The following is a 57,671-nucleotide window of genomic DNA, read 5'->3' on the forward strand; positions in this document are numbered from 1 at the left end:
GCTAATGCGTTGCTTAAACGATTATGGCCGGCCTGATTTGGCTTATACCATTGCCACTCAGAAAACCTATCCAAGCTGGGGCTATATGATTGATCATGGTGCGACAACCATTTGGGAGTTGTGGAATGGAAATACAGCTGATCCAAAAATGAATTCCCAAAACCACGTGATGATGTTAGGCGATTTATTGATCTGGTATTATGAGAATCTGGCAGGAATTAAAGCAGGAGGCCCTGCATTTGAAAATATTAAAATGAAACCGGAACTGATTGACGGATTAGACAGGGTTAAGGCCAGTTATCATTGTGCTTATGGTGAAATCAGCAGCAGCTACTATAAAACATCAGCGCAGTTTAAATGGGATATTAGTATCCCTGCCAATACAACAGCACTGGTTTATGTGCCAGCAAGTAAAAGGGATGAGGTGGTAGAGAAATTAGTGGGTCAAAAAGAATTAAAGTTTATCAAACTAGAGAATAACCGGGTGATATACGAGTTAGGTTCGGGAAATTATTCGTTCGAAGTAAACAGTAAGCATTAATATAACCGGAATGGCTTAAAACATTTATAATAACCAATATAAATCGAGATGATGAAAAAGTTTTTAAAACCTATTTTAATGAGCATGCTGCTGATGAGTTCAGTTAGCTCATTTAGCCAAACAACAGACATCGTGATTCCGGGAGAAATTCTGGATAAAGCCAGGGAGTATGTTGCAGCCTTAAACCTGAGTGATGCAGCAAAGAAAACGGCTGTAGAACAAGTTGTAGCCGTACACCTGGTTACAGTTAGAGATTGGCACAACCAACATCCTTCATCAACGGTTCCGGCAGGCATGAATCCGGTTACCGGTAATAAGCTTTCGGAGTTAGACCGACAAATTATTGCTGATTCTGCAATGCCGGCTACCGTGCATCAGGATTTGATGAATGGCTTAAATAAAAATTTAAGTCCTGAGCAAGTAGAAATCATTTTGGATAAATACACGATTGGGAAGGTGGCTTTCACAATGCAGGGTTACAAAGCAATCGTTCCTGATTTAACAGCAGATGAGGAAGCAAAGATTCTTGGTTTTTTAAAACAAGCAAGAGAGCAGGCGGTAGATTATAAAAATATGAAGGAGATCTCTGCAATTTTCGAGATCTATAAAACAAAGTCCGAGCAATTGTTAAATAACAACGGACGGAGCTGGCGAGCGCTGTACAGTGCCTACACGAAGAAAATCAAAGAAGAGAAAGCGAAAAAAGCAAAAGAAGGAAAGCAAAATTAGAAAACAGGTAATGGGAATAGAAATAGGCATCAAGAAAGTAGCTCAAATCACAGCTCTCATATTTCAAATCTCAGGTCTCACATCTCAATAAACAATGATTAAAAGCAAAATATACATCACAATTGGGTTGCTTGTTGTAACCTTAACCGGAGCACAGGCACAGGTAGAAAAGTGGCAGACAGGGATAGTGAAGCAAGAGTTTCTGTATGAGAAAGCTCCTTTTCCTTCCTGTCACTCAGCAACTATCGCAGAAACACCAAAGGGTTTGGTGGCATCGTTTTTCGGAGGCACTAAAGAGCGCCATCCCGATGTGGAGATTTACATCAGCAGATATGTAGATGGAAAATGGCTGGCACCTGTTTCGGTGGCCAATGGCATTCAGCCTGATGGTAAAAGACTACCAACATGGAATCCTGTTTTGTATCAGGTTCCCGGTGGAGATTTATTACTTTTTTATAAAATTGGACCAAAGCCATCAGAATGGTGGGGTATGATGAGAACATCTAAGGACGGGGGAATAACCTGGTCTGAAGCGACCAAATTACCAGATGGTAACATTGGCCCGGTGAAAAACAAGCCGGTATTGCTCAGTAATGGGAATCTTTTTGCCCCTTCCAGTAAAGAAGGTAATGGCTGGAAAATTCATTTTGAAGTAACCAATGATAACGGAAAAACCTGGAGAGTGGTTGGGCCTCTTCCTGAAAATGGAATAAAAGCTATTCAACCCAGTATTTTGCAGTATGGCAAGGGTAAACTTCAGATTTTAGCCAGAACCGCAAATAGAGCGGTTGTTGAATCGTGGTCTACTGATAACGGAGAAACCTGGTCGCCATTAACTAAAACTTCATTGCCTAACAATAACTCAGGAACGGATGCAGTGACCATGAAAGATGGTCGTCAGGTATTGGTATATAACCATGTTTTGCCCCCGGGTGATCTGGCAAAAGGAGCAAGGACACCATTAAATGTGTCTGTTTCTAAGGATGGGAAAAACTGGTCGGCAGCACTGATTTTAGAAGATTCGCCTATAAGCCAGTATTCTTATCCGGCGGTAATTCAAACTTCGGATGGCATGCTGCATTTTATTTATACCTGGAGAAGGGAAAAGATCAAACATGTTGTGGTAGATCCTTCCAAACTGAAGTTGAAGAAAATTAAAAATGGTGTATGGCCAGGTTTGAAAGGCTATACGGCTCCCGTAATTTCGGAAACCAAGAATGAAGAACCAGGAGAATGATGTTCTTTGGGAAGAGATTCTTCACTGCGTTCTGAATGAAAAAGGATAGCCAACACTGTCATTCTGAGGGACGAAGAGTCTGTTTTGGAATGGCGATGAGCGTTGATTGAACATAGTCTGATGATTGGGCGGGATTCTTCACTGCGTTCTGAATGACAAAGCGCGCGGTCTGCAAGGCTTCGCAATAACGAGAGAGTATAAAAAACTAATAATACAAATAAACCCCATAAGGAATGATTGATATCAAATACTGGAATAGATTGCTTCAGTTTGCTCGGCCCAGACTTCGCAAGGACGTATTTTGGATAGGTTGTGTTTCAATGTTCCTCAGTACCAACCTCATTGCTCAAACCCAAAATACCGATAATCAATATAAAAAACCACTTTTACAGGTTTTAAAAGATGTAGAAACCAGGTTTAACATTAAAATTAAATACGCTGACCCTCAGGTTAAAGATAAATGGGTTAATTATGCCGACTGGAGGTTTCGTGGCAATGTTGATGAAACGCTGGACAATATCTTAACGCCTTTGGATATGAAGGTTAATAAAGAAAAGCCAGGTCTTTATAAACTTAAAGAGTACGAATATTATCGCTGGGAAGTTCAGGATGGCTGGAATTACTTAGATAGCTTAGCTACAAAATATACTGATCAATCCAGCTGGGAAAAACGTAAAGCACAAATCAGACCTGAACTTTATAAGGCTTTATTGCTTGATCCCTTGCCAGCATCACCTGCATCAAAACCCATCATTACCCCTAAAAGGCAAATGGACGGTTACACCGTCGAAAACATAGCAATCGAAATTTTGCCGGGCGTATGGATCAATGGTTCACTTTACAAGCCATTAAATATTAAAGGGAAAGTGCCTGTAGTGTTAAGTCCTGATGGACATTGGGAAAAACAGCGTTATCGTGCAGATTGCCAAACCCGCTGCGCCATGATTGCCCGAATGGGTGCCATGGCTTTTAGTTACGATCTGTTCGCCTGGGGCGAATCTCAGCTTCAATTCAAGTACGAAGATCACAGAAGGAGCCTGGCTCAAACCATTCAAACTTTAGGTGGCATTCGGATTCTGGATTATGTATCATCTTTAAAAGAAACCGATAAAAGCCGTATAGGCATCAGTGGTGGTTCTGGTGGTGGAAGTCATACAGTACTCATGGCGGCAATGGACGAAAGAATTAAGTTAAGCGCTCCGGTAGTAGCCATGTCTTCTTATTTTTATGGAGGCTGCCCTTGCGAGAGTGGTATGCCGATTCATCAATGCGCAGGGGGTACAGATAATGTTGAACTTGCAGCAATGGCCGCACCAAACCCACAATTAATTGTATCTGACGGAAGCGACTGGACTGCACATACACCTCAACACGACTTTCCCTACCTGCAAAAAATGTACGCCTATTATGGCGTAAAAGATAAAGTTGAAAATGTTCACCTTCCAGAGGAAAAACACGATTTCGGTATCAATAAGCGAATTGCACTGTATGATTTCCTGATTAAGTATTTCAAACTTAATGCAGCTGCCGTAAAAGATAAATCAGGCCGTTATGACGAGCGCAAAGTAACCATTGAAAAAGAAAATGCGTTATATGTTTTTGGTGATAAGGGCGAAAAATTGCCTAAACATGCAGTAATGGGATTTGAACAGCTGGAAAAGTTATTCTATTCAAAAACAAGTAAATAGCCTAATGGAGTTAAATCAAAATAGAAGACGTTTTATTGGTCAGTTGGCTTTGATCACAGGTAGTTTATGCCTGAGTAATCAAGCGATATTTGCTGCCGAAAGAAAGCAACGCTATAAGGTGGCAGTAATTGATCTCATGATTCTGAAACGTCAGAAATTAAGTGCATTTACATTGGCTAAAGAAATTGGTGCAGATGGATTAGAACTGGATATGGGTGGCTTGGGTAACCGGGAAACCTTTGATAGCAAACTGGCAGACCCAATTATACGTCAACAATTTCTGGATCAGGCTAAAGCCTTGAACATTGAGATTTGTTCGCTCGCCATGACTGGATTTTATGCGCAATCATTTGCCACCCGGCCAACTTATCAAAAGATGATTCAGGATTGCCTGGATACTGCAAAAGCCATGGGTGTAAAAGTTGTTTTTCTTCCATTAGGTATTCAGGGTGACCTGATAAAATATCCGGAGCTTCGGGGAGCCATTGTTGAAAGACTCAAAGTGGCTGGTAAAATGGCCTCAAGTTTGGGGATTGTAATCGGGATTGAAAGCGCTTTAGATGCAAAAGGAGAATTAGCATTGCTTCAGGAAGTTGGATGTAAAGCTGTGAAGAGTTATTTCAATTTTTCCAATGCTTTAAAAAACGGACGGGATTTGCACCAGGAACTGAGAATTTTAGGCAGTAAGCACATCATTCAGATTCATAGCACAAATGAAGACGGTGTCTGGCTTCAGAATGATCCTAAAATCAATTTGAATGAGGTTAAAAACACACTAGATGATATGGGTTGGAAAGGATGGCTTGTTGTCGAAAGATCAAGAGATGCCAAAACACCAACAGATGTGAAAAGAAACTTTACGGCCAACACGACGTACCTCAAAACCATTTTTCAAGCCAGGTAACCCTTTAAGATGAAGAGATTAAGTATTACGCTTTTATTGTTGATGAATTTATTGTGCCTTCAGGTTGCAGCGATAGATATTTACATTTCAATAGATGGTGCTGATACCAATACAGGTGTTAAAGAAAAGCCTTTTGCCTCTTTACATGGTGCATTGCGAAAAGCCCGGGAGCTGCGTCGTTTAAATGACCCTGCCATAAAGGGCGGAATACGGATTATCATCAAAAAGGGTTTCTACAAACTGGATGAACCGGTTATAATACGTCCTGAGGATGCAGGAACTGCGGATAGCCCTACAGAAATCATAGCTCAGGCTAATGAAAAGGTAATTTTTAGTGGGGGAACGAAGATTAGCGGCTGGAAAAAAGTTGTTGGTAGAGTACCTGGCTTAGCGCAAAAAGCAGTGGGCAAGGTTTGGGTGGCCGATATCCCCAATGATGGCGCTGCGGATTTACTCTTCAGACAACTTTGGATCGATGGTGAAAAAGCCACCAATGCAAAGTATTTTAATGGTGATCAAATGGGTAGAATTTTATCCTGGAATGCCGAAAAAGAAACCTGTACCATTCCGTTACCGCATAACATTAATCTCAACCAAAGCAGCAGCATGGAAATGCTGATTCACCAGTGGTGGGCAATAGCCAATTTAAGGGTAAAATCAGCAAAAATAGCCGGTAAAACCCTTGAATTGCGATTTATGCAGCCTGAAAGCAGAATCCAGTCGGAACACCCATGGCCGGCCCCCTGGATCTCTCAGGAAACAGGGAACTCTGCTTTTAACTTGTATAATTCCATTCAATTTTTAGATCAACCCGGAGAATGGTTTGAGGACCTCAAAAATCATAAACTTTATTATTGGCCAAAAGCCACAGAGAATTTAAAAATTGCGACTGTTATTGCACCCGTTCTAGAGCAGTTACTTAAGGTAGAAGGAGATATTGATCATCAGGTAGCTCATATCGCATTTAAGGGTATTTCCTTCCAGCACAGCAGCTGGTTAAGGCCGGCGAAACAGGGGCATGTACCACATCAGGCAGGCATGTACATGCTCGATGCCTATAAACTTCAGGTGCCGGGCACAGCTGATAAAAAGACATTGGAAAATCAGGCCTGGGTAGGCCGACCTGCTGCAGCAATTGAAATCCAATATGGAAATCATATCAGTTTCGAGTCCTGCAGCTTTGAACACCATGCTTCAACTGGATTGGATTATGGAAAAGGTACCCATAACAACACCATTAAAGGTAATTTATTTAAAGATATTGGTGGCTCCGGGATTTTAATAGGTACATTCTCAGATGAATCTACAGAAGTACATTTGCCATATCTACCCAAAGATTTAAGAGTCGTATCAAAGGATAACACGATTGAAAATAATCTGATTACAGATGTAACCAATGAGGATTGGGGCGCAGTGGGCATTGGGGCAGGATATGTAAATGGCCTGAAGATTCTTCACAACGAAATTTGCGATGTTTCCTATTCAGGGATTAGCATGGGCTGGGGCTGGACCAAAACTAAGAATGTAATGGCTAATAACATCATCCAGGGAAACAAAATCCATCATTACGGCAAGCATATGTATGATGTGGCAGGTATTTACACCCTTTCAGCACAACCGGGTTCCCAAATTACTGAAAATGTAATCGACAGCATTTACAGAGCACCATATGCCCACCTTCCTGAGCATTGGTTTTATCTTTATACAGACGAAGGCTCTTCCGGTTTTACCATTAAAGATAACTGGACTCCCCATGAAAAATACCTGCAAAATGCCAATGGGCCCGATAATTTATGGAAAGACAATGGCCCGGGTGTTTCTGCAAGTATTAAAAAGAATGCAGGGCTAAGATCATCTTACCAATACCTGCTTAAAAATAAATCAACTCCTTCGAAAAGAGGAATTAATACTGCAATAGAAAAACCTGTCGTTTTCGAGTTAATCTTCCATGCTGATAGCATCCCCGGTTTGGCAACCTTAAAAACCTTTGCTGAAGAGAATAACCTTAAAACCAAAGATATTTACAACTGGAGCAATCGCCTCGTGGTTTATACTTCCAGTTTAAAAGTTGAAAGTTTACAGCAGACATTGAAACGCTTGAATGCGACCACCATTAAACTTTATGATAATCAGATTTACAATTTCAACAGGAAACTGAATTGCGGACAGGAACCTGTTAAAGAATGGGACAATATTATTTTGTCTGCTAATCTGGTCAAAGATAAAAAGCTGCAATCCGAATACCTCGATTATCATAAAACACAATTCGACAAATGGCCCGAACTTTCCAAAGGTTTCTGCAACGCATCATTTCAGCAATTGGTGATTTATAAAAACGACAGGCAATTAATGCTGATCATCAGTATACCTAAAGGAAAAAGCTTAGATGAGCTTAATCCGAAAACCACAGAAAACAACCCAAAAGTAGCGGAATGGAATGCACTGATGAAAAAATATCAGGAAGGCATTGCAGGAACAAAACCCGATGAGGTTTGGGTTTTCTTTAAACCATTAGACTAACCATAAAACGCTTAGAAAAAATATGACCATGTTAAGATTAGGGATCCTGGGATTAGGAGAGGGCAGAAGCACCATTTCTGCATCATTATCGAGTAGAAAATTCAAATTGATTCAGATTTGCGATGCCAATAAAAAACTTTGCGAGGAACGCGCATTAGAATTTGATTTTCAAAACTGGACAACAAATTATGAAGATATGTTAACCAGTGACAAAATTGATATGATTGCGATTTATACGCCCGATCACCTCCATTTTGAACACATCAAACAGGCCTTGCTGCATGGAAAACATGTAGTGTGTACCAAGCCCTTTATTGATGATTTATCACAGGCCAATGAGCTGCTCGAATTAAGTAAAAAATCCAGGAAAAAGATTTTTGTTGGACAAAGTTCCCGCTTTTTCGAACCCGCAATGAGACAAAGAAAAGATTTTGAAGCAGGATTAATCGGAGATTTGATTACTATAGAAAGTCATTATCACGCCGATCACCGTTGGTTTTTAGAAAAAGGCTGGTCGCTAAAACAATCTTTTAAATGGTTATATGGAGGTTTAAGCCATCCGGCTGATTTTATACGTTGGTATCTGCCTGACATTGAAGAGGTAATGGGCTATGGAATGCTAAGCAGCAATGGGAAAAGTGCTGGTTTGAAAAACCAGGATACCATGCATTTTATTTTCAAAGCTAAAGATGGAAGGATTGCCCGGGTAAGTGGCGCATACACTGGTCCAACACAGCCAACAGCCCGAGACAGCGGCATGTCTTGTATTTTAAGGGGTACTGAAGGCGCCAGCCAGGCCGATTATCATGAGTTGCGCTACGCCATAACAGACAATACAGGCGAAGAACGGATCATCCGTTGGGGAGATTCAACATTGAAACATTATTTCCGTTTTGAAGGTCAAAGCCACCATGCCGGGGAGTATCAAAACTACCTGGATTACTTTGCCGATAGCATCAATAACAACTTTACAGCTTACCCCGATTTAAAGGAAGGCATTGGAACTGTGGCTTTGCTGCAGGCGATGGATAAATCTTTAGAAACAGGACTACCTGTGAAAATTGATGAAATCTTGAAAGCAAATAGTATTACCAGGGAATCAATTGGCTTATAATACCACTGGTCCGTGGCTCACGGACCAGCGATAAACTAATTATAATAATATAAAATGGTTCCTGAGCCACGGACCAGCAAAATGTAAAGTAGTTAATAGTATTTAATGGTCCGTGAGACACGGACCATGGATCGGTATAAAATTAAACAGTTCGTGAACTAAGGGACTGGCAATAAACCAAATATAATAGTATTGATGGTTCGTAAGTCGCGGATCATGGGTTTGCATAAAAATTAAATGGTCGGTGAAGCACAGGCCATGGGTCAAATGATAACTAATGGGAAACATAATAGAACGTTTAACCAATTTAGATTACTTAATCGTGGCAGCTTATGTCATTATACTGGTATTCATTGGTTACAAAGCCAGCTTTTCGAAGGGAGAAAAAAAGGACGAAAATCTCTTTCTGGCGAATAAATCTTTAGGCTGGGCCAGTATTGGCTTTAATATGTGGGGAACCAATGTTGGACCCTCTATGTTACTGGCTTTCGCCAGTATTGGGTACAGTACGGGTATTGTGGCCGTAAATTTTGATTGGTATGCCTTTATCTTTTTATTCCTGCTCGCCATCGTTTTTGCACCGAAATACCTGGCTGCAAAGGTTAGCACCATGCCAGAGTTTATGGGAAATCGTTACGGTGATTCAACCCAGAATATATTAGCCTGGTATGCCCTGGTTAAAATTTTGATCTCCTGGTTATCTTTAGGGTTATTCGCAGGAGGCTTCCTTGTTCGCCAGATTTTAGGCATTCCCATGTGGCAATCGGTTACCGTATTGGTTGCCTTTGCAGGTTTGTTTACCTTTTTCGGCGGATTAAAAGCCATTGCCAAAGTAAATGTGTTTCAGATGATTTTGTTGATCGCGGTATCGCTTTCACTAACCATATTGGGATTGTATAAGGTAGGGGGTGTTTCTGAATTATACCACAAAACGCCTTCACATTTCTGGAACTTAGTTCAACCGGCAAGCGATCCAAAATACCCCTGGTATGCCATTTTATTGGGTTATCCGGTTGCCGCGGTCGCTTTCTTCTGTACCGATCAGTCAATGGTACAATCAGTACTTGGCGCAAAGAATCTAAAGCAGGGACAGTTGGGCGTGAGTTTTATTGGCTGGTTAAAAATTCTTTCACTGCCTTTGTTTATCCTAACCGGGATATTATGTTATGTACTTTTCCCAAATTTAAAAGACCCTAATGAGGCCTATATGACCATGGTTACGAATCTTTTTCCGCCTGGAATGAATGGTTTAGTGATTGTTGTACTAATTGCGGTTTTGGTAGGCACAATCGGCTCTTCACTCAATTCCCTGAGTACAGTTTTTACCATGGATGTATATGTAAAGAAGTTCAATCCCACAGCGAGTAACCAGCAAATTGTGAAGGTAGGACGTATGGCCGTTATTGCAGGTTGTATCTTTGCCGTAATTGTTGTGCTGGCTATTGATAACATTAAAGGTTTAAACCTTTTTGATGTTTTTCAATCGGTGTTAGGATTTATTGCGCCACCACTCTCAGTAGTATTTTTGTTAACTGTTTTTTGGAAACGTACAACCAGAAAGGCTGTAAATTTCACCCTTTCTATTGGTTCTGTTTTTAGTCTGGCTGTCGGTATTACTTATTTATGGATTTTACCTCCGGATAAATACAACTTCTGGCCACACTACCTCATTCTTTCCTTCTTGATTTTTGTGGTTCTATTGTTTCTGGCTGTGGTTATTTCGATGCTCGATCGCTCACCAAGCGTTTATCAGGTTAATGAAGAACACGAAGCCAATATTGAGAAACCTGATCGAACCGTCTGGATTTCCTGGATTGCATTAGCCATTGTAATGGTTTTACTTTATCTATTTTTTAACGGACATTAAAATTGATTATGAAACATAGGATTTGCCTTCTTCTGGCACTCGCAGCAAGTTTATTTATAGATCAGGTACAAGCTCAAAAAGCTTCATGGATCTGGTACCCGGGCGATTTTGATATCTACATGAGCAATGTGATGCAGAACAGAAGAACCGAAAGGGGTTCCTTTTTTCCCGTATTCTGGAAAATGGATAGCCATTATGTGCTGGTAGATTTTCACAAGGAATTTAATCTGGCTCAACCAGAAGAGGTAAAGTTGTATGTGGAAGGCACATATAATGTTAAAATAGATGGTCAGGCCATGACAGGATTCCCGAAAACCATTCAAATCCCCGCCGGAAAGCATAAATTGAGCTTAAAAGTCTATAATCAGGCGCATGTTCCTGCTATTTTTGTTCAAGGAAAAACCGTTGTCTCGGATGAAACCTGGCTGAGCACTTTCGAAGATAAGGAGTGGATTGATGCCAGTGGCAAAACTTCAGATAAATCGGGAACAACATTTGTTTCGGCTGGATCATGGCATTTTACAGATCCTTTAATCGCACCTTCAGCCTTTAAATTACCTGTTACACCTCATACTGCAGTTAAAACAGAGAAAACAAACAAGGGAACTTTACTGGATTTTGGAAAAGAAACCTTTGGTTTTATCAAAGTACACGGATTGAGGGGGAAAGGCAAGATGAGTATCTATTATGGTGAGTCGCGCGAAGAGGCTTTATCTACAGAGAAATGCGAAACACTGGATTACCTCGATCTTGATTTATCAGGGAAAAAAGACTCTGTTATGCCACTTTCTAAAGCCTTTAGATATGTAAATGCCCAGTTTGAGGGTTCTGCAGCAGCAGATTCCATCTCTATGTTATATGAGTACGCACCTGTAACAGAAAAGGGTAGTTTTAAATCTTCTGATGAAGAATTGAATAAGATTTACGATGTAGCCAAATATACCTTCCACCTCAATACCCGTGAATTCTTTATCGACGGTATTAAGCGCGACAGATGGGTTTGGTCTGGAGATGCCTACCAAAGCTACCTGATGAATTATTATTCTTTTTTTGATGCGGAAACGGTTAAAAGAACACTTTGGGCACAGCGGGGAAAAGATCCGGTAACGGCGCACATCAATACCATTATGGATTATTCTTTTTATTGGTTTTTAGGAATTTACGATTATTATAAGTTTACGGGCGATCAGAAATTTGTACAGGATATTTACCCCCGAATGCAATCATTAATGACTTACATTGATGGACGAAAGAACAAAGATGGATTGTTGGAATGGATGCCGGGAGATTGGATTTTTATCGACTGGGCTGATAAATTGAGCAAAGAGGGAGAAGTTAGCTTTGAACAGCTTTTGTATGCCAGGAGCTTAGAAACCATGTCGCTTTGCGCTAAATTAGCCAATGATGCCGATGGTGCTGCTAAATATGATCAGCAAGCCAAGGCCTTAAAAAAGAAGCTTTTTGATCTTTACTGGGATGCCAGTAAACAAGCTTTGGTGCACAGCAGAATAGAAGGGAAGCCTACAGATAATGTTACGCGCTATGCTAACATGTTTGGTATCTTCTTCGATTATTTTACAGCTGATCAAAAGCAAGGGGTAAAAAAGAATGTCCTCTTGAATAATACTGTTGCTAAGATTACCACACCTTATATGCGTTTTTATGAATTAGAGGCATTATGTGCCATGGGTGAGCAATCGTACGTACTAAAAGAAATGAAAAGCTATTGGGGTGGCATGTTAAAGCTTGGCGCAACCTCGTTTTGGGAGGAGTATAATCCGGATAAAAAAGGAACAGAACATTTGGCCATGTATGGCAGGCCATTTGGGAAAAGTTTGTGTCATGCCTGGGGTGCCAGCCCTATTTATTTGTTAGGAAGGTATTATTTAGGTGTTCAGCCAGCTCAACCAGGTTACGAAACCTATACCATTGAGCCCAATTTGGGCGGTCTGGCCTGGATGGAAGGTAAAGTGCCCACTCAAAATGGCGATATAGAAGTGTATTGCAGTAAGAAAGAGATAAAAGTGAAATCGGCAGTAGGAACGGGTATCTTAAAATTTAAAAGTAAATCTAAACCAAATGTTCCGGGTGCTGAGATAACGGAAACTGCAAAAGGTGTGTACGAGATAAAGATTCAAAAAGGTAAGGAGTACAGAATAAGGTATACACTATAACCTCCCTGGTCCGTGACTCACGGACCAGCTTGCCAAACTAACGAAGGCTCACACACCAATAACAAATAATCATAGACCAGCTTGATCGAACTGGTCCGTGGGCCACGGACCAAGGGTTTTACAACCCAATCCTTTGCTCAATTTTTTTAACGCATTTATTAGCTTCAGCTAAAATCTCCTCATTGTTAATGCTCTTGTCGTTATTCAATGCGGTTAGCATAGATATAGTTAAACAGGCAATAATGCCGTTATCACTTGCTATCCCAACCGGAACGGAAATATCGGTCACACCTGCAGCTAAATCACTGGTTCTCAGATAAGCACCGTTCGCCCTGATTTCCGCCAAAGAAGCAAAGAAATCTTCTTGTTTAGGTTTAGGATATTTCTTAAATATAGCATTGGTTTTAAGGGTTTTATTACGTTCAGCATCAGTCATGTAAGCCAATAAAACCTTACCAGAGGCCGTAAGTGGTAACGGGAATAAGTTTCCTTCTTCAATAGAAAGTGCAATTGGCCCGGGGCTTTTCGCATGGATAATGACCATCACCTGGTTCATGTACAAAATACTCAGGTGGCAAGATTGACGCACGCTGTTGGCCAGATCTTCCAGTGGAAACTGTGCGGCTTTACGCAATTCATCAACAGGAGAGTGGCGATGAGAAAGATAAAATAGTTTTAACGACAAACGGTATTTTCCTGAAACCTCATCCCGTAAAATATACCCGCGACTCTCCAAACTCATCAGCATCCTGTAAATCTCATTTGGAGTTTTCTCTATGCCAACGGCAATTTCCGTTTGCGAAAGCGGTATAGATTGTGCAGATAAATACTCCAATATATCCAGCCCTTTATCCAAAGCAGGAGCCTGATACTTCGATTCTTTCTCGTTCATAGGTTTATTATTTGGTTGTAGCGTATTTTTTACAATTTCAAACATACAAAATGCTTTCTTAATCTGCATAATACGCATTTAAATAATTAATGCAATAATATAGCTTTTCATATTTAAAAAAAATATTTATATTTGAATTAATGCTTGATGTTAGACCCAGGTGTTTAACATTAATTAATTCAGAATAAAAAGAGCAATTATTCTAATTAATTTCGTGCATTTGATAACCAATTATAAACCAAATATTTATATCGTAAATGATATAAAATTAGCTAACCGCTAAGGAGTATATGAGCAAATTTATTATCTTTTTTGGACTTTGGCTGACTAGCTTTACGCTTCAGGCACAAATTAAGATTGTAGATTTAACCTGCGATTATAAAAGCAATCCAATAGGTATTGATCACACTCAACCCATTCTAAACTGGAAAATTCAGTCAAAAAAATATAATGTCCTTCAAACAGCCTATCAAATCCTTGTAGCCGACAATCTAAAGGATTTAAAGGCAAACAAAGGAAATATCTGGGATTCAAAAAAGATAAATACTTCACAATCTCTTCAAATAATTTATTCAGGTCAGAAATTGATTGCTACTAAACTTTACTATTGGAAAGTTAAAGTATGGGATAATCAGAACCAGGTTTCATGGAGTGAGCCAGCCTTCTGGCAGATGGGGTTATTGAGTGTGGCCGACTGGAAAGGTGCTCAATGGATTGCTTATGAAAAGTTAGCAGATACAAATGTTAACATTCTTCCAACAGATGGTAAGAAGGATAAGTTTAATGCAAACAATATCTTACCAATGTTTCGAAAAAGTATCAGGATTACCAAAGAGATTAAGCGGGCAACGGCATTTATTTCGGGTTTAGGACATTTTGAAATGCATTTAAACGGACAAAAAGTTAGTGATGATTTTTTATCTCCCGGATGGACAAAATACGATAAAGAAGCTCTATATGTAACCTATGATTTAACCAGACAATTTAAAAAAGGTGAAAATGTAATTGGTGTATTGTTGGGAAATGGATTTTATTACGTTCCACCAGTGAAGGAACGATATCGTAAGCTAAAATCAGCATTTGGTTATCCTAAATTGATTTGCAGGCTGCAAATCACCTATGCAGATGGAACCACAACTGATATTTTGAGCAATCCGACCTGGAAAACAGCTCCTTCTGCTATTACTTTTTCCAGTATTTATGGTGGGGAAGATTATAATGCCAATTTAGAACAAAAAGGCTGGGATTTACCGGGTTTTGACGATAACAAATGGAAAAATTCACTTCAGCTGGATGGCCCTGTGCTTAAAGCTCAGAAAGAGGAGCCGGTAAAAGTATTTGAGCATTTTCCAGCGAAACAAATTAATACTGTGGCTAACGGAGACTGGGTTTACGATCTTGGTCAGAATGCTTCAGCTATTATAGAGATTAAAGTGCGTGGCAAAAAGGGCGATACGGTTCGATTTACTCCAGCCGAGCTACTAAAAGCAGATGGCAGTGTTACGCAGAAAAATATTGGTGGCCCATCTTACTTCAGCTATATTCTAAAAGGTGAGGGGCTGGAAACATGGCGCCCGAGGTTTACCTACACGGGTTTTCGTTATGTTCAGGTTAAAGGTGCTGTACCGGCAGGAAAAGAAAATGATTCAGCGCTTCCTGTTCTTGAAAACCTAACGGGCTTACACATCCGAAATGCAGCAGAAAAGGTAGGTAGTTTTTCAAGTTCAAATACACTATTCAATAAAACTTTCGATTTAATTGATTGGGCTATTAAAAGTAATATGGTGAGTGTTTTTACTGATTGTCCGCATCGTGAAAAATTGGGCTGGCTGGAAGAACTTCACCTCATGGGCAGTTCAGTGAGGTACAATTACAATGCAGCGCCCCTGTTCAAAAAAGCCTTGCAGGATATGAAGAACTCGCAACTGGATAATGGCCTTATTCCGGAGATTGCACCAGAATATGTCAAATTTGAATGGGGAGGAGATATGTTTCGGGATTCACCAGAATGGGGAAGTAGTGGTATTTTAATGCCCTGGTATCTCTATCAGTGGTATGGCGATAAGCAGGCGATGATTGATTATTATCCGATGATGAAAAGCTACATCAATTATCTTGGAACAAAAGCCGATAACCACATATTATCACAAGGTTTGGGAGATTGGTACGACCTTGGCCCAAAACCTCCAGGCGTTTCACAGCTCACTCCAATGGGAGTTACTGGTACCGCCATTTATTATTATGATTTAACCATACTGAACAAGATTGCCACGCTTTTAGGAAAAAAGGCTGATGCTTTAAAGTATGCACAGCTTGCTAAAGAGGTCAGAAAAGCTTTTAATAATAAATTTTTTAATGCACAAACCAGCCAGTACGCCACGGGCAGTCAGGCTGCAAATGCCATGGCTGTATTCATGGGCCTGGTAGCGAATGAAGATAAAGCTGCCGTGATAGACAATCTGGTGAAAGACATCAGAGACAGGAAGAACAGTTTAACGGCCGGGGATATTGGTTACCGATATGTGTTAAGGGTTTTAGAAGATGCTGGTAAATCTGATGTGATTTTTGATATGAACAGCAGATCTGATGTACCAGGTTATGGTATGCAGATTCAAAAGGGTGCAACGGCATTAACAGAATCGTGGGCAGCATTGCCTACCGTATCTAATAACCATTTTATGTTAGGTCATTTAATGGAATGGTTTTACAGTGGTTTGGGTGGCATTGGGCAGGAAGAGAGCGGTATAGCTTTTAATAAAATTCGCATTTACCCCCAAATAGTTGGTGATTTGAAATCTGCTAAAACCAGTTACAATTCGCCTTATGGTTTAATCTCTACCAATTGGAAAAAGGATAAAGGAAGCTTTGAAATAGAAGTTGATATTCCGGCCAATACAAGCGCGAATATTTATCTGCCAATATCTGCAAACCAAACGGTTAAAGCGGAAACTAATATGGCTTTTAAACGCTTAAGGGATGAACAGGGCAGAGCGAAAATTGAAGTAGGTTCTGGCCATTATACATTTAAGGTTAATTAATATGAAAGGAATTTCACTAGCCATTGTAAGTGCTTTATTTGCTTTTTCTGCCATTGCACAGGAAGTTAAAAATCCTGTGTCGGCACAAGTAATGGAAGAGATTTACCATGAAGTAAAAACACCTTATAAGTACGGCCTGGTGATGGTTCCGGCGGATAACGACCATAAAATGGATTGCCCAACGGTATTTAAAGAAGGCAAGTACTGGTACATGACTTACTTAATTTACAGCGGAAGAGGATATGAAACCTGGTTGGCTAAAAGTAAAGACCTTTTAAAATGGGAGAACCAGGGAAAACTGATGTCGTTTGAAGACAAAGGAAACTGGGATGATAATCAGAAAGCGGGTTACAATGCCTTACAGAGCACGGATTGGGGAGGTACCTATAAATTGGGTCAATTCGATGGAAAATACTGGATGTCGTACTTTGGAGGTAAGGAAAAAGGATATGAAACCGAACCCTTATCAATTGGAATGGCGTATAGCACCAGAAAACCATCGGTAGTTCAAGAATGGACAAGACTTTCACAACCGGTATTAACTTCTGCCGATGCAGATGTAAGTTGGTGGGACAACCGCAATAAATTGTTTAAGAGTACAGTAATTGAAGATAAACAAAAGCTTACGGGGCATCGATTTGTAATGTATTACAATGCTGTAGGCGATTCCCTGGTTAACAATAAGAAAACCAGGTGGTACGAGCGCATTGGTATGGCTGTTTCTGATGATATGAAACAATGGAAGCGTTTTGGCAGAAATCCGGTTGTACATCATCCCGTTGGAATTACCGGTGATGGCGTCATTCAGAAGATAAATGGTACCTGGGTAATGTTCTATTTCGGAGCATTCTGGCAGGATAGACAAGGCGCATTTAACCGTTTCGCAGCCTCTAAGGATCTAGTTAACTGGACGGATTGGCAGGGTGAGAACCTGATCCAGTCATCAGAAAAATACGATGAATTATATGCACACAAATCTTTTGTACTGAAACATAAAGGAATTGTGTATCACTTTTACTGTGCAGTAAATAAAAAAGAGCAACGCGGAATTGCTGTAGCTACTTCGAAAGATTTAGGAAAGAGCAGCTTAAATTTTGTAGGTAGTAACTAAGAAAATGAATATAATACATATACCGTTAAAACTGAAAACCTTATTTGTGATGCTTGCGTTAAGCACGGTTGCTTTCGCACAATCCAGAATCAGGGAAAGTTTTAACAAAGACTGGAAGTTTTTTCTGGGGGATGATGCAGCTGCAAAATCTACCAGCTTCAATGATCAGTCCTGGAGAAAACTAAATCTGCCACATGATTGGAGCATAGAAGGTCAGTTTGATGAGAAAAATCCGGCCAAGCCTGAAGGTGGTGGTTTACCTACGGGTATTGCCTGGTACAGAAAAGAATTTAATGCACCTGCTAATTATAAGCAAAAGTTGGTAACCATCGAATTTGATGGCGTTTACAAAAACAGCGAAGTTTGGATAAACGGTCAATATTTAGGAAAGAGGCCTTATGGCTACAGCTCATTTTCTTATGAAATAAGTAAGTGGCTTAAAGCAGGAAAAAATACCATCGCCGTTAAAGTAGACAATTCGGCTCAGCCAGATTCTCGTTGGTATTCGGGCTCAGGAATTTATAGAAACGTTTGGCTAACTTCAACCGCCCGCCTTTCAGTAGCGCAATGGGGCACCTTCGCCAGTGCATCTGTAGTGATGGCCGGGAACACCTGGTCAAAGGACGATGAAGCAATGGTGCAGGTTAAAACCAATATTCAGAATAAAAGCGGTTTAAAGCAGTCTGCAACAATTACTCATGCCATTTACGATGGAGCAGGCAAGTTAGTAGAGAAAACACAACCCAGAGCCATACAAGTAGATACTGCAGGAGCAAGCTTAAATGCAAGTCTTCGGTTTAAAGGCCCAACACTGTGGTCAATTGAAAATCCTTACCAGTATAAAGTAGTAACTCAAATTGTTCAAAATAATAAGGTTGTTGACCAGACAGAGACCTCTTTTGGTGTTCGCTTTTTTAAGTTTGATGCACAAAAGGGATTTTATCTGAATGGAAAACAGACCAAAATTCTGGGTGTTTGTTTACATCATGATTTAGGCGCATTAGGAGCAGCCATAAATATCCGTGCTATGGAGCGCCAGCTAGAGATTTTAAAAGCCATGGGTTGTAATGCTATTCGTACTGCCCACAACCCTCCCGCACCCGAATTTTTGGATTTATGTGATAAAATGGGCTTTTTAGTCATGGATGAGGCTTTCGACATGTGGAAGAAAAAGAAAAATTCGAAAGATTATCATTTAAATTTTCCAGAATGGTATAAAAAGGACCTGGAAGATATGCTAAAACGCGATCGTAATCATCCTTCCATCATTTTATGGAGCATTGGCAATGAAATCCGTGAGCAGTTTGACAGTACCGGAATAGCCATCACCAAAGAGTTGGTGAATATTGTAAAATCATTAGACAAAACCCGTCCGGTAATTTCTGCTTTAACAGAGATGAAGCCTGAAAAAAACTTTATTTATCAAGCGAATGCATTGGATATTTATGGTTTAAATTATAATCATAAGTTTTATAAAGAGTTTCCGGTAAAATACCCTAATGTTAAGTTTTTAGCAACAGAAACTACTTCTGCCCTGGAAACACGCGGTTTCTACGATACTGCAGATACCATTCGCCGTTGGCCAAGAGATGGCAAAACCAAGTTTACAGAAGGTAATAAGGAATGGTCGGCTTCGGCTTACGATAATGTTTCGGCTTATTGGGGTTCAACACATGAAGAAACCTGGAAGGAAGCCAAGAAATATGATCATGTTTCCGGGCTTTTTGTATGGACAGGATTTGATTACTTAGGAGAACCGCTGCCTTATCCATGGCCAGCCAGAAGTTCTTACTTTGGCATTGTGGATTTAGCAGGCTTCCCAAAAGATGCTTACTATTTGTACCAAAGCGAATGGACCAATAAACCCGTTTTACATTTGTTTCCGCATTGGAACTGGGAGACAGGAAAAAAGGTAGAAGTTTGGGCTTATTACAACAATGCGGATGAAGTGGAACTCTTTCTTAATGGTAAGTCATTAGGAAAACGAAGCAAACAAGGTGATGATTTACATATTCAATGGAATGTAGATTTCGAACCTGGCACTTTAAAGGCCGTGTCCAGAAAAAATGGAAAGGAAGTTCTGGTTAAAACCATTAAAACCGCTTCGGCTCCAGCTAAAATTGAGTTGATTGCCGATCGTAAAAAGATCAAAGCGGATGGTAAAGATTTATCTTTTGTTACCGTTCGTATTTTAGATAAGGATGGCAATGTGGTACCCAATGCAGATAACCTGGTTCAGTTTAAAGTTGAAGGATTGGGGACAATTGCTGGTGTAGATAATGGATTTCAGGCCAGTCTTGAACCCTTTAAGGCTAACTATCGTAAGGCTTTTCATGGTTTATGTTTAGCAATCATTCAGGCTGAAGAAAAGGCCGGGAGCATCAGGTTAACTGCTAGTGCAACGGGTTTAACTCCTTCATCTATAACCATTAATACGAACAAATGATGAGGAGATTAACTGTTTTTACCACCAAGGCTCCGGCAGTACTCAGGTTTTTAAAGCCTGCTACTTTGTTTATGTTTTGTCTTTGTGGTTCATCATTTTTATTATCTCCTGCCCATGCTCAACTGGTAGATAAAACGCCCACTGCGGTTCAAAAAGTTCCTGGCATCTATAATCGGGAACCTTGGGAAGATCCTTTGGTAAGTGGTATCAACCGTGAGCCCTCTCGTGCAACAGCCTATTCTTTCGCCAATATTGAGGCTGCTAAAAAGGGCAATCGGGAGCAATCCACCCGGATGATGTCTTTAAATGGTGATTGGGATTTTTCTTTCGCCATTAAACCGGCAGATGCACCCAAAGATTTCTATCAGTCGAGGGTACATGGCTGGGCAAAAATCGAAGTACCTTCCAATTGGGAAATGAAAGGTTATGATAAACCAATCTATAAAAGTGCTGTTTATCCTTTCAGACCTGTAAATCCACCAAATGTTCCTCAGGATTATAATGGTGTAGGGAGCTACCAGCGTACCTTTACTGTACCTGAAAACTGGAAAGACATGAACATTACATTGCATTTTGGCGGTGTAAGTTCGGGATATAAAGTTTGGTTAAACGGTAAGTTTTTGGGTTATGCCGAAGATAGTTTTCTTTCTTCAGAATTTAATGTTACGCCATATCTTCAAAAAGGAGAAAATGTACTTTCAGTGCAGGTTATCCGCTGGAGTGATGGTAGTTTTCTGGAAGATCAGGATCATTGGAGATTAAGTGGAATTCAACGGGAAGTGATGCTTTTAGCTGAGCCTAAACTTAGAATAGCCGATTTCTTTGTACAAACCAAATTGGACAAAGACTATAAAGATGCAACATTAAGCATTCGCCCAAGAATTGAAAATTTAACCGGAAAAGAAGTTAAGGGATATCAGATAAAAGCAGCATTATTTGATCGCAACGGAAAATCCGTACTAGAGAAACCACTGCAGCGAACTGCCGAAAGCATCATCAATGAAATTTGGCCTCGTTTAGATAACGTAAAATTTGGTTTGTTGGAAGCTAAAATTAAAAATCCGGCTAAATGGAGCGATGAAGAACCAAATCTTTATACTTTAACCATTGCTTTAGAAGATAGCTTAGGAAATGTACTTGAAGTAAAAAGTTGTAAAGTAGGTTTCAGAAGCATCGAATTTTCTAAAACAAATGGAAAGTTGCTGATTAATGGCAAAGAAACTTATTTGTATGGCATTAACCGCCCTGATCATCATCCTGTTAAGGGTAAGGCGCTTAGCCGCGAAGATATTTTACAGGATGTAAAAACCATTAAGCAGTTCAGTTTTAACTGTATCCGAACCAGCCATTATCCAATGGATCCATATTTGTATGACCTGTGTGATGAGTATGGGATTTTAGTAATAGACGAAGCCAACCTGGAGACACATGGTTTAGGCGGGAAATTGAGCAATGACCCAGGCTGGACTGCTGCTTATTTAGAAAGAAGCAGTAGGATGGTGATGCGGGATAAAAACCATCCGAGTATTATTATCTGGAGTTTAGGTAATGAATCGGGAAGGGGACCAAACCACGCAGCCATGTCGGCATGGATTCATGATTTCGATATTACCCGTCCTGTGCACTATGAACCGGCAATGGGAAACCCTCGTTTAGAGGGCTATATGGATCCAGGTAATCCTGCCTATCTGAAACCGAATGATCATTCACATCGCCTGCAAAACCCTCAGGATGAGCCTTATATTGATGTAATAAGCCGCATGTATCCCAGCACTTACACACCTAAGATGCTGGCAGAACAAGATAACGGTGATCATCGTCCAATATTTTTTGTCGAATATGCACATGCCATGGGGAACTCTGTTGGCAATATGAAAGACTTTTGGGATATTTTCCGTTCCACTCCACGTGTAATTGGCGGGGCCATCTGGGAATTTAAAGATCAGGGAATTTTAAAAAGAGATAGCGTTGGCATTCCTTTTTATGCTTATGGTGGCGATTTTGGTGAAAAGTATTTTGATAACTTCACCATTAAAGGGGTAGTGAACTCAGATGGTAAGCCAAAATCGGCGATGTTCGAGTGCAAAAGGGTTTATCAAGGAGCAGAAACAGAATTGGCCGATCAAAAAGGATTGATTAAGATTACCAATCGCCATGCGGTTAAAAATCTGAATGCCTATAGTGCAAGCTTAATTTTCCGTAAGGACGGGGTGGTGATCAGTGAAAAAACTTTACCAGCCATTAACCTCCAGGCAGGGAAAGATTCAATAATCAATATATCAAAATATCTGCCTAAAATCGAGCCTGGTTCGGAATATCTGGCCGATATCCATTTCAGATTAAGTAAAGATGAACTTTGGGCTTCGAAAGGTTTTCAAGTCGCTTCAAATCAGTTTGCATTAAACAAACCTGCCACAGCTAAAAGTACTGAAAGAATTGAATCCCCTAAATACAACAGCACAGCTGATTTAGATATTTATACGGGTGCAAACTTCGAAATAGGTATCAGTAAACAGAATGGGGCTTTGGTTTCTTACAAATGGAAAGGACAGCAACAAATTTTTGCAGCTTTATTGCCTCATTTCACCCGCCCCTTAACCGATAATGATAAACGTGGATGGAAGTCTAACAAAAAATTAAGGCAATGGTATCAAAATGACCTGAAGTTTATTTCCAGTTCAGCCAGTAAGTTTGAGGGACCATCGGGCGCTGCATTAAAAATTTCCAGTACTTACAGCCTGATAAACGACAGTGCCAAAGTGATTGTCAGCTATTTTATCGCCAATACAGGAACTGTAAAGGTAAACTATGAATTAGAAGTTAAGCCAGGCTTGCCTAACATTCCAAAAGTAGGGATGCAAATGGGTGTTTTGCGTAATAATGATCACATCTCATGGTACGGCAGGGGCCCGATGGAAAACTACATTGACAAACGTTATGGCTTTGATGCTGCGATATACAATCAACCATTAAACGATTTTATGGAGCATTATGCTGTTCCACAAGAGAACGGAAATCGCACAGATGTGCGTTGGATGTTTTTCTCCAATCCGAAAAATAAGCAGGGCATCGCTTTCGTAGCCGATAGTCTGCTCAGCATGAGCGCAAGTCCGTATACAGATGAAAATGTACAATCAGCAAAACATACCAATAAGCTCAAAGATGCAGGCTACCTCACGGTAAACATAGATCTAATACAAATGGGTGTGGGTGGTAACGATAGCTGGAGTGATGTTGCAGCACCATTAGCGCAATATCAGATTCCATCAAAAAATTATAAATACAGCTTTTACCTGCTGCCATTTGAAGGTAAAACAGAAGAATTGATTAATAAAGTAAAAAGAATAAAATTTTAGCGCATTGGAAAAGAAGATTAGTTTAAGGGGAATAACCTGGAACCACAGTCGTGGATTTTTACCTATGGTTGCAACGGCTCAGCGATTTTCGGAGCTTAATCCTCATGTTCAGATCACCTGGGAGAAGAGAAGTTTACAACAGTTTGCTGATTTTTCTATTCAGGAATTGGCTGAAGTGTTTGATTTATTGGTAATAGATCATCCCTGGGCGGGCTTTGCGGCTAAAACAAAGTCTATTGTCCCATTGGATCAATACCTGTCTAAAGAATACCTAAAAGATCAGGAACATAATTCTGTGGGTGCATCCTATGAAAGCTATCATTACGATGGACATCAATGGGCACTACCTATAGATGCGGCGACACCTGTGGCTGCATCCCGACCGGATTTATTGACCGATAGGGGATTACAATTGCCTCAGTCTTTCGAGGATTTGCTGGCTCTGGCCGATCAGGGCCTGGTTGCATTCGCGGGTATTCCGATTGACGTATTGATGAATTTTTACACGCTTTGTTGCTCATTGGGAGAAGATCCCTGTCAAAGTGATGATGAAGTGGTTTCAGCTGCTACAGGCACTAAAGCATTAAAAATGTACCGGGAATTAGCTGTTAAAATAGATAAAGCCAATTTTGACCGAAATCCGATTCAAGTGTATGAAGCCATGACCAAAACGGATGAAATCGCCTATTGCCCTTTTGCATATGGATATTCCAATTATTCCAGAAATGGTTATTCGCGCAAGGCACTGCATTTTCACGACATGATCTCGTTGGATGGCAAAATAAACCTCAGAAGTACACTCGGCGGAACAGGATTAGCCATTTCTTCTAAATGCGCTGAAATGGAAGTCGCTGTAGCATATGCCGCGTATGTGGGTTCGCCAGAATGTCAGCAAACACTTTTTTTCGAGAGTGGTGGTCAACCGGGGCATTTAGCTGCCTGGAAAAATGAAGAAGTAAACAGACAAAGTCAACAATATTTTAAAAATACTTTACCGGCATTAGAACGTGCTTTTCTTCGTCCCCGTTATCATGGATCTATGTTTTTTCAGGATCATGCCGGAGATGTAGTTAGAGATTATTTAATGAACGGTGGTGATGAAACAGAGGTTTTATCGGCCATGAATGAATTATACCTGCAATCCAAAACATTAACAGTATCATGAACAGACCATTAGAAGGGCTTTTGGTTTTGGAGTTTTGCCAGTTTTTGGCCGGACCATCTGCGGGTTTAAAATTAGCAGATTTAGGTGCCCGTGTGATTAAGATTGAAAGACCTGGAACAGGGGATGCCTGCCGCCAACTTTCCATTAAGAATCTTTTTGTAGCGGATGATAGTCTGCTGTTTCATACCATCAACAGAAATAAAGAATCCTATGCTGCTGATTTAAAAAATCCTGAGGATTTAGCCAGGCTCAAGCAATTGATTGCCAGGGCAGATGTGATGACACATAACTTTAGGCCAGGTGTAATGGAAAAAGTAGGTCTGGATTATGCTGCTGTTCAGGTAATTAACCCAAAACTTATTTATGGTGTAGTTACCGGATACGGTAATGAAGGTCCCTGGGCAAATAAACCAGGTCAGGATTTATTGGTTCAGTCGGTTTCCGGATTAACTTTCTTATCAGGTTCAGCAATTGATGGACCTGTGCCTTTTGGACTATCGGTTTCTGATATCATGTGTGGTAACCACCTGGCACAAGGTATTATGGCTGCCTTAATCAAGCGTGCTAAAACCGATAAAGGCGTACTGGTGGAAGTGAGCTTGCTCGAATCTATTTTGGATGTACAGTTCGAAGTGATTACCACCTATTTGAATGATGGAGGTAAATTGCCGGATAGGAGCAGTGCAAAGGGCAGTGCGCATGCTTATCTCAGTGCCCCTTATGGCATGTATGAAACACTGGATGGACATATTGCCTTGGCTATGGGGAGTTTACCTAATATCTGTTCGGTAATAGGCTGTGACATAACCGACCTTTATATGGATAGCAATTCTGCATTTGATAACCGCGATAAGCTGATTAACAGATTGGCAGAGACTTTTAAAGAGCAAAATTCTAAATTATGGCTTGATTTACTGGACAGCCATGGGATTTGGTCTGCAGAAGTGCTGGATTATCAGTCCGCTACGGCTTTAAGTAATTATAAATACCTGCAAATTGAACAGCAGCTAGATTTGGCTGAGGGTAAAAACATCAGGACTACTGTAAGTCCAATTCGTTTAGATAACGAAAAGCTTTTTGCTGCCAAAGCTGCACCAAAGCTTGGTGTGGATACGGTAGATATTAACAAGGAATTTGAAATAAATTAAAATATGCGACCGCTTGAAGATTATTTAATTATCGATTTTAGCCAGTTTTTATCTGGACCCTCTGCAAGCTTGCGCCTGGCAGATTTTGGTGCGCGTGTAATTAAAATTGAACGCCTGGGAGTAGGTGATATTTGTCGCACACTTTATACGTCAAATTTAATTATGAATGGCGAATCATCGGTTTTTCATGCCATTAACAGAAATAAAGAAAGTTTTGAAGTTGATTTGAAAAGTAATGAAGACAAGGAAATTGTTCGCGAGTTGCTTAAAAAGGCTGATGTGATGATCCATAATTTTCGTCCAGGCGTAATGGAAAGATTAGGCTTTGATTATCAGTCTGTTTTAGCTTTAAATCCCTCTATTATTTATGGTGAGATTTCTGGCTTTGGTACGGATGGTGATTGGAAAGGAAAACCCGGACAAGATTTATTGTTGCAATCTGTTACCGGATTAACCTCCCTGACCGGAAATGCAGATAGTGGTCCTGTAGCCATGGGCTTATCTATTGTAGATATGCTGGCCGGAGCACATTTGGCGCAAGGGATTTTAGCATGTTTGTACCGTAAAGCCATTAAAAACGAAGGTGGTTTTGTTCAGGTGAGCATGATGGAATCTGCCTATGATTTCCAGTTTGAAACCATCACTACATTTATGAACGATGGGGGATGCTTGCCAGAAAGATCAAAAAAGAACAATGCAAACGCATATTTGGGCGCTCCTTACGGAATTTATCAAACAGAAAACGGATATTTAGCCTTGGCAATGGGCTCAATCCCTATATTGGGACAATTGCTTGATTGCGAAAAATTACTTGACTATACGGATATAAAGGAAGCCTTTTCGAAACGAGATGAGATAAAAGCCATTTTAGCAGATCACCTGCTTACAGCAAGTACTGAGCAGTGGTTGTCGGTTTTAGAACCTGCAGATATTTGGTGTGCTGATGTTTTAAACTGGAACGCACTCATGGCACATGAAGGGTTTAAGGCTTTAAATATGATTCAGGAAGTTGAAATGGCAGATGGATATAAATATGAAACAACCAGGTGTCCGATTCGTATCGACGGAGAATTGCTTACTTCAACAAAGGGATCGCCCAAGTTAGGTCAGGATAATAAGCAGATTATCAACGAATTTATAAAACAGAATACCATAGCAAATGCCTAAGTCTACAGAAACTTTCAAAATTGCCGTAAGAAAATTTGCTCCTTTTGAATCTGCCATGCAGCGCTTTTGGGATCAATATTGTGCTTTTTCGGGCTGTACTCTTCAATTAGAAATGGTGGTGATGGACTTGCACGAACTTTATGATCGTACTATTACGAAAAAAGGTTTGGCACAAGGTGAGTTCGATGTGGCCCACATCAATACAGATTGGGTATATGAAGGTTATTTAGCGCAGGATTTTGAAGTCCTCAACCCATACATCAATAAGAACCGTCCTGATAATTTTCCGGAAGGTTGGAGCAAATCACTCTTGGGTTTGCAACGTTTTGGCTGGGAGATAGTGGGTTTGCCTTTTCATGACGGACCTGAATGTTTCATTTACAGAAAAGATTTATTTGAAGATGTTACCGAGCAGAAAAATTTTCTTGCCCAATATGGAAGACCTTTAGATGTTCCTAAAACCTGGGAAGATTTTCATGAGGTAGCTCGGTTCTTTAACCGGCCTCAGGATAATTTGTATGGCAGCATTTTCGCGTGTTATCCGGACGGGCATAACACCGTTTTTGATTTTTGCCTGCAGTTGTGGACGAGGGGAGGCCAGTTAGCAGATAAAAGTGGCGTGGTAAACCTCAATAGCCAGGCTGCTATAGAAGGTCTGGATTTTTACCGTAAGATCGTTAACGATAAAACTGCGGTTCACCCGAAATCCAGTACATTCGAATCCGTTGCTGCCGGAATTGCATTTTCGCAGGGCGAGGCCGCAATGATGATCAATTGGTTTGGTTTCGCAAGTATGTGTGCTGTAGATGCCAACTCTAAAGTAAAGGGTAAGGTTGGCGTTGATTTGTTACCATCAGCAGCTGGTGAGCAATCAGCATCACTTAACGTTTATTGGTTATATACCATTGCTAAGGGCAGTCAAAATAAACAAGTGGCTTATGATTTTCTTCGCTTTGTAACACAAGCGAAACAAGATAAACAACTTACACTCGAAGGCGGAATCGGATGCCGTATTTCTACCTGGAAGGATGAGGAAATAAATGAGATTATCCCTTTTTACCATAAGTTGGAACAGTTACACGAGGTAGCCAACAGCCTTCCCCAAAAGAAAAACTGGGCTGCTATGGCTGCAGTAATTGATGAAATGGTATTATCAGCCATCAATAGCGAAGAGCCTTCGAAGTCACTTATAGAAAAGGCTCAAAAACAAATTAATGAATTAGAGAGATGAGTATTGATATAAAATATAAGCCAGAACTTCCAAAAACCAAACAGCCCATTATTATCATTGGGGCTGGTGGTATTGTAGCCGACGCACACCTCCCTGCCTATAAAATTGCTGGCTTTGAGGTTTATGGGATTGTTAACCGTACCAAAGAACGCGCCCAAAAATTAGCAGATAAATTTGGCATTCCACATGTTTTTGATTCATTGGCAGAAGCCGTAAACCAGGCGCCAGCCAATGTGGTGTATGATTTAACGATCATGCCCGAGCAGTATCTAGCAACGCTTAAACAATTACCGGAAGGCAGCGCTGTTTTAATTCAGAAGCCAATGGGCGATGATTTTAAACAGGCAAATGAAATTTTAGCACTTTGCCGGGAGAAAGGATTTAAGGCGGCGATTAACTTTCAGTTGCGCTTTGCACCATTTACAGCTGCTGCAAAATACCTCATAGACCGGGGTTTAATTGGAGAGTTATACGATATGGAAGTACGGGTAACCATAAAAACACCATGGGAAATCTTTCCGCACGTAATTATTCATCCGAGGTTGGAGATCCAATACCACAGCATTCATTATGTGGATTTGGTTCGTTCATTCTTAGGAGAACCGAAGAGCATTTTAGCAAAAACATTAAAACATCCGGCTAAAAGTTTATCCTCCTCCCGTTCAACGATTTTGTTCGACTATGGCGATACCATGCACGCAGTGATTAATACCAATCATGATCATGATTTTGGACCCGATCATCAGGAAAGCTATATCAAATGGGAAGGAACCAAAGGTGCAATTAAAGCTAAAATGGGTCTATTGATGGATTATCCGCATGGCGTTCCTGATGTTTTTGAATATTGCCTGGTAGAGGAAGGTAAATTACCAGAATGGAAAACGGTAAAGTTGGAAGGTTCGTGGTTTCCCGAAGCTTTCATCGGCACGATGGCTAATTTAATGCGGTACAATGAAGGTTCTGATCAGGTTTTGCATACCAGTGTAGAGGACGTAATTAAGACCATGGCTGTTGTAGAGTGTGCTTACCAATCGAGTGATGAAGGTGGAATTGCGGTGAAGTGAGTTGCAGTTTAAAAAATTGTCATCCTGAGCCCGTCGAAGGACAATAGCTAAATCCGGTTAGTGCGAAAACTAACCAGTAGAACGATAGGCTTGTCATCCTGAGGAACGAGGAATCTGCTTTGACAAGGTGATCAATGAAGATTGTCATCCTGAGCCTGTCGAAGGACAATAACTAAATCCGGTTTGTTGGAATACTAACCAGTAGAACAATAACTTGTCATCCTGAGCCTGTCGAAGGACAATAACTAAATCAGGTTAGTTGGAATACTAACCAATAGAACAATAGAGTAAAAGATTAAATATGTATTTCAAATCAACATTTTTTGAAGGTTATCAATTAGCAGAAAAAAGAGTGACTTTAGGCCGCACGATTACAGAAACGGATTTTGTTGTCCATGCCGGGCATACAGGTGACTTCTTTCCGCATCATATGGATGCAGAATGGTGCGCTACACAGCCTTTTAAGCAACGGATAGCCCATGGCACGATGATTTTTAGCATCGGTATTGGCCTAACAGCTTCAGAAATAAATCCGGAGGCCATGTCTAAAGGATATGATAAACTTCGTTTCATAAAACCTGTTTTTATTGGTGATACGATCCATTCCGAAATTACAATTTCAGATAAATCAGAAACCAAACGCCCGGAATATGGTCAGGTAACAGAACATGTAGAAATTATTAATCAACATGGTGAGGTTGTGCTGGTATGCGATCACTTACTGGTAGTTAAGAAACAAGTGTAAGTCTGTCATCCTGAGCCTGTCGAAGGACGATAACTGAATCCGGTTGGTGGGTATACCAATCAGTAGAACAATAACTTGTCACTCTGAGGACGAAGAATCTACTTCGACAAGATGATCATTGAAGCTTGTCATCCTGAGCCTGTCGAAGGACGATAACTGAATCCGGTTGGTGGGTATACCAATCAGTAGAACAATAACTTGTCACTCTGAGGACGAAGAATCTGCTTTGACAAGATGATTATTGAAGCTTGTCATCCTGAGCCTGTCGAAGGACGATAACTAAATCTGGTTGGTGGGTATACCAATCACGAAAATGAACCAATGCCTAATAAACTATTGAACTAAAAAAAACCAAATATAATGAACCACGAAACACAGCCAGAAATTATAGTCGAAGGAGATTCGGCATCAGGGAAGAAGTATATTCTGCCTTTTATCCTTGTTGTAAGCTTGTTTTTCCTTTGGGGAATGGCACATAACCTGGATTCTATTTTAATCCCACATTTAAAAAAAGCATGTAATTTGAATAACAGACAATCGACTTTGATTGATACTTCTGTATTTTTTGCTTATTTCCTTATGGCTATTCCTGCCGGAATAATCTTAAAAAAATGGGGTTATAAAGCAACCATGATTTGTGGCTTATTGGCTTTTGCATTTGGTGCATTTCTATTTGTTCCGGCTGCAAACACCCTCTCTTACCTCACATTCCTTGTGGCCTTATTTATTATTGGCTGTGGACTAACGCTTTTGGAAACATCTGCAAACCCATATGCGGCAGTACTGGGCGATCCGGCTAAGGCTACAAGCAGACTGAACCTTGCTGCGTCATTTAATGGCTTAGCGGCCATGGTTGCACCAGCAATTGGCGGCTTATTTATTCTTTCGGGTAAATCACATACGCAGGCAGAGCTAGACGCCATGACCGAGGTTAACCGCAATAACTACTTCCTGGAAGAAGCAGCATCCGTAAAAACGCCTTATATCACGTTGGGTATTGTGTTGATTGTTATTGCAGTAATATTCTATTTCATTCACCTGCCTGAGATTAAAACAAAAAGTATTGATGGCGAGGCAAAAGGAAGTTTTTTTGGCGCACTGCGTCACAAGCATTTACGTTGGGCTGTTATAGCACAGTTTTTTTATGTTGGGGCTCAGGTATGTGTAACAAGCTTTTTTATCAGGATGGCACAGCAGGGGGGTGGATTTGACGAGAAAACAGCAGCTTCTTATTTAGTGTTGTATGGCTTTCTCTTTACAGCTGGCCGTTTTGCCGGAACGGCACTTTTGCAATGGATCTCATCGCATAAGCTATTAGCAATCTATGCGATCATTTCTACCTTATTGTGCCTGGTAGCCATTTTAGGCCAGGGCTCTTATGTTGTTTATGCTTTAGGTGCAATCGGATTTTTCATGTCGATTATGTTTCCTACCATCTTCGCCTTAGGAATTGAAGGGATTGGTGATGATACAAAACCCGGATCATCCTGGCTAATTATGTCGATTGTTGGGGGAGCAATTTTACCTTTTGGTATGGGAAGCTTAATTGATGCCTACGGTGATGATATTCAGGTAGGGTATAGTATTCCATTGGTGTGTTTTCTGATTATACTTTATTTCGCTTTAAAGGGATATAAAATCTCCGGGAAAAAATGAAAAAATTAAAGTTTGCCTTCCTATTATGCTTTATACTGGGGTTAAGCATTTGCTTACCTGTAGTTTCGATGGCTCAGCAAAATGAAAGCGCCCGGCCTTGGGTATTGTGGTATTGGGTGAAGGCAGGCGTTTCAAAGGCCGGAATTACAGCAGATTTAGAAGCCATGAAAGCTAATGGAATTGGTGGTGCTTATTTAGTCACCATTCAGAGGGCAGATCAAACACCACTTTATCAGCCTCCTGCTGTTCAACTTACTCCAGAATGGTGGCAAATGGTAACGTTTGCGATGAATGAAGCCAAACGGCTCAACTTAAAACTGGGTATGCACATCAGTGATGGTTTTGCCCTCGCAGGCGGACCCTGGATTACTCCTGAACTTTCTATGCAAAAAGTAGTTTGGTCTGCTTTAAATATCAGTAAAACAAGGGGTAAGATTACATTACCTCAACCAGAATCTAAAGAGAATTATTATCACGATATTGCTGTATATGCCTATCCTGCTCCTATAGGAACCGGGATATCGACCAGAACTGTAAGCCCAAAAATTACGGCCAGTAATGGGGCAGATGCCAGCGGTTTAATTAAGCCGGGCAATAAGCAGAGTTTTGGCTCCAATCAACCTTGTTATATACAATATGAATTTGAAAAAGCTTTTACCTGTCGAAGTATCAGCATAAAGGTTGGTGGTAACAATTATCAGGCACAACGATTGGCCGTTGAAGTGAGCAATGATGGGAAAACCTTCCGTTCTATTGGCCGGTTGGAAGCACCCAGACATGGCTGGCAGGACACAGATGAAGATGTAACACACAGTATTGTGCCTGTTACGGCAAAATATTTTCGCTTTATTTATGATAAGAAAGGTTCTGAACCTGGTGCGGAAGACCTCGATGCAGCGAAATGGAAGCCTTCCTTAAAATTGCTGAATCTTGAACTATTTGCTGAAGCGAAAATTAATCAGTTTGAAGGGAAAAATGGCTCAGTATGGAGGGTAAGTAAAAGAAGTAATTCCAGAGAAATTGCGAAAAACCTTTGCGTGCCATTAAATAAGCTAATCAACCTCACAGGAAAGTTAAATGCTGATGGAACTTTGAACTGGACTCCTCCGGCAGGAAACTGGACTATTCTAAGGGTTGGCCATACTTCTACGGGACACACCAATGCAACGGGCGGAGGAGGCAAAGGCCTGGAATGTGACAAATTCAATCCTGTTGCGGCGAAACTTCAAATTAAAAATTGGTACGGTGAAGCTTTAAAGCATGCTGGCCCGGAGATTGCCCAAAAAGTGCTCAATGTTTTTTACATGGACAGTTGGGAATGTGGTAGCCAAAACTGGTCACCAGTATTTCAGGAAGAATTTCGGAAGCGCCGGGGATATGATATTACGCCATATCTACCCATCATGACGGGCCTTCCTGTTGAGAATGCAGCTGTTTCTGAGAACTTCCTTTATGATGTACGAAAAACGATTGCTGAACTTGTTGTTGATAAATTTTACAAAACACTCGCAGATTTCGCAAAGGAGCAAGGCTTAACGTTTACTGCCGAAAGTGTTGCGCCAACCATGATGAGCGATGGCTTGCTGCATTACAAAACTGTTGATGTACCCATGGGAGAGTTCTGGTTAAATAGCCCTACACATGACAAACCCAATGATATGCTCGATGCGATTTCAGCAGCGCATATTTATGGTAAAAATATTATTCAGGCCGAAGCTTTTACCACCGTTCGTATGGACTGGAATGAAAGCCCTGCCAACATGAAGACTTTGCTCGACCGAAACTACGCCTTAGGCGTGAATAAATTGGTTTACCATGTTTTTACGCATAATCCCTGGGTGGATCGAAAACCCGGAATGACATTAGATGGGGTTGGACTTTATTTTCAACGCGATCAAACCTGGTGGAAACAAGGCAAAGCCTGGGTAGATTATGCCACAAGAAGCCAAAACCTCTTACAGCAAGGTAAACCTGTAGCCGACATTGCGGTTTTCACTGGTGAAGAGTTACCCAGACGCTCGGTATTGCCCGATCGATTGGTGCAAACCTTGCCTGGTATATTCGGAAAGGAGGTTGTGGAAGCTGAGCAGATACGCCTGGCTAATGTCGATGAACCTTTAAGGCAGATTCCTGCTGGTGTTACCCATTCGGCGAATATGGCCGATCCGGAAAACTGGGTGAACCCAATGCGGGGCTATGCTTATGACTCCTTCAATCCAGATGTTTTAAGTACGGCAACCGTTAAGAATGGTCAGGTGGTATTTGCAAGTGGAACAGCTTATAAAGTACTGGTTTTTACGGGTGAATTGAGCTTAAATCCAAATTACCAGTATATCAGCTATGAAACGGTGAAGAAACTAGCCGATCTGATTAAGCTGGGCGCTAAAGTTATTGTAGGCGAAAAACCAAGCTTCCAATCGGGAATTAAACAAGTGAATTCGCTTGAGTTCAACAAAGTCATCGAAGAAATCTGGGGAGGAAAGTTTAATACTAAAACAACCAAAGGAGGAAATATTTCCGTTAAAAAAGTAGGTTCAGGTTTCATTTATAAAGCACCATTTTATGGGGAAGATTTTTCAGAACTTGGCGTAGAAAGAGATGTTGTTGTTACAGAGGGAGCAGGAAAAGCATATGCCAGCTACGTCGCTTTTACGCACAGAAAATCTTCCGATAAGGATATTTATTTTGTAGCAAATCAGTTAGATACTGTTCGGTTGTTGAATTTTAACTTCCGTATAACAGATAGAATTCCAACTATTTATGACGCTTCGTCTAATGATACAATTAAAGTAAATTCCTGGAGCAGCGCAAATGGTAAAACGACCATTAAATTAAAATTAGCGCCCAACCAATCGCTGTTTATTTTGTTTGATGGACCGGCAAAATCTCCTCAATCCAATTCAGGAAATAACTGGATAAATTTTAAAGTGGCACAAGATCTTTCGAAGGATTGGCAGGTAAAATTTGATAACAGCTACGGTGGACCATCAAAGCCTGTCGTTTTTAATGAGCTGCAGGATTGGACTAAACATGCAGACACCTTGTTGAAGTACTACTCAGGCACCGCCATTTATTCGAAGACATTTAACTATATCCAAAATATTGAAGGGAAAATATGGATTGATTTAGGTGAATTCTCCAGTATAGCCAGTGTAAAATTAAATGGAATAGACTGCGGCACCTTATGGACTGCCCCACATCGGTTAGAGGTGAGTAAAGCACTTAGAAAAGGAGAAAACCAAATCACTGTTGAAATAACCAATACATGGGGAAATCGTTTAATTGGCGATAGTAAATTACCTGTAAATAAAAGAATTACAAATACTACCGCACCATTTAGGCTGGCTGGAAAACCATTGTACCCTGCCGGATTAATTGGGCCGGTAAGCATTCAGTTAGAGGAGAATTAGATATGAAGAGATATAAAATAAGCTTATTTATAGCTGCCGGGTTGTTTGCATTTCAGGTGAATGCACAAGATAAAGCTTTGGTTAACAATTCAGGCTCGCCGTATGCCAAATTGCACAGCATCAACATGGGAGATGTTACCTGGACAAAAGGCTTTTGGGCAGATCGTTTTAAGGTCGCCACAGAAACCATGGTGCCTAATATGTGGGCCATTTATAATGATCCAAAAATCAGTCATGCTTTCAAAAACTTTGAAATAGCAGCCGGATTAGACACGGGATCACATTCAGGTCCTTCTTTTCACGATGGAGATTATTATAAGACCTTAGAGGCCGTGGCAAGCTTGTACGCTTCTACAAAGGATCCGAAGTTACTCCAGATGATGGATAAAGCCATTGTAGTAATAGGAAAATCTCAACGTGCTGACGGTTATATTTATACAAAAGCAATGATTGAGCAACGCAAAACAGGTGCAAATAATCAATTTCAGGATCGCCTAAGCTTTGAAGCCTACAACATTGGTCATTTAATGACTGCTGGATGCATTCATTATCGGGCAACAGGAAAAACAAGCCTGCTGGATATTGCCAAAAAGGCAACAGAATACTTGTATAATTTCTATAAAACGGCTTCACCAACTTTAGCACGCAATGCCATTTGTCCATCACATTACATGGGGGTGGTAGAGATGTATAGAACTACTAAAGACCCAAGGTACCTTGAATTGGCTAAACACCTTATCGCTATAAAAGGTAAAATTGATGACGGAACAGATGACAATCAGGACCGTATTCCATTTTTACAACAGAAAAAGGCAACCGGGCATGCGGTGAGGGCAAGTTACTTGTATGCTGGTGTAGCCGATCTTTACGCAGAAACAGGTAACGATTCGCTAATGAACTCACTCAACCTGATGTGGAATGATGTATGCAGCCATAAAATGTACATCACCGGGGGATTGGGCTCACTATATGATGGCACATCTCCGGATGGTACCTCTTATAATCCTGCAGATGTACAAAAGATTCACCAGGCTTTTGGCCGCGACTATCAGTTACCCAATTTTACTGCGCATAACGAAACCTGTGCAAACATTGGAAATGTTCTCTGGAACTGGCGCATGCTTCAGATCACCAGCGATGCAAAATATGCGGATGTAATGGAACTCGCATTGTTCAACAGCGTTTTGTCTGGCATTAGCCTCGATGGAAAAAACTTTTTATACACCAATCCGCTGGCACAATCAAACGATCTGCCTTTCAAACAGCGTTGGTCAAAAGATCGGGTACCTTATATTGCGTTGTCTAACTGTTGCCCGCCAAACGTGGTGCGCACTCTAGCTGAACTCAATAACTACTTGTATAGTGTTTCAGATAAAGGATTGTATTTCAATTTGTATGGAGGAAACAGTTTAAGTACAAGATTAGCTGATGGAACTGCTATCAGCTTAAAGCAGGAAACCAATTATCCCTGGGATGGAAACATTAAAGTTACCCTGAACAAAACGGGCAATAAACCATATGGGCTTTATTTTCGAATTCCGGGATGGGCCAATGGTGCCAAGATAATGGTAAACGGAAAGGCATTTGAAACACTGGCTTCACCAGGTACATATGCGGCAGTAAACAGAACCTGGAAAGCTGGAGATATAGTTGAATTGGTGTTGCCTATGGAAGCGCAATTAATTGAATCCAATCCTTTGGTGGAAGAAAACAGAAATCAGGTAGCGGTTAAACGTGGCCCCGTAGTATACTGTTTAGAATCAAAAGATTTTGAAGGAAAAAGCATATTTAACGCTGTAATACCATCTTCAATAGCTTTAAAAGCAATACCGACAACAATTGGTGGTGCAGCCGTTATGAGTTTAGAAGGCAATGCCAAATTGAGAGAAAAAACAGATTGGACAAATACGCTTTATCATCCAATCTCAAAAAATAACGAAACAACACCTATAAAGCTGGTGCCATATTTTACCTGGGGCAATAGAGGCCATTCAGAAATGTCGGTATGGCTCCCTTTAAGTAGATAAAAATGGAAAGAATTACTGCAACATATTACATAGAAACACCCCTTGATTTAGAAAAAGCTGCCCAGGTTTTAGCCGGTGAACAGTCTTCGGGTACCTTTATTGCTGTTCCGGGTGAGACGCAAGAATTAAAAGCACGCTTTGCGGCAAGAGTTGAATCGATTGTTAAGCTCGATGCTTCAACCGAGCCCTCTATACCGAGTATAAAACTAAAACCCGGAACCTACCAGCGGGCAACCATTAAAGTATCCTGGTCTATTGAAAATTTTGGCTATAACCTTCCTGTATTGATTTCCACTTTGCAGGGAAATTTATATGAATTAACCCAGTTTACGGGGTTAAAATTAATGGATATAGATTTTCCTACTTCTTATTCAAGCGCTTACAAAGGCACAAGATTTGGTATCGAAGGTTGCAGGAAGTTAACCAATGTGTATGGAAGACCATTAATTGGCACCATCATTAAGCCAAGCATTGGCATGTCTCCTGAGCAAACTGCAGCATTGGTAAAAACGCTGGCAGAAGCTGGAATCGATTTTATTAAGGATGATGAGTTACTGGGCTCGGCGGCTAATTCTCCGTTTGAAAAGAGGGTAGACGCCATTATGGAAGTGATTAACAGGCAAGCAGATATTACCGGTAAAAAAGTAATGTATGCTTTTAATATCAGCGATGAGCTGGATCAAATGCAACGCCATTATGAGAAGGTAGTTTCTGCGGGTGGAACTTGTGCCATGATCAGCTTAAATAGCGTTGGCCTGGCTGGGGTGAAAAAGATTTGTGACAATGGTGCATTGGCTATTCATGGCCACCGAAATGGCTGGGGAATGCTAAATCGCCACCCATTATTGGGTATTGAGTTTCCTGCCTATCAAAAATTGTGGCGTCTGGCAGGTGTGGACCAGATCCACGTAAACGGTATTCAGAATAAATTCTGGGAATCAGACGACTCGGTAGTTACCTCTATAGAAGCTTGCTTAACACCTTTACTCGGTGGCTATTCTGTTTTGCCGGTTGTATCGTCAGGTCAATGGGGTGGACAGGCGCCAGAAACCTATCGCAGAACGAAAACGGTAGATTTACTTTACATGGCAGGAGGTGGAATCATGGCGCATCCAGATGGCCCGGCAGGAGGGGTTTTAGCTTTACAACAGGCTTGGGAAGGCGCTGTTGCAGGCTTATCAATCGAGCAAATTGCTGCGAAATATCCGGAGTTCAACAATTCAGTTCGCTTATTTGGAAATAAATAATGGAAAACGCATCAAACAGATTGTTAATCGCCTATTATGGAGATGATTTTACGGGATCAACGGATGCCTTGGAATTTTTGAGCCATGCAGGTATTAAAACAATGTTGTTTATTGAATGTCCAACACCACAACAATTGGCCAGTTATCCGGATTTACAAGCCATAGGTGTTGCAGGAATGAGCAGGACAATGTCGCCTGAAGAAATGGACGCACATTTATTACCTGCATTTAATGATTTGGCTAGGTTACAGCCAAGACACGTACACTATAAAGTCTGCTCTACTTTCGACTCTTCGCCTGGAATTGGGAGTATTGGTAAAGCCATTGATCTTGGATCAGCCGTGTTCAAATCTAAATTTGTTCCACTCCTGGTTGCTGCACCTGCTTTAGGCAGGTACATGCTTTTTGGCAATCTGTTTGCCCGAATGGGTATCGGGAGTGCCGGTGATATTTATCGTTTGGATCGGCATCCTTCTATGCGTAAGCATCCGGTAACACCTGCCGATGAAAGTGATATCAGGTTGCATTTGGCCAGGCAAACTACTAAAAGTATAGGCCTTTTTAATATTTTAAGCCTGCATCAATATCAGGATAACCCAACAGATTTAGCATTTGAAGAGGATATCGTGCTTTTTGATGCCTTAAAACCAAGTGACTTAAAAGAAATCGGTCAAATTATTGATAATCAGGCATCAGAAGACAGGATTTTGTTCTCTGCCGGTTCTTCCGGAATAGAAATGGCTCTGGGAACACATTGGAAAGAAAGCGGCGGGTTAAACTCATCCCCACAGTGGAAATCGGTGAAGGTTGAGCAGCCTATACTGGTAATATCGGGCAGTTGTTCTGCAGTAACCGCTAAACAAATTCAATTTGCACAAAAAAATAACTTTATCAGTATAGCCATAGATACATTTAAGTTAGCCATGCTGATTGAATCGCCAGATTTGGCCGAAAATATTGGTCTGCTGAAGAATGTGGCAATTGATTATGCTTCGCAAGTGATAAAAGGAATTCAATCGGGCCAAAGCGTGATTGTTCATACCAGCCTTGGGAATGATGATGAACGGGTAATGGAAACAGATAAGTTATTCAGAGAAAAGAATTTGCCTAAATCTGCTACAGCTAAATTTTACGGCACATTGTTAGGTGAAATTACCCGTCTGGTGGCAGCAGATACCACACTAAAAAGAATTGTAGTGGCAGGGGGAGATACCTCGAGTTATGCTGCCAGGGCAATGGGGATTGAAGCCGTTGAAATGATCGCACCACTTTCCCCGGGATCACCGCTTTGCAAAGCCTATGCCCCAAAATCAGCTGTAGATCAGTTGCAGATTACTTTTAAAGGCGGTCAAGTTGGAAAAGATGATTTTTTCGTCATGGCCGCACATGATATAGAACCAAAACTTACATAACCTAATATAAACAAATATGAAAGCTAAAACACTCGGACTTGTCCATACATCAGCTACTCTAGTTCCTGTTTTTCAACAACTTTGTACCGAATATTTACCCAATGTAAATGTATTTAACATCGTTGATGACAGTTTGATTAAAGATGTGATTGCCAAAAATGAGTTAACGAAGTTAACCTCCAGAAGAGTGGTCAATTACGTGGGCTCAGCAGAATTGGCAGGCGCAGATTTAGTTTTGGTAACCTGTTCCTCTATTGGCGCTGCCGTTGAGGCATCAGCCGAATTGACGGGCGTGCCGGTTTTAAGGGTGGATCAGCCAATGGCCGATTTAGCCGTTCAAACCGGTAAGAAAATTGGTGTTATTGCAACTTTACCCACCACATTAGGCCCAACCAGTGATTTAGTAAAACGCCGTGCAGCGCTTGCAGGTAAAGAGATAGAATTAACCTCAAGATTGTGTGAAGGTGCTTTCGAAGCATTAATGGGTGGCAATCCAGCAAAACACGATGAGATGGTAGCTAAAGCTTTAATTGAACTATCTGCTCAGGTTGACGTAATTGTATTGGCCCAGGCTTCTATGTCGAGGGTGGTAGATAATTTGCAGGAATCTGAAAAGAAAGTTCCGATTCTGGCTAGTCCAACGCTGGCAATAAAGCACATTGCGGACCTTTTGAAAGACTGATATGCATAGCTTCCGTAAATTTTGCTTGCTCATTAGCCTGCTTGCTTTTCTGGCGTTGATTTTAGGCATTATCGCACCTGCTATCATTCAATGGCAACCGGCAGCCGTTACGCTAGCGCTCGGTTTGGCAATTGGGATCGGAGCGGTAGAAAGCCTGAAGAACTATCAATATACCGCCTGGATCATCACAGCCGTAGTAGCTGGAATGGTTTATCCAGCTGCTTTCCTTAAATGGGGCAGTTTCGATTTAAGAAATAAGTGGTTGATCTTAGTCGTTGTTCAGTTCGTCATGTTTGGCATGGGCATCCAGATGGGATTAAAAGATTTTGCAGGGTTAGCCAGTAGCGGCAAGGGGGTAATCATCGGTTTGTTCTGCCATTTTTCGGTAATGCCCTTAATGGGATTGCTCCTGGTAAAAGTATTCCATTTTGAAACGGAAATTGCAGCTGGCATCATTTTAATTGGCTCTTGTTCAAGTGGTTTAGCCTCTAATGTAATGGTATACATCGCCCGGGCAAATTTGGTGCTATCTGTAGCCGTAACAGCGATTGCAACGCTAATTGCACCATTTATGACCCCTTTGCTAATGAAATTACTGGCAGGAACCTTAATCGAGATCAAATTTGTGAACATGATGCTCGAAATCATCAAAATTGTAATTGTGCCTATTGGAGCAGCCTTGATACATGATTATTTAAAAAGAGCAAAACCTGAGGGGATTTCTACTGTTAAATGGCTTAGTTTGTTTTGCTTAGCATGGCTGACTGCACTGTCATTAGGCTTATGGGAAGCATTAGAACACGTACTGGAATCAAAAGAAGCAATGGGTTCTGTAGAGATTTTCAGCTTTTTTACAGGCGCGTTTTTGGTTGGGGTAGTCTATCACCTCATCACCCTAAAAATTAAAAAGCTAGACGACATCATGCCCTATGTATCCATGTTTGGGATCGTATATTTTACTACAGTAACCACCGCTGCCGGAAGAGATAACCTGCTGAAAGTCGGTTTTTTATTGTTCTTAGCCTCGGTAATCCATAACGGAGCAGGCTATTTTTTCGGATATATACTGAGCCGACTTTTTGGTTTAGACAAAAAATCATCAAGAACAGTTGCCTTTGAGGTTGGCCTTCAAAATGGAGGAATGGCTTCGGGCTTAGCGGGTTCGATGGGTAAATTAGGTACAGTGGGCTTGGCTGCAGCCGTTTTTAGCCCCTGGATGAATATATCAGGTTCTATTTTAGCTAATTACTGGCGAAAAAAGGCGTTAAAAGAAGAAGAAAATGAAAAGAATAAAGCTTAAAGCAATACTACTTTCAGGCTTATTGGCATTAACACTGCATGCAAATGCAACAGTTAAACCTGCATCCATATTTACCGATCATATGGTTTTGCAGCAGCAAAGCAATGTAGCTATATGGGGTTGGGCCAAACCCTCTGCAAGTGTAAAAATTGTTACTTCCTGGAATAAAAAGACCTATACTGCTCAAACAGATGCGAGCGGAAAGTTCAAAATTAAATTGATTACCCCTGTAGCTGGCGGACCTTTTGAAATTAGCTTAAGTGATGGGGAAGTTTTAATACTAAAAGACATTCTGATTGGTGAGGTTTGGTTTTGTGGTGGACAATCTAATATGGAGATGCCCATGAAAGGTTTTAAAAGCCAACCTGTTATCGGTTCAAATGAAGCCATTTTACGATCTAAAAATCCCAACATCAGGTTGTATACTGTACCCCGTTCATCGGTTACAACCAGACAAGATAACAGCAAAGCATCAGAATGGAAATTGGCAGGACCGGAATCAGTAGCTAACTTCAGCGCAACAGCCTATTATTTTGGTTCTTTATTAAATGAAATGCTCAACGTACCTATTGGTTTGGTTCACGATAGTTATGGAGGTTCTTCAATAGAGGCCTGGATGTCTCCGGATGATTTAAAACCTTTTCCTGAGGCTAAAATTCCATCGAAGACAGATACCATTAAAGAAGTAAGCCGAACGCCTACAACGCTCTATAATGGCATGCTGTATCCTGTAATGGGTTATGGTATTCGTGGAGCAATCTGGTATCAGGGAGAATCTAATTATACGCGTCCGGAACGTTATGAAGAATTATTTCCAGCCATGGTGTCGAACTGGAGAAAAGCATGGGACAATGGGGAGTTTCCATTTTACTATGCCCAGATTGCACCCTATAACTATTCGGCCTTACCAGAAAATGCCAAAGGACAATATAATTCTGCCTTATTAAGAGAGGCCCAACGCAAATCTTTAACAAAGATCCCAAATAGCGGAATGGCTGTTTTGATGGATATTGGCGAAGAAAAATCCATTCACCCGGCAAATAAAAAGCAAGGTGGACAACGATTGGCCTACCTTGCTTTAGCCCAAACTTATGGGTTAAAAGGCTTTGGGTATGCCAGTCCGGATTATCAGTCGCTTACCATTGAAAAAGATAAAGCGGTGCTAAAATTTCAAAATGTACCCAATGGATTAACTTCATTTGGAAAAGAACTCAGTTTGTTTGAAATTGCAGGCGCAGACAAGAAGTTTTATCCTGCAAAGGCAAAAATTACAGGTAGCAGTGTAACTGTCTCTGCTGATGAAGTGAAAAACCCAGTAGCAGTGCGTTATGCATTCAAAGATTTTGTAGTCGGCGATTTGTTTGGCAATGATGGATTGCCTGTTTCTTCGTTTAGAACAGATAATTGGTAGAAGATTAAGATGAAGGTGATCAACAGCATACAAAGTACGGTACGAAGGAAGGTTTATAAAGCCAATTGGCTATTGTACTTCATAGGCTCTGCATTTTTGTGTCTTTGTGATTCACAGATTGCTCATGCCCAGCAGGAAATAGCAAAGAACAATGTGGTCTGGACAAGCCAGAGTAATAATTCAGCAGAATCTATGCCTGTTGGCGGAGGAGATGTTGGCCTGAATGTATGGGTAGAAAAAGGAGAGGTTTATCTTTATTTGTCACGTAGCGGAACGTTTGATGAGAACAACACCTTACTGAAGCTGGGCAGGGTAAAACTGAAACTAACACCAAATCCATTCACTGGCAGCACTTTTAAACAGGAGCTGTTACTAAAAGACGGATATGTGCAGATATTGGGCACTGATGGTAAATTAAATGCTCAAGTTAAAGTTTGGGTAGATGTGTTTAAGCCTATTGTTAATCTGGATGTTAAAGCTAATCAAAATATCATTGCAGAAGCAAGTTATGAAAGCTGGCGTTACGAAGATAGAATTACAAAGGGCAAAGAAAATAATCAGAATTCTTACAAATGGGCGCCTCAGGGGCTAGTGAAGACAGCTAAAGATGATGTCGCTTTTAAAGGTAACCAGATTGAATTTATTCATGAAAATAAAGCAGAAACTGTGTTTGATGTAGTGGTTAAGCAGCAGGGGCTTGAAAGTTATAAAACCCGTTTATACAATCCCTTAAAAAAACTAAAGTTTGGTGGAGTGATGCAAGGTAAAGGCTTGGTGGCTGCCGGAACCTACATAGGGCAGTATTTAAGTACACCTTTTAAAGCCTGGGTTCTTAAAAGCAAAAAAGCTTCCAAAGTCCATCAAATCTCGGTTCTTTTAAATGGCCAGGACAACAAAACGGCAAATGCACTTGAGCAATACGATGCCGGGCAATCATTTGCTGCAACAAAAAACTGGTGGAACCATTACTGGAACAGAAGCTTTATTTACATTAATTCGCCAGACTCGAATGTAAATCAGCTGAGTAAAAATTATCAGCTGTTTCGATACATGCTGGGCTGTAATGCTTATGGATCATCGCCAACTAAGTTTAATGGAGGCCTTTTCACATTCGATCCCCAACTAACTGATACTGCCTTAAAGTACACACCTGACTTTAGAAATTGGGGCGGAGGAACCCACACCGCCCAAAATCAAAGGTTGGTTTACTGGCCCATGCTCAAAACCGGTGATTTCGAAATGATGAAACCACAGTTCGATTTCTATCTAAACATCTTAAAAAATGCAGAATTGCGTACCGAAGCGGCATGGAACCATCAGGGAGCAAGTTTCTCTGAACAGATAGAGAATTTTGGATTGCCTAATCCCGCAGAATATGGCTGGAAGAGACCGGCTGGCTATAACCAGGGCATGGAATACAATGCCTGGCTGGAATATGAATGGGATACGATCCTCGAGTTTTGCATGATGATTCTGGAAACGGAACGCTACAATGGACAGAACATTCAAACCTATATGCCGCTTATAGAGAGTAGCTTAACCTTTTTTAAAGAACACTATCATTATTTAGCCAAACAAAGAGGTGCAAAGGCGCTGGATGCAAATGGTCATTTGGTTTTATATCCTGGCTCGGCAGCAGAAACTTATAAAATGGCGTATAATGCTACTTCCACAATTGCAGGGCTTAAAACGGTTTTAGAGCGATTGCTGGAGCTAAAATCAGCGACTACAACACAGAAAAAAGCCTGGCAAGATATGCTCAATACAATTCCTCCGATAAGCTTTCGTGAATTTGCAGGTAAAACCACCATTTCACCTGCGAAACTTTGGGAAAGAATAAACAATACAGAAAGTCCTCAATTATATCCGGTTTTCCCATGGGGGATATACGGCATGGGTAAACCTGGTCTTGATACAGCAAGGAATACCTATTGGTATGATTCGGATGTTCTGAAGTTTAGAAGCCACATCGGATGGAAACAAGATAATATCTTTGCTGCCAGATTGGGTTTAACTGAAGAAGCCGCCCGTCTTACAACCTTAAAGCTAAAAAATTCGGGCAGAAGGTTTCCGGCATTTTGGGGTCCTGGATATGATTGGACACCCGACCATAACTGGGGAGGCTCAGGAATGATTGGCTTACAGGAAATGTTAATGCAGTGTGATGGAAAAAAAATCATATTGTTTCCCGCCTGGCCTAAAGATTGGGATGTGCATTTTAAACTGCATGCACCATACCAGACTACGGTTGAGGGCGTGCTGAAGAATGGAAAGTTGACTGATTTAAAAATTATTCCGGAATGGAGAAAAGCAGATATTCTGAATATGATTCTCCAGTAACAGCAAACAAATAACAAGAATAAATTAGAGTTAACCTTAAGAAATAAACACATAAATACATGGATTTACAACTAAAAGATAAGATCATTGTGATCACGGGTGGAGCAAAAGGAATTGGTAAAGGTATTGCCGAAGTTTTTGCCAGGGAACAGGCTATTGCTGTAATTGTCGGAAGAAAGGCTGTTGATAATCAGAAGGTAGTAGATGAGATTGCAGCAAAGGGGGGGCAGGCCGCTCAGTTTGTAGCAGAATTGGCAAATCCTGAAGATTGTGAAGCAGTGGTAAAAGAAATAGTGGCAAAATTTGGAAAAATAGATGGCTTGGTTAACAATGCAGGAGTGAATGATGGAGTAGGTTTGGAAGGTGGTAATTATAAAGATTTCATGGCTTCATTACATAAAAATGTGGTACACTATTATTTGATGGCACATTATGCTCTTCCCGAATTGATTAAAAGCAAAGGTGCCATTGTAAATATTACCTCTAAAACAGCTGAAACCGGACAAGGAAATACATCGGCTTACGCAGCTGCCAATGGTGGTAGAAACGCCCTAACCAGAGAGTGGGCGGTAGAATTGCTAAAATATGGTATTCGTGTAAACGCCGTGGTGGTGGCAGAATGCTGGACACCAGCTTATGAAACCTGGATTGAAACGCTTGACAATGCGCAGGAAAAACTAGAAGAGATAACCGCTAAGATTCCACTGGAAAATAGAATGACTACGGCCACTGAGATCGCTAATATGACGGCATTTCTAATGTCAGGGGCCTCCAGTCACACTACCGGACAAATCATCCATGTAGATGGTGGCTATGTACATTTAGACAGAGCCCTGGCAAACGCTTAGTCAGTTTTCAGTTGGCAATTCTCAGTTTTCAGTTGGCAGTTTTCAGTTAACCGATTAAACAATTAGACAGTTTTCAGTTGGCAATTCTCAGTTTTCAGTTAACCGATTAAACAATTAGACAGTTAGACAGTTCAGCTATTCACCAAATAAACAACTCACCAACTCACCAATTAACAATATACACATGAAAACCCTAACCTGTACCACCCCTGGTACATTCGAATATTCCGATACAAATAAACCCACATTACAAAAAGGCCAGGCCATCATCAAAATAAAACGAATAGGCATCTGTGGCACCGATTTACATGCTTTTGAAGGAACGCAACCATTTTTCAATTATCCACGCGTTCTGGGGCATGAGTTATCTGGTGAGCTAGTTGAAGTTGATGGGAACGATGACTTTAAGGTAGGCGAGAAGGTAACTTTTATTCCTTACTTTAACTGCGGAGAATGTATTGCCTGCCGAATGAACAAACCTAACTGTTGTGTTAAAATGCAGGTTTGTGGTGTTCATGTAGATGGAGGCATGCGTGAATATCTTGCTGTTCCTTCACGAACTTTATTACATGGAGAAGATCTGAGTTATGATGAATTAGCTTTGGTAGAACCCCTGGCAATTGGTGCCCATGGTGTTCGCAGGGCAGAGGTGCAGTCAGGTGAATTTGTATTGGTTATTGGTGCTGGTCCGATTGGTTTAGGTACCATGGAGTTTGCCAGAATAGCGGGCGCAAATGTGATCGCTTTAGACATCAATGAGGACAGACTTGCATTTTGTAAAGAAAAATTAGGCGTTGCACATACCATTAATGCACTTTCGGCTGATGTAACGCAGCAGTTGAGTGACATTACGAATGGAGATATGCCTACAGTGGTGATAGATGCGACAGGTAATCAAAAGGCGATTAACAATGCCATCAATTATATGGCTCATGGTGCCAGGTTCGTATTGATTGGCCTGCAAAAAGGAGATTTGATCTTTAACCACCCGGAATTTCATAAAAGAGAATCAACATTAATGAGTAGCAGGAATGCCACCATTGAAGATTTTGAACATGTGATTAGATCGATGAAAGCCGGATTGGTTAATCCAACTAATTACATCACGCACCAGGTAGCTTTTGAAGAAGTAAAAGACAACTTTGATTCTTGGTTAAACCCTAAAAATGGTGTGATCAAAGCAATGGTTAAGCTGGGATAAAAAAAATCCGAAGTCTCTCCGGCTAATGGCCAAAAGAGACTTCGGATAAATATTACTTATAGAACACTTCGTTCCATTGCAGTTCATTTCTGAACTGGTTAATTTTCGTATCTGCACCGATGTTGATGTATTCTAAACCAGCGATGTTCGCAAAATCAAGCAAGTGCTCGGTAGTTAAATTCTGACTGTAAGCCGTGTGGTGTGCACCACCAGCATAAATCCAGGCTGCACATCCCGTTTTCATATCAGGAAGTGGTTTCCATAATACGCGTGCTACCGGTAAATTTGGAAGATCATGTTCAGCTTCAACAGCAGTAACTTCATTCACCAATAAACGGAAACGGTTACCCATATCAATTAAAGAAGCATTCAATGCATCTCCGCTGCCTACATTAAATACCAAACGGGCAGGATCTGCCTTGCCGCCAATACCCAAAGGATGAACCTCTAAACTGGCTTTACCTTTAGCTAACGATGCATCCACTTCAAGCATGTGCGAACCTAAAACCATTGCATTTGCTGGATCGAAATGGTAAGTATAATCTTCCATAAACGCATTTCCACCAGGTAAGCCAGCGCCCATTACTTTGCAAGCACGTACCAGGGCCGCTGTTTTCCAGTCGCCTTCACCAGCAAAACCATAACCATCAGCCATCAGGCGCTGCGCTGCAATTCCTGGTAATTGAATCATACCATGTAAATCTTCAAAAGTATCTGAGAAGCCTTTGAAATTACCGTCTTCCAGGAATTTTCTTAAACCTAACTCAATTTTAGCAGCTTCGTATACCGATGAATGTCGGGCACCACCTGCACGTAAATCATCAGCCATGTCATAAGTTTCTTCATATTCCTTTAGCAAAGTTTGGATTGACTCTTCGCTAACAGCATTGATCACAGCAACTAAATCACCAATTCCATAAGTATTTACCGAAAAACCGAATTTTAATTCAGCTTCTACTTTATCACCATCAGTTACAGCTACATAACGCATGTTATCGCCAAAGCGGGCGAATTTAGCACCTTGCCAATCGTGCCAGCCTGCAGCAGCCCTGGCCCAGGTATCAATTTGCCTGGCCACTTCTTCCTCTTGCCAGTGCCCAACCACTACCTTACGGTCTTTACGCATGCGCGAAACCATAAAGCCAAATTCGCGGTCACCGTGTGCACTTTGGTTTAAGTTCATGAAATCCATATCAATAGAGTTCCATGGAATATCTCGGTTAAACTGAGTATGTAAATGAAGTAATGGTTTTTGTAAAACATTCAAACCCCTGATCCACATTTTAGCAGGAGAGAAGGTATGCATCCAGGTAATCACACCAATACAGTTTTTATCGATATTGGCTTGTTGTAAAGTTTCAAAAATCTCTTCAGTAGTTTTAACAATAGGTTTGTAAACCACAGAAACAGATATATTTTTATTGATATTTAGTGCATCTGCAACTTGTTGTGCGTGATCTGCTACTTGTTTTAAGGTTTCTTCTCCGTATAAATGTTGAGTTCCTGTGATGAACCAAACTTGTAATTTTTTTAAATCTATCATGTTTTTTGTTGTTTAATCGCTTGATTATTGTTTAGTCGGTTAATCGTCTAATTGTTTAGGTGTGGTTTAATCGTTTAGTTGGTTAACTATTTAATTGATGATAAACTTACGTTCAGTTAAGCAATTCAACCTTTCACCAAGTCACCAATCCCCTCCTTTATTCTTGCCCATAATATGCTCCGGCACCATGTTTACGCTCAAAATGCTTTTGTATTAATGAGTCTTTTAATTTTGGTGCCTGCGGATTAATTTGCCTGGTTAGTAAAGCCATTTGTGCCACAGCTTCCAATACGGCGCTGTTGTAAACCGCTTTTTCGGCTGTTTTACCCCAGGTAAAAGGGGCATGATTACCGACTAAAATCATTTCTACTTCTTTATGGCTTAAACCCAGTTCGGCAAAGTGGTTAATGATTTGAAATCCGGTTTCATACTCATAATTTCCTTTGATCATTTCATCAGCCATTGGTGGGGCACAGGGGATATCCACTGTTAAATGATCTGCATGGGTGGTGCCAAAAATAGGAATGGCTGTTTGTGCTTGTGCCCAGGCAGTTGCATAGGTAGAGTGCGTATGTACAATTCCGCTAATGTCCGACCAGTGTTTGTACAATACAGCATGCGTTTGCGTATCTGATGAGGGTCTTAAGCTGCCTTCAACAGTGTTTCCGTCAAAGTCAACGATCACCATTTTATCCACACTCAGTTGCTCATAAGGTACACCGCTCGGTTTAATCGCAAATACACCTTGTTCTCTATCTGCGGCGCTAACATTTCCAAAAGTAAACAGTACCAGATTTAACTTGGGTAACTGCATATTGGCTTCGTAAGCTTGTTCTTTTATGGTTTGATACTTGCTCATGCTAAATAAGGTTGATATTCCTTGTTATTGTGTCTTTCCAGGTAACGCCCTAAACTTTGGTATTTGTGATAGTGCTCCCGGTACATTTTTCTTTTCTTCAGGTTTGGCTGGTACTCTTTTTCGAAGCCTGTTCCCATAGCTGCCATAGCGGCTTCTACTGTAGGATGGATGCCGGCAACCACAGAAGCAAACATGGCCGCACCGAGTGCACAAGTATGTTCGAAACGGTGAATCCTAATCGGCATTTCCAATATATCGGCCATCATTTGCATGATATAAGCTGATTTTTTTGCTACCCCACCAATGCCAATAATTCCTTTTACAGGAACGCCCTCTTCTTTAAAACGATCAACAATGCTTTTAGCACCGAAACAGGTGGCTTCTGCTAAAGCACGGAAAAATCTAGGTGCATCTGTACCCAGGCTGAGTCCGGTAATGCCACCTTTAAGTTCCTGATTGGCATCTGGAGTTCTTCTTCCATTCAACCAGTCTATAGCCAGTTCGGCATAGTCTTCATCAGGTAATTCGGATGCCTGTTTACTTAAATTGGCAATAATTTTATGTTCTAATTCCGCTTTAAGCGCAACTGCAGTTGCTTCATCAATAAGTGCTGATTCAGTAAGTAAATTGTTTAATGGCCAGCTAATTAAATTTTTAAACCAGGCATAAACATCACCAAAAGCCGATTGTCCGGCTTCTAAACCAGCCATACCTGGGATAACAGATCCGTTAACCTGTCCACAGATTCCACTAATTAATTTTCCATCCATATCCTGATTAGGTGCAACCAAAATATCGCATGTGCTGGTACCCATTACTTTACTTAAAAAGTAAGGTTCAATTTGACCACCAACGGCACCCATGTGGGCATCAAATGCACCAACGCCTATAGCAACACTGGTATCTAAGCCTAATCGCTCAGCCCATTCACTGCTTAGTGTTCCTGCCGAAACATCCGAAGTGTAAGTATCTTTAAATAGTAATGATCTGAATCCAGTTAAAAGGGGATCTAAACTGCTGAAAAATTCTTCCGGTGGTAAACCATCAAACTCTTCAGCCCAAAGGGCTTTATGTCCGGCAGCGCAACGACTGCGTTTGATTTCTTTAGCATCTTTACCGCCACACAATAAGAAGGGAATCCAATCACAATGTTCAACCCATGATTTAGCTGCTTTTTTGATCGAAGAATCTACTCTTAATATGCGAAGTAGTTTAGACCAAAACCATTCTGAAGAATAAATACCGCCCACATATTTTAGATAGTTGGTACTGAATTTTGTAGCATGTTCATTGATTTCTGCAGCTTCTTTAACGGCTGTATGATCTTTCCAAAGCACAAACATAGCGTTCGGGTTTTCTTCAAAACCTGGTGTTAGTGCAAGGGGGATACCTTTCTCATCTACCGCCACAGGGCTCGAGCCTGTGGTATCTATGGAAATGCCTTTTACCAAATGCGCAATTTCCTGTCCGCCTGCTTTTGCTAAGCAATCTTTAATGGTGTGTTCTAAACCCTCAATATAATCTAAAGGATGTTGCCTGAACTGATTGATGGAAGGTTTACAATATAAACCTTTCTGCCATCTGGGATAAAGGAAAACTGAAGCCGAAATCTCTTTTCCGTTTGCGGTATCTACCAGAACCGATCGAACAGAATCCGTCCCGTAATCCACGCCAATTACATAGTTTGCTGTGCTCATAACAATAAATAAATGTCTAATTAACGTTTATTTATTTGAATTAAAAAATTTTAATTCAAATTTGATTTAATTAAGATTGTATTGCATTGGTAATCATTTAATTATAGTTTATTAGAGTGCTAAAAGAGAAATGTACAGGAACTAGCAACTCTTGGCTGAAATGCACATGAAAAATCTATTTAAAACAGCATGTCATACAACAGAAAAAATTATCTTTGACGTTCATAATTCAATACCATGAATATTATTCTTGCATCTACATCCACCTTATTCGGAGGAAACTATCTCGAATATCTTAAAGAAGAAATCATAAAACTATATCAAAACATTGATGAAATTATGTTTATCCCCTTTGCTCGTCCTGGAGGGGTTTCACACGAAGCTTACACACAAAAGGCTAAAGATTTTTTTGCTCAGCTGGATATTAAAGTTGCAGGGCTCCATGAATTTGAAGATAAGAAAATGGCCATTAAAAAGGCAAAGGCTTTCTTTACAGGAGGAGGGAATACCTTCTTGCTGGTGAAGACCTTACACGAAGAAGGACTGATGTGGTTATTGAAGGAAAATATAGGCCAAGGTAAACCTTATCTGGGCTGTAGTGCAGGTAGCAACATTGCTGGGCTCAATATGAAAACAACCAACGATATGCCTATTGTTTACCCATCAAGTTTTGATTGTATGGGTTTAGTCCCTTTTAATCTAAACCCACATTATCTTGATCCCAATCCGGAGTTAAAGCATAACGGCGAAACCAGGGAAACCAGAATCCAGGAATTTTTAACACAGAATGATATTCCAGTAATTGGACTAAGAGAAGGAAACTGGATCAGAAGAGTAGCCGATTTGATAACGGTTGAAGGAACAGAATTAACAAGAATATTTGAACCCGGCAAAGAACCCTATGAAATTACAGCTGGATCTAAATTATCCTAATTATATTTATCGTAAACGAATTTCATTGATTGCAATTACCCAGTGTTTGTGACTGCATTTTGGGCATTCACAGGATTGTTGTGCTTTAAGATCTTCTACATTACCACAAAAATTACAGGCATATTTTCCTTTGGATGGTATGGTTTCGAACGATTCTTCATATGGTTTTGGGAGTATGGGTAGACCATATCGTACTTCTTTATCCGGATAAAAATAAACACTTAAGTTACCTGATGTTTCGAGGATAGCAGTTTTAACTTGCCCAAGGTGTGATACACTTTGTAATCTCAGTTCGGCAAAAAATTCATCCTGCGCTAAAGCTTCTTTTCCAAATTCATCTATTGAAAATTCGCCATCTTCGATTAAATAGGTTGCTTTTCCTTCTACCAGATCGTCAAAACGTTTACTTTTTGCCATAAAGAAGGTTGTGAGACGATAAGCACCAACAATTACCGCAAATACAGCAATGGGTACCATTAAGCCTACTTCCTTGTAAAACATTGGATCTCCGGCAGCTGAACCTAAAGAAATGATCACTACCATTTCAAACACTGAAAGTTGGGCAACGCCACGCTTGCCAAGCAGTCGTAAGCCAAGCAAGATAATGATATACATGATAGCTGTTCTTACTACGACCTCAATTAGGTATACCCATTCTTCTTCTCCGACCAACATTTTGGTCCAATCCAGTTGTTCTTGCATATGGTGCTTATTATTGCTGGATATTATAACCGTAATGGTAAAGAAATGTTTGAGGACTGTTGCAGGATTAAGCTTAACCTTTGCCACGGAAACACAGCAAAGGGAGTGGAGAGTGGGAAATAGGCTGGATTAAAAGTGTTGTTGGTTACGTGTTGCGGGTTATGGGTCTAAACGCCTAACCAACTCACCCCATATGTGTTGAGAGTTACGTGTTGCAGGTTATGGGGCTAAACGCCTAACCAACTCACCCCATATGTGTTGTTGGTAACGTGTTGCGGGTTATGGGTCTAAGCGCCTAACCAACTCACCCGATGTGTTGCTGGTTATGTGGCTAAGTGGCTAACCTGCTCATATGTTGATTTGCCATGGAAACAATCAATGTTTGCTTATCCTTAAAAATTACCCGTAAAGGCATCCATTACTTCCATTGTAATTAAAGCCTCTTCACCACTACAGGGATTTTCCGCCTGGCCGAGGAAATATTTCACAACCTGTTCTATCATAGGTTGTTGTACATGATCAAGGGGTTCAAAGTTTATTGTCTGAGTTTTGGTTTCATGTTTCAACTCAATTTTATGTCCAAACATTGGAAAGCTGATTTTTCCCTTTGAACCGTAAATCTCACAAATATCAGCTTGATCTGAGCTTGAAACACTAAAGCACCATGTCCCATTAAAAACAACGCCATTCTTAAATAATATTTGTCCAACTACCAGATCATCAACATGGGTGTTTTTCTGTTGTCTCGTTGCTATCCCCATGGCGTTTTGGACGGCTCCAAAATAATAACTCATCAGATCGAGTTGGTGAGGTGCGAGGTCATGAAACAAGCCACCACCAGAGATAGCAGGATCCATTCGCCAGTTTTGGGCAGTTTGCGCCACGAGTTTAGGATTTATCGGCTGGAGCATTTTTAAACCTACAAAACGAACATCACCAATACTATTTCCTGTTAAAAGCCTTTTTACCTCGAGAAACATGGGTTGCGCTCTCCTGTAATGTGCCACTACCAGTTTAACATCATGCTTTAGTGCAGCATCAATCATACGCTGGGCAGAAGCAGCATTTAAGGTCATGGGTTTTTCTACATACACAGGTTTGCCAGCCGCCAAGGCCTCAAGGGTATAAGCCTCGTGCTGCAGAGGAGGTGTGGCAATGTAAATCGCATTGATTTCCGGATCATTTATCAACGCTGTTGCATTATCATACCACTTGGGTACGTTATGACGTTTAGCATAATCAGCCGCCTTCTCTGCATCTCTGCGCATTACAGCTACCAGCTTTGAATTAGGCAACTTGTTAAACGCTGGTCCGCTTTTTACTTCTGTTACGTCACCGCATCCGATAATTCCCCACCTGATTTCTTCCATTAGTTATATTTTGAGATGCAGGAAAGTTACAGAATCTTGTGCAATTGATCGTTACCCAAGGTAAATTATGATTTATCCTAAACCTTAATCATTGGTTTCTAATAGCTGATTTGACTAAAATATTGCTTAGGCTTTGTAAAAAAAATAAGACATAAGAAAAATCATGTGTGTGTTGATTCGGAAAGCGCTCTAAAAATGTAATGACGCAGGAAGAATTCATCATACTATTTGAGCAATATCTGGAAGGCACTTTATCCGAACCGGATATGGTTGCCATATTAGGTAAGGACATAGACTTTGAGTTAAAAGACTATCCCTGGAAATCCAAAATTATGGGAACCAGACAGGAAGTTCGCGATAAGATTATTCAAAGTATAACTAAAAAGATCAAAATTAAGCGAATCAAAAAATCAGATTAAACAGCCATCTTAAGGCACATCCTCAGGTGTCTCAATGCAATAGTAATTTGGTTTTCAACAGTTCGCTTAGAGATATTGAAATGATTAGCAATTTCCTGATTCGGAATAAATTCATTTCTGCTCATCATAAAGATTTCCCGGCAACGATTCGGAAGCGACATTAAATGTGCTTCAGCTTTCAATTTTAGTTCTGTACAATTGAGTTTACTTTCTCCATCATTTAAAGTACTTGTTTGATGTACAACGGTTTCATAATCTTCAATAAGGTCAATCGGAGTCTTTCTGAGTGTTTTCAATTTTCTATAAATGTGATATCTTGTAGAAGCAGTAAGATATGCGCTAAAAGATTCAATTTGAAGCTCATGGCGTTTGGTCCAGATGTTTAAGAAGATATCATTGGTTACCTCTATGCAAAGCTCGCGATCCTTAATGTATGAAAATGCTGTACTGAACATTTTCGACCAGAATTTTTGATACAGTTGATTAAATGCATTAACATCATCTTGCTTAATTAATTTCCACAGATCCTGATCTGTAAATTTTTCATATCCTTTCATTTTGACCTCCCACTTCTTCGCTGCAAGACTGTTGTGAAACACCTACAATCAACTCAGCTGATAACAGTTTATTATTTGGTTTGATGATATCGAAGTTAGGCCCAGACCTGCTTATGGAGGGTTTGCTGAGGGTTCTAAAAGGTTTGAAATCTGTTCAATTATTGAACAGGTGCTATCTCTTCCCTAAACCCTTATAATTGAAGCTTTAGGAACCGAAAAATAAATTCCTTAAAAAGTGTTGAGCTAAATGGTTTTATCTAAAATAATATCCCCATAGGGGTCAAAAAATAATGCCTGAACAGATTTATTCCAGTTATAATCTATAAATTCGATCTCCAGATATAAACCAAACCTGGTAATCAATTGATGAGATTACTTACAATTGCTTTTATTTTTTTGGCAACCTTTTCATTTGCACAGCAAATAACCTTTAAGCATTTGAACATCGATGATGGATTAATGAATAACATTGTCTATAACCTTGTTCAGGATGACGATGGTTTTGTATGGGTTGCCACCCAAACAGGTATTGACAGGTATGACGGTAGCTCATTTAAGCATTATAATTTATTTACCAGAAAGAATAACTACGATTTCAGCAGGGTAATCGCTGTAAAAAAGGATCGTAAAGGAAACATCTGGGGCGCAACCAATAATTACTTATACATCTTTAACAAGTGGATGGATCGGTTTGAACCTTTAGTGGAGATTAGAACTGGTGTTAAAAGGAAAGCCATAACTTTGTTATATATCGATGAAACAGGAATACTGTGGCTAGCAGTTGGCAACGGAATTTCGTTATATAAGTATGATCCAGACAAGCGGAAATTATCATTTGTAGAAACTTATAAAACACCGGTACGATCCATATTTCATGCGCAAAATGAGCTTTTTATTGGCCTGGAAAAGGGCTTACTTCATTATAAATCAAATGGAAGTAAACTCACCTACCTCAATGGTTTATCTCCTCTAAGAAAGGCCGGATTAGACAGTCTATTTATCACTGCTATTGCAAAAGACGACATTGGACGTTGGTGGTTTGGTACATTGAATAATGGAATTTATCTCTATGAGCCTCAAAAACAAAATCTCAGGAATCTTAATGTTATTGATCCGACTCTTAAGCAGCATGTAATTAGGGATTTATCTTTTTCAGCAAGAAATAAGAAAATGTATGTGGCTAAAGACGGTGGAGGGGTAGCTGTTTTTGATAAACAATTGAAGGTTATAAAATACGTGGCAAACGAAGATAATCCTCAGTCGTTGAGTAGTAATGGGGTTTATCATATCTTTGAAGACACTTATAACCGCATATGGGTTTCTACCTTTGGAGCTGGAATCAATATCTACGATCCTAATAAACTGCCATTTATCAGCATTAATCATGAACGGAATGAAAACAATAGCCTGGCCAATAATATGGCTGGTGCTGTGGTTCAAGATAGATCAGGACGATATTGGTTTGGTACTCAGAAAGGGATTAGTATCTATGATGTTAAAACCAAGAATTGGATTCAGCTTAACCGCGAAAACAATAAATTAAGCAGCAACAGTGTACTTTCCTTATTGCCAGATAATGCCGGAAATATTTGGGTGGGAACCTATGGACAAGGTCCGGAAAAAATTGATGCCCAAACAAACCAACAACTTCACTATCCTGATGAAGAAAAAATAAAACAGCTTTCTAAATATACCTATACGATTTATCAAGACAGCTCAGGCAACATGTGGTTTGGAGGAGTCAGAGGGACTTTAATCTGTTACAATCCAAAAAGCCGCACTATCCAGCAATACCCGATAAATGGTGTTAGATGCATGTTTGAATTTAGGAAAGGGATTTTCCTGATCGGAAACAGCAATAAATTATCAAAACTGGATATCAGCAGTAATAAAACAGAAGTACTCACTATACCAGGACTT

Annotated in this window: 40 protein-coding genes (2 of these 40 cut by a window edge); 33 read left to right on the top strand and 7 right to left on the bottom strand. The window is 40.5% G+C overall.

Features of this window, described 5'->3' with window-relative positions:
* The 9 genes from ACQY77_RS01120 to ACQY77_RS01160 all read left to right on the top strand — a co-directional run.
* A protein-coding gene (locus tag ACQY77_RS01120; RefSeq protein WP_421939831.1) for a family 78 glycoside hydrolase catalytic domain crosses the window boundary here: on the top strand, nucleotides 1–541 show its final stretch. Its footprint begins 2,201 nt before the window's first position; only the last 541 of its 2,742 coding nucleotides appear in the window; its start codon lies off the left edge, out of view; it ends in the stop codon at nucleotides 539–541.
* A gap of 48 nt (nucleotides 542–589) precedes the next feature.
* The gene (locus ACQY77_RS01125) at nucleotides 590–1,270 is read left to right on the top strand and encodes a DUF3826 domain-containing protein (protein WP_421939830.1); all 681 of its coding nucleotides are present in this window, start codon (nucleotides 590–592) and stop codon (nucleotides 1,268–1,270) included.
* 94 nt (nucleotides 1,271–1,364) lie between these two features.
* The gene (locus ACQY77_RS01130) at nucleotides 1,365–2,507 is read left to right on the top strand and encodes a sialidase family protein (RefSeq protein WP_421939829.1); all 1,143 of its coding nucleotides are present in this window, start codon (nucleotides 1,365–1,367) and stop codon (nucleotides 2,505–2,507) included.
* 233 nt (nucleotides 2,508–2,740) lie between these two features.
* Nucleotides 2,741–4,195 carry a DUF4974 domain-containing protein gene (locus ACQY77_RS01135; RefSeq protein WP_421939828.1) on the top strand — a complete coding sequence of 485 codons (1,455 nt, stop codon included), beginning with the start codon at nucleotides 2,741–2,743 and terminating at the stop codon, nucleotides 4,193–4,195.
* A 4-nt stretch (nucleotides 4,196–4,199) separates the two neighbouring features.
* Nucleotides 4,200–5,099, top strand: coding sequence for a sugar phosphate isomerase/epimerase family protein (locus ACQY77_RS01140; protein ID WP_421939827.1), 900 nt, complete (start codon nucleotides 4,200–4,202; stop codon nucleotides 5,097–5,099).
* A gap of 9 nt (nucleotides 5,100–5,108) precedes the next feature.
* Nucleotides 5,109–7,619 carry an L-rhamnose mutarotase gene (locus tag ACQY77_RS01145; RefSeq protein WP_421939826.1) on the top strand — a complete coding sequence of 837 codons (2,511 nt, stop codon included), beginning with the start codon at nucleotides 5,109–5,111 and terminating at the stop codon, nucleotides 7,617–7,619.
* A 22-nt stretch (nucleotides 7,620–7,641) separates the two neighbouring features.
* Nucleotides 7,642–8,733, top strand: coding sequence for a Gfo/Idh/MocA family protein (locus ACQY77_RS01150; protein WP_428430116.1), 1,092 nt, complete (start codon nucleotides 7,642–7,644; stop codon nucleotides 8,731–8,733).
* A 277-nt stretch (nucleotides 8,734–9,010) separates the two neighbouring features.
* A complete protein-coding gene (locus tag ACQY77_RS01155; protein ID WP_421939824.1) occupies nucleotides 9,011–10,600 on the top strand; it encodes a sodium:solute symporter family transporter in 1,590 nt (529 codons plus the stop codon).
* An 8-nt stretch (nucleotides 10,601–10,608) separates the two neighbouring features.
* Complete coding sequence (locus ACQY77_RS01160) at nucleotides 10,609–12,774, top strand: amylo-alpha-1,6-glucosidase (RefSeq protein WP_421939823.1); 2,166 nt, start codon at nucleotides 10,609–10,611, stop codon at nucleotides 12,772–12,774.
* Between the two features lie 118 nt (nucleotides 12,775–12,892).
* Here the strand turns inward: ACQY77_RS01160 and ACQY77_RS01165 are convergent, their stop codons facing one another.
* Entirely contained in the window at nucleotides 12,893–13,666 is a 774-nt protein-coding gene (locus tag ACQY77_RS01165; RefSeq protein ID WP_421939822.1) for an IclR family transcriptional regulator, read from the bottom strand.
* A gap of 290 nt (nucleotides 13,667–13,956) precedes the next feature.
* On the opposite strand from ACQY77_RS01165, the gene ACQY77_RS01170 reads away from it, so the two are divergent.
* The 21 genes from ACQY77_RS01170 to ACQY77_RS01270 all read left to right on the top strand — a co-directional run bounded on the left by ACQY77_RS01170 (nucleotide 13,957) and on the right by ACQY77_RS01270 (nucleotide 47,671).
* On the top strand, nucleotides 13,957–16,704 hold the full coding sequence (locus tag ACQY77_RS01170) for a family 78 glycoside hydrolase catalytic domain (protein WP_421939821.1): 2,748 nt from the start codon (nucleotides 13,957–13,959) through the stop codon (nucleotides 16,702–16,704).
* Nucleotide 16,705: 1 nt separating this feature from the next.
* Nucleotides 16,706–17,815 (top strand): glycosylase, encoded by a 1,110-nt coding sequence (locus ACQY77_RS01175; RefSeq protein ID WP_421939820.1) that lies wholly within the window; start codon nucleotides 16,706–16,708, stop codon nucleotides 17,813–17,815.
* 4 nt (nucleotides 17,816–17,819) lie between these two features.
* Nucleotides 17,820–20,261: a beta-galactosidase GalB gene (gene galB, locus ACQY77_RS01180; RefSeq protein WP_421939819.1), complete on the top strand. Its 2,442-nt coding sequence runs from the start codon at nucleotides 17,820–17,822 to the stop codon at nucleotides 20,259–20,261.
* Nucleotides 20,258–23,617 (top strand): glycoside hydrolase family 2 TIM barrel-domain containing protein, encoded by a 3,360-nt coding sequence (locus tag ACQY77_RS01185; RefSeq protein WP_421939818.1) that lies wholly within the window; start codon nucleotides 20,258–20,260, stop codon nucleotides 23,615–23,617. The genes galB and ACQY77_RS01185 overlap by 4 nt, the downstream gene beginning before the upstream one ends.
* Before the next feature lie 4 nt (nucleotides 23,618–23,621).
* A complete protein-coding gene (locus ACQY77_RS01190; protein ID WP_421939817.1) occupies nucleotides 23,622–24,782 on the top strand; it encodes an ABC transporter substrate-binding protein in 1,161 nt (386 codons plus the stop codon).
* Nucleotides 24,779–25,930, top strand: coding sequence for a CaiB/BaiF CoA transferase family protein (locus ACQY77_RS01195; protein WP_421939816.1), 1,152 nt, complete (start codon nucleotides 24,779–24,781; stop codon nucleotides 25,928–25,930). The genes ACQY77_RS01190 and ACQY77_RS01195 overlap by 4 nt, the downstream gene beginning before the upstream one ends.
* 3 nt (nucleotides 25,931–25,933) lie before the next feature.
* Nucleotides 25,934–27,097, top strand: coding sequence for a CaiB/BaiF CoA transferase family protein (locus tag ACQY77_RS01200; protein WP_421939815.1), 1,164 nt, complete (start codon nucleotides 25,934–25,936; stop codon nucleotides 27,095–27,097).
* Complete coding sequence (locus ACQY77_RS01205) at nucleotides 27,090–28,328, top strand: extracellular solute-binding protein (protein ID WP_421939814.1); 1,239 nt, start codon at nucleotides 27,090–27,092, stop codon at nucleotides 28,326–28,328. Before ACQY77_RS01200 ends, ACQY77_RS01205 begins: the two co-directional genes overlap by 8 nt.
* Entirely contained in the window at nucleotides 28,325–29,392 is a 1,068-nt protein-coding gene (locus tag ACQY77_RS01210) for a Gfo/Idh/MocA family protein (protein WP_421939813.1), read from the top strand. Before ACQY77_RS01205 ends, ACQY77_RS01210 begins: the two co-directional genes overlap by 4 nt.
* A gap of 301 nt (nucleotides 29,393–29,693) precedes the next feature.
* The gene (locus ACQY77_RS01215) at nucleotides 29,694–30,137 is read left to right on the top strand and encodes a MaoC/PaaZ C-terminal domain-containing protein (RefSeq protein WP_421939812.1); all 444 of its coding nucleotides are present in this window, start codon (nucleotides 29,694–29,696) and stop codon (nucleotides 30,135–30,137) included.
* Between the two features lie 360 nt (nucleotides 30,138–30,497).
* On the top strand, nucleotides 30,498–31,793 hold the full coding sequence (gene fucP / locus ACQY77_RS01220) for an L-fucose:H+ symporter permease (RefSeq protein ID WP_421939811.1): 1,296 nt from the start codon (nucleotides 30,498–30,500) through the stop codon (nucleotides 31,791–31,793).
* Nucleotides 31,790–35,203, top strand: coding sequence for a glycosyl hydrolase (locus ACQY77_RS01225; RefSeq protein WP_421939810.1), 3,414 nt, complete (start codon nucleotides 31,790–31,792; stop codon nucleotides 35,201–35,203). Before fucP ends, ACQY77_RS01225 begins: the two co-directional genes overlap by 4 nt.
* A 2-nt stretch (nucleotides 35,204–35,205) precedes the next feature.
* Nucleotides 35,206–37,230, top strand: coding sequence for an aceric acid hydrolase (locus ACQY77_RS01230; protein WP_421939809.1), 2,025 nt, complete (start codon nucleotides 35,206–35,208; stop codon nucleotides 37,228–37,230).
* A gap of 2 nt (nucleotides 37,231–37,232) precedes the next feature.
* Entirely contained in the window at nucleotides 37,233–38,477 is a 1,245-nt protein-coding gene (locus ACQY77_RS01235; protein WP_421939808.1) for a ribulose-bisphosphate carboxylase large subunit family protein, read from the top strand.
* Nucleotides 38,477–39,889: a four-carbon acid sugar kinase family protein gene (locus ACQY77_RS01240; protein ID WP_421939807.1), complete on the top strand. Its 1,413-nt coding sequence runs from the start codon at nucleotides 38,477–38,479 to the stop codon at nucleotides 39,887–39,889. The genes ACQY77_RS01235 and ACQY77_RS01240 overlap by 1 nt, the downstream gene beginning before the upstream one ends.
* A 16-nt stretch (nucleotides 39,890–39,905) precedes the next feature.
* On the top strand, nucleotides 39,906–40,571 hold the full coding sequence (locus ACQY77_RS01245; protein ID WP_421939806.1) for an aspartate/glutamate racemase family protein: 666 nt from the start codon (nucleotides 39,906–39,908) through the stop codon (nucleotides 40,569–40,571).
* A gap of 1 nt (nucleotide 40,572) precedes the next feature.
* Nucleotides 40,573–41,871: a bile acid:sodium symporter family protein gene (locus tag ACQY77_RS01250; protein WP_421939805.1), complete on the top strand. Its 1,299-nt coding sequence runs from the start codon at nucleotides 40,573–40,575 to the stop codon at nucleotides 41,869–41,871.
* Nucleotides 41,852–43,282, top strand: a complete 1,431-nt coding sequence (locus tag ACQY77_RS01255) for a sialate O-acetylesterase (RefSeq protein ID WP_421939804.1) — start codon at nucleotides 41,852–41,854, stop codon at nucleotides 43,280–43,282. The genes ACQY77_RS01250 and ACQY77_RS01255 overlap by 20 nt, the downstream gene beginning before the upstream one ends.
* Nucleotides 43,283–43,291: 9 nt before the next feature.
* A complete protein-coding gene (locus ACQY77_RS01260; protein WP_421939803.1) occupies nucleotides 43,292–45,622 on the top strand; it encodes a DUF5703 domain-containing protein in 2,331 nt (776 codons plus the stop codon).
* 59 nt (nucleotides 45,623–45,681) lie between these two features.
* Nucleotides 45,682–46,470 (top strand): SDR family oxidoreductase, encoded by a 789-nt coding sequence (locus ACQY77_RS01265; RefSeq protein ID WP_421939802.1) that lies wholly within the window; start codon nucleotides 45,682–45,684, stop codon nucleotides 46,468–46,470.
* A gap of 184 nt (nucleotides 46,471–46,654) precedes the next feature.
* Nucleotides 46,655–47,671 (top strand): zinc-binding alcohol dehydrogenase family protein, encoded by a 1,017-nt coding sequence (locus ACQY77_RS01270; protein WP_421939801.1) that lies wholly within the window; start codon nucleotides 46,655–46,657, stop codon nucleotides 47,669–47,671.
* 52 nt (nucleotides 47,672–47,723) lie between these two features.
* Here ACQY77_RS01270 and araA read toward each other — a convergent pair whose 3' ends face one another.
* From araA to ACQY77_RS01285, 3 genes are all read right to left on the bottom strand, one after another.
* Nucleotides 47,724–49,214: an L-arabinose isomerase gene (araA, locus tag ACQY77_RS01275; protein ID WP_421939800.1), complete on the bottom strand. Its 1,491-nt coding sequence runs from the start codon at nucleotides 49,212–49,214 to the stop codon at nucleotides 47,724–47,726.
* Between the two features lie 157 nt (nucleotides 49,215–49,371).
* The gene (araD, locus tag ACQY77_RS01280) at nucleotides 49,372–50,073 is read right to left on the bottom strand and encodes an L-ribulose-5-phosphate 4-epimerase AraD (RefSeq protein ID WP_421939799.1); all 702 of its coding nucleotides are present in this window, start codon (nucleotides 50,071–50,073) and stop codon (nucleotides 49,372–49,374) included.
* The gene (locus ACQY77_RS01285; protein WP_421939798.1) at nucleotides 50,070–51,770 is read right to left on the bottom strand and encodes a ribulokinase; all 1,701 of its coding nucleotides are present in this window, start codon (nucleotides 51,768–51,770) and stop codon (nucleotides 50,070–50,072) included. Before ACQY77_RS01285 ends, araD begins: the two co-directional genes overlap by 4 nt.
* A 237-nt stretch (nucleotides 51,771–52,007) precedes the next feature.
* On the opposite strand from ACQY77_RS01285, the gene pepE reads away from it, so the two are divergent.
* Entirely contained in the window at nucleotides 52,008–52,703 is a 696-nt protein-coding gene (gene pepE, locus ACQY77_RS01290; protein WP_421939797.1) for a dipeptidase PepE, read from the top strand.
* Between the two features lie 6 nt (nucleotides 52,704–52,709).
* Here pepE and ACQY77_RS01295 read toward each other — a convergent pair whose 3' ends face one another.
* Together ACQY77_RS01295 and ACQY77_RS01300 are read right to left on the bottom strand one after the other, a co-directional pair.
* On the bottom strand, nucleotides 52,710–53,405 hold the full coding sequence (locus tag ACQY77_RS01295) for a DUF421 domain-containing protein (RefSeq protein ID WP_421939796.1): 696 nt from the start codon (nucleotides 53,403–53,405) through the stop codon (nucleotides 52,710–52,712).
* Between the two features lie 392 nt (nucleotides 53,406–53,797).
* Entirely contained in the window at nucleotides 53,798–54,775 is a 978-nt protein-coding gene (locus tag ACQY77_RS01300; protein ID WP_421939795.1) for a Gfo/Idh/MocA family protein, read from the bottom strand.
* A gap of 200 nt (nucleotides 54,776–54,975) precedes the next feature.
* Between ACQY77_RS01300 and ACQY77_RS01305 the strand changes: the two genes are divergently transcribed.
* Nucleotides 54,976–55,194 carry a hypothetical protein gene (locus ACQY77_RS01305; protein WP_421939794.1) on the top strand — a complete coding sequence of 73 codons (219 nt, stop codon included), beginning with the start codon at nucleotides 54,976–54,978 and terminating at the stop codon, nucleotides 55,192–55,194.
* Here the strand turns inward: ACQY77_RS01305 and ACQY77_RS01310 are convergent.
* Nucleotides 55,191–55,751 carry an RNA polymerase sigma factor gene (locus ACQY77_RS01310; RefSeq protein WP_421939793.1) on the bottom strand — a complete coding sequence of 187 codons (561 nt, stop codon included), beginning with the start codon at nucleotides 55,749–55,751 and terminating at the stop codon, nucleotides 55,191–55,193. The two genes, ACQY77_RS01305 and ACQY77_RS01310, sit on opposite strands and share 4 nt — an antisense overlap.
* A 366-nt stretch (nucleotides 55,752–56,117) precedes the next feature.
* Between ACQY77_RS01310 and ACQY77_RS01315 the strand changes: the two genes are divergently transcribed.
* On the top strand, nucleotides 56,118–57,671 hold the 5' end (the start) of the coding sequence (locus ACQY77_RS01315) for a hybrid sensor histidine kinase/response regulator transcription factor (RefSeq protein ID WP_421939792.1). 2,367 nt of this gene lie beyond the right edge of the window; 1,554 of the gene's 3,921 nt are visible here — the first part of the coding sequence; it begins with the start codon at nucleotides 56,118–56,120; its stop codon lies beyond the right edge, outside the window.

The sequence above is a fragment of the Pedobacter sp. genome (genome assembly GCF_965279535.1).
In the GTDB taxonomy this organism is placed as follows: Bacteria; Bacteroidota; Bacteroidia; order Sphingobacteriales; family Sphingobacteriaceae; genus Pedobacter.

Bases quoted from the DNA above. Each gene is read 5' to 3' on its own strand.
- ACQY77_RS01125 (WP_421939830.1), top strand. From the start codon at position 590: ATGATGAAAAAGTTTTTAAAACCTATTTTAATGAGCATGCTGCTGATG.
- ACQY77_RS01130 (WP_421939829.1), top strand. From the start codon at position 1,365: ATGATTAAAAGCAAAATATACATCACAATTGGGTTGCTTGTTGTAACC.
- ACQY77_RS01135 (WP_421939828.1), top strand. From the start codon at position 2,741: ATGATTGATATCAAATACTGGAATAGATTGCTTCAGTTTGCTCGGCCC.
- ACQY77_RS01140 (WP_421939827.1), top strand. From the start codon at position 4,200: ATGGAGTTAAATCAAAATAGAAGACGTTTTATTGGTCAGTTGGCTTTG.
- ACQY77_RS01145 (WP_421939826.1), top strand. From the start codon at position 5,109: ATGAAGAGATTAAGTATTACGCTTTTATTGTTGATGAATTTATTGTGC.
- ACQY77_RS01150 (WP_428430116.1), top strand. From the start codon at position 7,642: ATGACCATGTTAAGATTAGGGATCCTGGGATTAGGAGAGGGCAGAAGC.
- ACQY77_RS01155 (WP_421939824.1), top strand. From the start codon at position 9,011: ATGGGAAACATAATAGAACGTTTAACCAATTTAGATTACTTAATCGTG.
- ACQY77_RS01160 (WP_421939823.1), top strand. From the start codon at position 10,609: ATGAAACATAGGATTTGCCTTCTTCTGGCACTCGCAGCAAGTTTATTT.
- ACQY77_RS01165 (WP_421939822.1), bottom strand. From the start codon at position 13,666: ATGAACGAGAAAGAATCGAAGTATCAGGCTCCTGCTTTGGATAAAGGG.
- ACQY77_RS01170 (WP_421939821.1), top strand. From the start codon at position 13,957: ATGAGCAAATTTATTATCTTTTTTGGACTTTGGCTGACTAGCTTTACG.
- ACQY77_RS01175 (WP_421939820.1), top strand. From the start codon at position 16,706: ATGAAAGGAATTTCACTAGCCATTGTAAGTGCTTTATTTGCTTTTTCT.
- galB (WP_421939819.1), top strand. From the start codon at position 17,820: ATGAATATAATACATATACCGTTAAAACTGAAAACCTTATTTGTGATG.
- ACQY77_RS01185 (WP_421939818.1), top strand. From the start codon at position 20,258: ATGATGAGGAGATTAACTGTTTTTACCACCAAGGCTCCGGCAGTACTC.
- ACQY77_RS01195 (WP_421939816.1), top strand. From the start codon at position 24,779: ATGAACAGACCATTAGAAGGGCTTTTGGTTTTGGAGTTTTGCCAGTTT.
- ACQY77_RS01200 (WP_421939815.1), top strand. From the start codon at position 25,934: ATGCGACCGCTTGAAGATTATTTAATTATCGATTTTAGCCAGTTTTTA.
- ACQY77_RS01205 (WP_421939814.1), top strand. From the start codon at position 27,090: ATGCCTAAGTCTACAGAAACTTTCAAAATTGCCGTAAGAAAATTTGCT.
- ACQY77_RS01210 (WP_421939813.1), top strand. From the start codon at position 28,325: ATGAGTATTGATATAAAATATAAGCCAGAACTTCCAAAAACCAAACAG.
- ACQY77_RS01215 (WP_421939812.1), top strand. From the start codon at position 29,694: ATGTATTTCAAATCAACATTTTTTGAAGGTTATCAATTAGCAGAAAAA.
- fucP (WP_421939811.1), top strand. From the start codon at position 30,498: ATGAACCACGAAACACAGCCAGAAATTATAGTCGAAGGAGATTCGGCA.
- ACQY77_RS01225 (WP_421939810.1), top strand. From the start codon at position 31,790: ATGAAAAAATTAAAGTTTGCCTTCCTATTATGCTTTATACTGGGGTTA.
- ACQY77_RS01230 (WP_421939809.1), top strand. From the start codon at position 35,206: ATGAAGAGATATAAAATAAGCTTATTTATAGCTGCCGGGTTGTTTGCA.
- ACQY77_RS01235 (WP_421939808.1), top strand. From the start codon at position 37,233: ATGGAAAGAATTACTGCAACATATTACATAGAAACACCCCTTGATTTA.
- ACQY77_RS01240 (WP_421939807.1), top strand. From the start codon at position 38,477: ATGGAAAACGCATCAAACAGATTGTTAATCGCCTATTATGGAGATGAT.
- ACQY77_RS01245 (WP_421939806.1), top strand. From the start codon at position 39,906: ATGAAAGCTAAAACACTCGGACTTGTCCATACATCAGCTACTCTAGTT.
- ACQY77_RS01250 (WP_421939805.1), top strand. From the start codon at position 40,573: ATGCATAGCTTCCGTAAATTTTGCTTGCTCATTAGCCTGCTTGCTTTT.
- ACQY77_RS01255 (WP_421939804.1), top strand. From the start codon at position 41,852: ATGAAAAGAATAAAGCTTAAAGCAATACTACTTTCAGGCTTATTGGCA.
- ACQY77_RS01260 (WP_421939803.1), top strand. From the start codon at position 43,292: ATGAAGGTGATCAACAGCATACAAAGTACGGTACGAAGGAAGGTTTAT.
- ACQY77_RS01265 (WP_421939802.1), top strand. From the start codon at position 45,682: ATGGATTTACAACTAAAAGATAAGATCATTGTGATCACGGGTGGAGCA.
- ACQY77_RS01270 (WP_421939801.1), top strand. From the start codon at position 46,655: ATGAAAACCCTAACCTGTACCACCCCTGGTACATTCGAATATTCCGAT.
- araA (WP_421939800.1), bottom strand. From the start codon at position 49,214: ATGATAGATTTAAAAAAATTACAAGTTTGGTTCATCACAGGAACTCAA.
- araD (WP_421939799.1), bottom strand. From the start codon at position 50,073: ATGAGCAAGTATCAAACCATAAAAGAACAAGCTTACGAAGCCAATATG.
- ACQY77_RS01285 (WP_421939798.1), bottom strand. From the start codon at position 51,770: ATGAGCACAGCAAACTATGTAATTGGCGTGGATTACGGGACGGATTCT.
- pepE (WP_421939797.1), top strand. From the start codon at position 52,008: ATGAATATTATTCTTGCATCTACATCCACCTTATTCGGAGGAAACTAT.
- ACQY77_RS01295 (WP_421939796.1), bottom strand. From the start codon at position 53,405: ATGCAAGAACAACTGGATTGGACCAAAATGTTGGTCGGAGAAGAAGAA.
- ACQY77_RS01300 (WP_421939795.1), bottom strand. From the start codon at position 54,775: ATGGAAGAAATCAGGTGGGGAATTATCGGATGCGGTGACGTAACAGAA.
- ACQY77_RS01305 (WP_421939794.1), top strand. From the start codon at position 54,976: ATGACGCAGGAAGAATTCATCATACTATTTGAGCAATATCTGGAAGGC.
- ACQY77_RS01310 (WP_421939793.1), bottom strand. From the start codon at position 55,751: ATGAAAGGATATGAAAAATTTACAGATCAGGATCTGTGGAAATTAATT.